Source organism: Streptomyces sp. NPDC090025, assembly GCF_044748125.1.
Classification (GTDB): domain Bacteria; phylum Actinomycetota; class Actinomycetes; order Streptomycetales; family Streptomycetaceae; genus Streptomyces.
Window position 1 is genome coordinate 7366 of the sequence record NZ_JBIVFL010000006.1, and the last position, 55360, is coordinate 62725.

A 55360-nucleotide genomic window follows, 5' to 3' on the forward strand; every position below is an offset into this window, starting at 1 on the left:
GGGGGGGGGGGGGGTTTGGGGGGGGGGGGGGGGGGGGTTGGGGGGGGCCGGGGGGGGGGGGGGGGGGGGGGGGGGTGGGTGGGGGGGGGTGGGGGGGGGGGGGGGGGGGGGGGGCCCCCCCCCGGGGGGGGGGCCCCCCCCCCCCCCCGCCCCGCGGCGCGCTAGGTCGCGTCGCTGCTGTCGATGCCGAGGCCCGGCAGCAGGCCCGGGAGGATCGGCGGGATCGTCACGTCCGGGACCGGTGGGATCGGCTCCTTGTCGGAGGGGTCGATGCTCGGGCCCGTGTGCGGCGGGTTGAGCAGGTCGCCCGTGCCGCCGAGCAGGCCCTCGTCCTGGGGGGCGCCCGAGTGGGAGCCGGAGGGCTTGGGCTGGGCCGCGTCGCCGCCCGGCGCCGAGGGGCTGGCGGGGGTGGTGTGCGGGTGCTGGGGCGAGGCCGGGGCGGAGTGCCGTGGGGTGCTCGGGCCGCTGGATCCGACGGGGCTGCGCTCGGGGGTCCGGGGCAGCACCGACTGGAGCGGCTCGACCTCTTCGTCTATGGCGACGAACACGTCGTTCACCTGGTTGCCGACGTCGCTCAGCTGGACCGGGAGCCGGTCGCGGAGGCCGTCCCAGGTGGCCCGGTGGGACTGGGCGAAGGAGTTGAGCCTGGCCATCGGGCCGATCTCGCCGTCCCGCTCGTACGCCTCGCGCAGCAGCCGGTGGCCCTCGGAGGCGTCGTGCTTCATGCCGTCGAGGACCCGGCGGATCTCGCCGAGCGATTCGTGGTCGAGGTCGCCGGCCCGGCCGCGCTCCATCAGCCTGCGGGCCTCGCTCAGGCGGGTCGACGCCTGGTCGAGGTAGAGGCCGCCGCGGTCCGCGTCGTCGTCGGCCATCCCGAGCTTGATGTCCTCCATGCCCCGCTTGAGGCCGTAGAGGGAGTCACCGGGGAGGGCGTCGGAGCTCGCGGCGGCGACGCCGCTGAAGGCTCCGGCGGCCACGCCGACGGTGAGTCCGCCCGCGGCCAGCCCCTTGGTCCACCGGGACCGGGGCCGCAGCTTGCGGAGCGGGGAGGCCCGGTGCGCCCCCCGGCCGCTGGAGCTGCGCTGTTCGGGCACGCTTGGACCCGCGGCGGCGCCTCCCGCCGCGAACATGGCTTCCATGGCGGCGACGAGCTGCGCCCGTTGCACCACTTTGACCTCGGGGTCCATCTGCGGTTTCGGCAGTTCGCCGAGACCGTTCGCCAGGGCCAACAGCCGTCCCTGCCCGGCCGGTTCGGCCGGTGCTTCGGGCTGTTCGGCCGCCGCGCCCTGGGACGTACGGTCCTCCAGGGCCTGGGCGAAGGCGTTCGCCCGCCGGTGCGCCGAAACGTTCGCGATCACGGGCGGCACCTCCTCTCGTCATGACGGTCGACTCCCCGGGGGGTTCGGAAGGTTGCACACCTTGAGCGCTTCCACACGAAAGAGTGAGTGGAAGTGGACACGGCGTGACCACAGGGAGCCTGCATTTCGCACAACGAGCGGCGCGGCACTTGGGTTACGCGCGAAAGATGATCGGACCAGTGCGTCATCGAGCCGTCACCGACTGTGAGTTGGGTGGGGGAGTGGGGACATGGGGGGAGGGGGGTCGGGGGCGTCGATGCCGTCGGTGCCGTTGATGCCGTCGGTGGGGTGCGGGGTGGTGCGGGCGGCGGCGCGTGTGGGGGGCGCGCAGCGCTCAGCGGGCGTCGTCCGGGAGGAGGCGGGCCAGGGTGCGGACGGCCCGGTACTGGAGGGTCTTGATCGCTCCCTCGTTCTTCCCCATCACCCGGGCGGTCTCGGCGACCGACAGGCCCTGGAGGAAGCGGAGCGTCACGCACTCCTGCTGCTGCGGGTTGAGCCGGCGGACCGCGTCGAGCAGGGCGGCGTTGGAGAGCGATTCGAGGACGGATTCCTCGGGGCTCCGCTCGACCTCGTTGGCGTCGAGCATCTCGCCGGTGGTGACCTCGAGCCGGAAGCGGCTCGACTTGAAGTGGTCCGCGACCAGGTTGCGGGCGATGGTGACCAGCCAGGCGCCGAAGTCGCGGCCCTGCCAGGTGAAGGTGGAGATCCGGCGCAGGGCGCGCAGGAACGTCTCGCTGGTGAGGTCCTCCGCCGTCGCCTTGCCGCCGACGCGGTAGTAGATGTAGCGGTAGACCGTGTCGCTGTACTGGTCGTAGAGCCGTCCGAAGGCGTCGGCCTCGCCGGCCTGGGCGCGTTCGACCAGGTCCATCATGCGGGCACTGTCGCTGTCGGCGGTGGGCCGGCGGGCGGTGGTCGAGGTGCCGGCGCCGCTGCGGGTGCCCCTTCTGCCGACGGCGGCGCCGCTCTCGGCCAGGGCGTAGCAGGGCCCGGCGGGGGCCTGCCCGGCGAGGGCGGGTCCGACGAGAGCGGGTTCGCTGAAGGCGGTTGCGAGGCCGGCGTACGCGGTGGGGACGAAGCCGCGCAAACGGTCGAGGACCGTTGCGCGCAGCGTAGCCAGGCCCGAGGCGTCAACCCCGACGTGTGGGTACACGGGACTCCCAGAGGCAGAGCTTCCATCACGTGCAGTGCGGGACCGTTCACTCGTGGTGGCGACGTGAGGGTTCCGGTATGCGTCTGAGGAGAATAACGCTTCGTACAGGCAGCGCTACACCCAGTTGCTCAAATCATCGATTCAGTCGCATCTGTTACTGCTTGTGGTCGTGATCACTCGCACTTCGTGACCGGTTGTTGATCGGATTGCTTCCGACTGTGATCAACCGGGGGGTCGCTTATGCACGAGTGCGGTATGGGGGAGTGGCCGGAGCCGCTGCCGGGTAGGGAGCGGGGAACGCCCGGAGTCCTGGGTGTGCGGGGCGTGTTCGACCACGGACGGGTGAGCGCGGCTGGTCTCGGATTGTCGTGCTCGATCGCAGCCGAAACGTATCGGCATGATCCTTAAATCCGTTTCGCGACACGCCGTGACGGGCGGTGACGGCCCGGAAGTCCGGAACCCGGGTGCGCCGCCCGGTCGTTCAGCGGCGGCGGCGGTGCAGCGCGAGGGCCGCCGCCGTGCCGCCCGCGAGGGCGCCGACGCCCGCCGCGGCCGGGATGCCGACCTTGGCCGCCTTGCGGCCGGTCCGGTAGTCCCGCAGCCGCCAGTCCCGCGCCCGCGCGTGCTTGCGCAGCTTGGTGTCCGGGTTGATCGCGTACGGGTGCCCGACCAGCGACAGCATCGGGATGTCGTTGTGGGAGTCGCTGTACGCGGCGCAGCGGGCCAGGTCCAGGCCCTCGGCGGCGGCGAGCGCCCGTACCGCCTCCGCCTTGGCGGGGCCGTGCAGCAGCTCGCCGACCAGTCGGCCGGTGTAGACGCCGTCGACGGACTCGGCGACCGTGCCGAGCGCGCCGGTCAGGCCGAGCCGCCGGGCGATGATCGTGGCGGTCTCCACCGGGGCGGCGGTGACCAGCCAGACCTTCTGGCCGGCGTCCAGGTGCGCCTGGGCGAGCGCGCGGGTGCCGGGCCAGATGCGGTCGGCCATGTACTCGTCGTAGATCTCCTCGCCGATCGACATCAGTTCGGAGACCCGGTGGCCCTTGACGATGGACAGCGCGCTGTCGCGGGCGTCCTGCATGTGCTCGGGGTCCTCGACCCCGGCCAGCCGGAACCACACCTGCGCCCAGGCGAACCGGGCGAGTTCGCGGCGCTGGAAGAACTTCCGTTTGTACAGGCCGCGGCCGAAGTGGAAGATCGCGGCGCCCTGCATCACGGTGTTGTCGAGGTCGAAGAAGGCGGCGGCTCTGGTGTCGCCGACCACCGGGAACTCGGGCTCGGCGGCGGCCGCTTCGGCCGCGGCCGCGGCGGCGGCCTCCTCGCGCTCCTGCTCCAGCTGGGCGGAGGTCTTGCGGGCCGCCTCCGCGGCGGCCTCGCCTGCCAGGACGCTGCGCGCGGTGGCGGAGCGCCTACGGGGGGTGAGCCATCCAAGAGCGGCCATGCGGTGAGCATAGCCAGTCTGTTCGGTACTTCCCGACTTGTGAGGATGCCGTGGTGTGAACAGTGGGGGACTCCCCTGTTACCCGGGTCCTGTTATCCGGGTCCTGTCGCCCGGCCCAGAATGGACGGCATGTTCGGACGGACGAAGAGGAAGAGCGGCCCGCCGGAGCGCGGCCCGCGCACGGTGACGCTGATCGGCAAGCCGGGATGTCATCTCTGCGACGACGCCCGCGCGGTGATCGAGACCGTGTGCGCCGAGACCGGAGCACGCTGGGAGGAGAAGGACATCACCCAGGACGAGGAGCTGTACCGGGCGTACTGGGAGCAGATCCCGGTCGTTCTGGTCGACGGGGAGCAGCACACCTTCTGGCGGGTCGACGCCGGGCGGCTGCGGCGCGAACTGGGTGGTTGACCGAAAGACGGCTACCATCATGGACGTTTTGTTGGGTTTCGGGGGCGACGTCGTGAGGAGTGTGTGCGGTTTTGCCCCCATCGGGATTTCAACGCATGGGCGCGCACAGCGGTTCCACGCCGTCGCGATCCGGCCGCGTGACCCCGGTCACTTTGGCCAGACAAAACGGACACCATCTTTGTGCACGCGTTCACAAAGACATAGCCTGCATTCGACGGGGCGGTCTTGGGACAAATGGCCGCCTGCAGCCCCGCTCATCCCGCAGGAGCACCGTGGCAACTGGCCGAACTCACCGACCGGCGACCCGTAGCCGAGGAATTCCCGAGGCCACCGTCGCCCGCCTTCCGCTGTATCTGCGTGCCCTCACGGCACTCTCGGAGCGATCCGTACCCACGGTGTCGTCGGAGGAACTCGCGTCCGCCGCGGGCGTCAACTCCGCCAAGCTGCGCAAGGACTTCAGCTACCTCGGGTCGTACGGGACGCGCGGCGTCGGCTACGACGTCGAGTACCTCGTCTACCAGATCTCCCGCGAGCTCGGTCTGACCCAGGACTGGCCCGTCGTGATCGTCGGCATCGGTAACCTCGGTGCCGCCCTGGCCGGATACGGCGGCTTCGCCTCCCGTGGCTTCCGGGTCGCCGCGCTGATCGACGCCGACCCCGCCATGACCGGCAAGCCGGTCGCCGGGATCCCCGTGCAGCACAGCGACGACCTGGAGAAGATCGTCGCCGAGGACGACGTCTCCATCGGTGTCATCGCCACCCCCGCCGGGGTCGCCCAGCAGGTCTGCGACCGGCTGGTGGCCGCCGGGGTCACCTCGATCCTGAACTTCGCCCCCACCGTGCTTTCCGTGCCCGACGGCGTGGACGTGCGCAAGGTCGACCTCTCCATCGAGCTCCAGATCCTCGCCTTCCACGAGCAGCGCAAGGCCGGCGAGGAGCTGGCCGAGGCCGCCGCCGCGCCGGAGCCGACGGCGCAGGCCGCGCCGCGCTCCGCGGCGCGGAGCGCGGCGGCCGCCGAGGCCGGGGGTGCCGCCGCCGTGCCCGCCGCCGCCCGTGCCGCCGGGGAGACCGCCCGCAAGGGACCTGACGGGGACATGCCCGCGGTGATGCCCGCATGAGCCTCCTCGTCGTCGGCCTCAGCCACCGCAGCGCCCCCGTCAGCGTCCTGGAGCGGGCCGCCCTCTCCGCCGACGCCCGCGGCAAGCTGCTGCACGACACCCTCGCCGCCGAACCGGCCACCGAGGGCGCCGTGCTCGCCACCTGCAACCGCATCGAGCTCTACGCCGACGTGGACAAGTTCCACGCGGGCGTCGCCGAGCTGTCCACGCTGCTCGCCCAGCACAGCGGCGTCGGACTCGACGAGCTCACCCCGTACCTCTACGTCCACTACGAGGACCGGGCCGTCCACCACCTCTTCTCGGTGGCCTGCGGCCTGGACTCGATGGTCGTCGGCGAAGGCCAGATCCTCGGCCAGATCAAGGACGCCCTCGCCGTAGGACAGGACCTGCACACCGCGGGACGGCTCCTCAACGACCTGTTCCAGCAGGCCCTGCGGGTCGGCAAGCGCGCCCACAGCGAGACCGGCATCGACCGCGCCGGGCAGTCCCTCGTCACCTTCGGCCTGGAACAGCTCGTCGGCACCGACACCGACACCGACACCGCCTCCGGCCAGGACGTCGACACCTGGGCCAAGGGCAAGCGCGCCCTCGTCATCGGCGCCGGATCGATGTCGTCGCTCGCCGCCGCCACCCTGGCCCGCGCCGGGGTCGACGAGATCGTCGTCGCCAACCGCACCGCGGCCCGCGCCGACCGGCTCGTCCAGATCCTCACCGAGCCCGGCTCGACCGGAGTGGCCGCACGCGCGGTCGAGATGGTTGCCGTCGGCGACGAACTGACCCGTGCCGACATCGTCGTTTCCTGCACCGGCGCCACCGGCCTGGTGCTCACCGCCGACGCCGTCGAGCACGCCGCCGAAGGCCGCGCCCAGGCCGGCCGGGGCCCCCTCCACCTGCTCGACCTCGCGATGCCCCGCGACATCGACGCCGCCGTCCACCGGCTGCCCGGCGTCCGCCTCATCGACATCGAATCGCTCGCCGAGGCGTCCGCCGACGCCCCCATGGCCGCCGATGTCGACCAGGTCCGCACCATCGTCTCCGCCGAGGTCGCCGCCTTCGGGGCCGCCCAGCGCGCCGCCCACATCACCCCGACCGTGGTCGCCCTGCGCGCCATGGCCGCCGATGTGGTCGCCGGTGAGGTCGCCCGGCTCGAAGGCCGCCTCCCCGACCTCGACGACAAGCAGCGCGCCGAGATCACCCAGACCGTGCGCCGGGTGGTCGACAAGCTCCTGCACGCGCCCACCGTGCGCGTCAAGCAGCTCGCGGGCGAACCCGGCGGCGCCGGGTACGCCGACGCGCTGCGGACACTCTTCGACCTCGACCCGGAGACGGTCGCATCCGTCAGCCGGGCCGACCGAAACGACGGCGACGTCAAGAACCGAGGGCGAGTATGACCGAGAGGGCACTGAGGCTCGGGACCAGGCGCAGCAAGCTCGCCATGGCCCAGTCCGGACACGTGGCCGATGCCGTCCGGCAGCTGACCGGCCGGCCGGTCGAGCTCGTGGAGATCACGACGTACGGGGACACCTCCCGCGAACACCTCGCGCAGATCGGCGGCACCGGCGTCTTCGTCGCCGCCCTGCGCGACGCGCTGCTCGCCGACGAGGTCGACTTCGCCGTGCACTCCCTCAAGGACCTGCCGACCGCCCAGCACCCCGACCTGGTGCTGGCCGCGATCCCGCGCCGCGAGGACCCCCGCGACGTGCTCGTCGCCCGGGCGGGCCTCACCCTGGACACGCTGCCCGCCGGAGCCCGCGTCGGCACCGGCTCGCCGCGCCGGATGGCCCAGCTCAACGCGTACGCGCGCAGCCACGGCCTGACCATCGAGACCGTACCGATCCGCGGCAACATCGACACCCGGGTCGGCTATGTACGCAAGGGAGAGCTCGACGCGGTGGTACTCGCCGCGGCCGGACTCAACCGCATCGGCGGACCCGAGGACCTGACCGGCGCCCTGTCGGTCGAAGCCCTCAACGTCGACGCGGTCCTGCCCGCCCCCGGCCAGGGGGCCCTCGCGATCGAATGCGCGGCGTCCGACGCCGACCTCGTCGCCACGCTCGCCGAGCTCGACGACCCGTACACCCGGGCCGCCGTGACCGCCGAGCGATCCCTGCTCGCCGCCCTGGAGGCCGGCTGCTCCGCACCCGTGGGTGCGCTGGCCGACCTGCTGGCCGACGGCCCCGGTCACGGGCAGGTTGTCACCGAAATGCGCCTGCGCGGCGTCGTCGGCACCACCGACGGCTCGACGCTGGTGCAGCTGTCCACCACCGGTCCCGTACCCACCTCGCACGACGAGGCGGCGGCGCTCGGACGCGAACTCGCGCACGAGATGCTCGCCAAGGGTGCGGCCGGTCTTATGGGGGAGCGAGCACTTTGAGCCCCACCAGCCCGACCACCAGCCCCGTGTCCGTCGCCCTTCCCGGCCACGGTCACGTCACCTTCCTCGGCGCCGGTCCCGGCGACCCCGGTCTGCTGACGCTCCGGGCCGTCGAAGCCCTGGCCGGCGCGGACGTCCTGATCGCCGAGCCGGAGGTGCTCGACGTCGTCCGCGGCCATGCGCGCGCGGGCGTGAGCACGCCTGAGCTGACGGTTGTCGACGAAGCGTCAACAACCGTCGGGGTCCCCGTGTTGAGGGATGCGGCCAATCTTGTCATGGAGGCCGCGAGGGGCGGCAAGCGGGTCGTCCGAGCCGTCACCGGCGACCCCGGGCTCGACGGCAACGCGGGCGCCGAGATGCTCGCCTGCGCCTCCGCCGGCATCCCCTTCGAGGTCGTGCCCGGCGTCGCCACCGCCGTCGGCGTCCCCGCGTACGCCGGAGTCCCGCTCCGCGACGCGCAGGGCACCGACGTCCGCTTCGTCGACGCCCGCACCGCCGACGACCGCTGCTGGTCCGAGGTCGGCGCGTCCGACGGCACCGTCGTCGTCTCCACCACCCTCGACTCGGTCGCCGCCGCGGCCGGGGAGCTGGTGTCCGCGGGCCGTAAGCCGGACACCCCGCTCACCGTCACCATCGCCGGTACTACCACCCGCCAGCGCACCTGGACCGCCACCCTCGGCACCATCGCGCAGGTCTTCAAGCAGGGCAAGGTGCTCCCCTCCCCGGAGGGCCACCGTCCGGTGATAGCCGTGGTCGGCGAGCGGTGCGCCCCGGCGCAGCGCGACCAGCTCTCCTGGTTCGAGTCCAAGCCGCTGTTCGGCTGGCGGGTCCTCGTACCGCGCACGAAGGAGCAGGCCGCGTCGCTCTCCGACCAGCTCCGCTCCTACGGCGCCGTGCCCCACGAGGTGCCCACCATCGCCGTCGAGCCGCCGCGCACCCCGCAGCAGATGGAACGCGCGGTCAAGGGCCTGGTCACCGGCCGCTACGAGTGGATCGCCTTCACCTCGGTCAACGCCGTCAAGGCGGTCCGGGAGAAGTTCGAGGAGTACGGGCTCGACGCCCGCGCCTTCGCCGGGATCAAGGTCGCCGCGGTCGGCGAGCAGACCGCGAAGGCCCTGGTCGACTTCGGCGTCAAGCCCGACCTGGTGCCCAGCGGCGAGCAGTCCGCCGCCGGACTCCTGGAGGACTGGCCGCCCTACGACCCGGTCTTCGACCCGATCGACCGGGTGTTCCTGCCCCGCGCCGACATCGCCACCGAGACCCTGGTCGCCGGGCTCATCGAGCTGGGCTGGGAGGTCGACGACGTCACCGCCTACCGGACCGTCCGCGCCTCGCCGCCGCCGGCCGACACCCGCGAGGCGATCAAGGGCGGCGGCTTCGACGCGGTCCTCTTCACCTCGTCCTCCACGGTCCGCAACCTCGTCGGCATCGCGGGCAAGCCGCACAACGTCACGGTGATCGCCTGCATCGGCCCGGCGACCGCCAAGACCGCCGAGGAGCACGGCCTGCGCGTCGACGTCCTGTCGCCCGAGCCGTCCGTGCACAAGCTCGCCGAGGCCCTCGCCGAGTTCGGTCTGCGCCGCCGCGCCGCCGCCCTCGACGCGGGCGACCCGGTCACCCGGCCCAGCGAGCGCCGCCCCGGCGCCCGTCGTCGTCGTACGACCTGACATCACCCGACCGGGACGGGATCCAGTGGATCCAGTGGATCCGGCGGTACGGGGAAGGGCCCGGGTTCCTTGTCGGAACCCGGGCCCTTCCCCGTACCGTGCGGGCCTCCGCCGGGCCCGGCCCGGCCCCGGCACGGTGTCGGTAAACCGGGGGTACGCGCGGGCGTAGCCTCGGGGGATGACTTCGTACGGAAGCTTTCCCGGGGCGCGGCCGCGGCGGCTGCGGACGACCCCTGCCCTGCGGCGGATGGTGGCCGAGACGCGCCTCGACCCGGCCGATCTGATCCTGCCCGCGTTCGTCCGCGAGGGCGTCACCGAGCCCGTGCCGATCAGCGCCATGCCCGGCGTCGTCCAGCACTCCCGTGACACCCTGCGCAAGGCCGCCGTCGAGGCGGTCGCCGCCGGGGTCTCCGGCATCATGCTGTTCGGCGTCCCCGAGGACGCCAAGAAGGACGCCCTCGGCACCGCGGGCACCGACCCCGACGGCATCCTCCAGCAGGCGATCCGCGACGTCCGCGCCGAGGTCGGCGACGAGCTCGTGATCATGTCGGACCTCTGCCTCGACGAGTACACCGACCACGGCCACTGCGGCGTCCTCGACGAGCACGGCCGGGTCGACAACGACGCCACCCTGGAGCGGTACGCCGAGATGGCGCAGGTCCAGGCCGACGCGGGCGTCCACGTCGTCGGGCCCTCCGGGATGATGGACGGCCAGGTCGGCGTGATCCGCGACGCCCTCGACACCATCGGCAAGGAGGACGTGTCGATCCTCGCGTACACCGCGAAGTACTCGTCCGCCTTCTACGGCCCGTTCCGCGAGGCCGTCGGCTCCTCGCTGACCGGCGACCGCAAGACCTACCAGCAGGACCCGGCCAACGCCCGCGAATCGCTGCGCGAGCTCGCGCTCGACCTCGCCGAGGGCGCCGACATGGTCATGGTCAAGCCCGCCGGGCCCTACCTCGACATCCTCGCGAAGGTCGCCGAGTCGGTCGACGTGCCCGTCGCCGCGTACCAGATCAGCGGCGAGTACGCGATGGTCGAGGCGGCCGCCGAGAAGGGCTGGATCGACCGGGACAAGGCGATCATGGAGACCCTCACCGGCATCCGCCGCGCCGGGGCCCGCATGATCCTCACCTACTGGGCCACCGAGGCCGCCCAGAAGCTGGCCCACGGGATCCGATGACCCGCGGGATCCGATGATCTGATGCACCCTGGAGAGGTACGGCCGCCCGCTCCGGCGGTCCGACAGGTACCTCATCGGAGGTGGTCCTCATGATGAACACCCTCGTGGGCTGGCACGTCGAGATGGAGTTCCGGGAAGAGGGCGACCGGACCCGCGCGGCCGCCATGGTGCGGCTCGGCGACGGCACCGAGTTCCGGGCCCACGGGAACGCCAACCGCCACCCCTCGGATCCGGACCAGCTGCGGGTGGGCGAGGAGATCGCGGGCGCCCGCGCGCTCATGGACCTCGCCTCGCAGCTGCTCCAGAAGGCGCACACGGAGATCGACGACGCGTCGGGGCGCACCTCGCACCCGATCAACCGCTGACGAACCGGCCAGGACCGTAAGGTCCTGGCCGGTTCGTCGCTGGGTGGCGCGGTCCGGGCCGTCCCCTGTCCGGCCCGTCCCGCTCAGGACATCCAGTACACGCCGCTGCTCCGATACTCCGGTGCTCCGATACTCCGGTGCTCCGATACTCCGGCGCTCAGTAGACGAGCGCGTCGGCCAGGCTGAACTGCCAGTACGACACCTCCGCGTTGTCGTCGGCGTACGTGCCCGCCGGGGCCGGGATGGTGGTGCCGATCTCCCGGGTCAGGTTGACGCGGATCTTCTTGATGGTGCGCCCGTTGGTGTCGCCGCCCGGCTCGCCGGTCAGCTTGATCGACGCGTAGCCCGAGTAGCCGGGGAACAGCGTGACCACGGCCTGCGGCTTGCTGTCCTCCATGATCCCGATGGTCGCCTGCGGCTCGTCGAACCCGACGAACGGCGCGTTCATGACGTTGCAGGGGCGCTTGCTCACGTTGGTGACGGTGAGCACCACGTGGTTGATCGGGCGGCTCACCTTGCTGGCGACGATCTTGGTGTCGGCGATGGTGCAGAGGGTCTCGACCGGGCCGTCGTCCTGGCCGGAGGTGCCGGGCTTGGCGGGCTTGACGGGCTTGACGGGCTTGTGGGCGGCGGGCTTCGCCGGGGTGGTGGACGGCTTGGCGGCGGGCTCGGCGGAGGCGGAAGCGGACGCCGAGGGCTTGGCCGGGGCGGGCTTCGTCGGGGCGGCGGAGGACGGCTCCGGGGCGGGCGCCGCCGAGGTGGGCGCTTCGGCGACCTGCTTGGGCGCGGCCTTCGGGCTGTCCGAGGACTGGCAGGCGGTGAGCGCCAGGGACGCGGCGAGAGCGGCGACGGGCAGGGCGAGGCGGCGAGCGGTGATGCGCATGGTGGTTCCCCCGTGAGAAGTGGTCTGTGTGTGGTGGGTGGGTGCGGCAGGTGCGGTGCGCGGTACGAGCGCTGCGGGACTGCGGTACGAGTTGGGTCAGCGGGCGTTGAGCAGGGCGATCACGACCGCCGTGCAGGCGATGAGGACCGCGATGGCGACCATGTCGGTCACCCGTCCGTTCGGCATGACCACTACGTTGCGGGGCGGCGTGACCCGAGGGCAATCGGCACGCGACAATGGGGGACGCTGGAACGCTCACACCTGCCGTGACCTGGGGAAACGACATCCCCCTGGAATGCGTTCCTGGGATGCGGAACGAGCGAACGGGGGACCCTCATGGGCGCGGCGGACGGCTTCGCGGAGCGGATGCGCGAGCTGAAGGAGCGATCCGGACTCAGTTACGGGGTACTGGCCAAGCGCCTTCACGTCAGCACCTCCACCCTCCACCGCTACTGCAACGGCGACGCCGTCCCGGCCGAGTTCGCGCCGGTCGACCGGCTCGGCCGGCTGTGCGGCGCGAGCCGGGAGGAGCTGATGGAGCTCCACCGGGCGTGGATCCTCGCGGACGAGGACCGGCGGCGCGCCAAGGACGCGGGGGCGGGTGCGGGTTCTGGTCCGGCGGCGGGTGCGGTCGCCGAGGTGGTGCCGGTGGTTCCGGTGGTGCCGGTGGGGGTGCCGGAGCCCGCCGTGCCCGCGCCGGTACGGGAGCCCGCGCCCGAGCCCGTACGGGAAGCGGAGCCGGTACGGGAGACCTCGGCGTCCGAGCTCGCCGCCGACGGCGGGACCGTCCTCCTCGGTGGCGCCGAGCCCCCCGAGCCGCCGTCGGCCCCCGCGGCCTCCCGCAGGCGGCTGCGGGGCGCGCTCGCCGCGGCGGCGGTGGTCGCGCTCGCCGTGCCCGCCGCGTACCTCGTCGGTCTCGTCGGCGGCGGGGAGCCGAGCGGCGACACCAAGGGCGGCGGTACGGGGAGCGCCGACGCCAACGACGCCAAGCCGGGCGGTGACGCGCCGCTGAGCGTCGGCATCAGCTCGTACAACTGGGCGGCGCCCTGCGGGCAGTACTTCCTGCTCGACCAGCAGCCCGGCCACGTGCCGCCGCCGCCCCCGCCGCAGGACACCAGGAGCTGGGCGCGGTCGCTGGACGGCATCGACGGCGGCCATATGCAGCTCCAGCTCACCGTCACCGGGAAGACCCAGGCCCCGGTGGTGATCACCAAACTGCATGTGCGGATGGTGCAGCGGCAGGACCCGCTGGACCGGTTCGCCTACTCGGTGGGCGACGGCTGCGGCAGCGGCATCACCCCGCAGACCTTCGACATCGACCTCGACGCCGCCCGCCCGGTCGTCAAGGCGATCGCCGGGCAGGACGGCGACCGGGTGGTGCCCGCGAAGGACTTCCCGTACAAGGTCTCGACCGGCGACGCCCAGGTCCTCAACCTCGATGTGCACACCGAGGGACACGCCGCCGTCTGGTTCCTTGAGCTGGACTGGAGCAGCGGCGCGAAGAGCGGCCGGATCCGGGTGGACGACGGGGGCCAGCCCTTCCGCACCAGTGCGATCGAGGGCCGGCCCACGTACGGCTATCTGCCCGACAAGGGGCAGTGGATCAAGTACGACTGACCGTCACCGGGGTCAGAGTCGCTCGGGGGTCCGGATGCCGAGGAGGGCCATGCCCTGGTGGAGCGTCCGGGCGGTCAGGTCGCACAGGAACAGACGGTTCTCCACCTGCTCCGGGGTGTCCGCCTTCAGGACCGGGCACTCCGAGTAGAACGTCGTGTAGTGCGACGCCAGCTGGTACAGGTACGACGCCAGCTTGTGCGGCGCGAACTCCTCGGCCGTCTCCTGGAGCAGGTCGCCGAACGAGTCCAGGTGCAGACCGAGCGCACGCTCCGACGGCACGAGCGCCAGCTCCGGGTGGGCGGCCGGGCGGGCGTCGCCCGCCTTCCGCAGGATCGACTGGATGCGCGCGTACGCGTACTGCAGGTACACCGAGGTGTCGCCGTGCAGCGAGACCATCTGGTCCAGGTCGAACTTGTAGTCACGGGCGGCCGACGTGGACAGGTCCGCGTACTTCACCGCGCCGATGCCCACCTGGGTGCCCCGCTCGGCGATCTCCTCCTCGGACAGGTCCTGCGCCTTCTCGCGGACCACGGCGGACGCCCGCTCGATCGCCTCGTCCAGCAGGTCCACCAGCCGCACCGTCTCGCCCTCACGGGTCTTGAACGGCTTGCCGTCCTTGCCCAGGACCGTGCCGAAGGCCAGCTGGACGGCCTTCACGTCGTCGTTCAGCCAGCCCGCCCGGCGGGCCGTCTCGAACACCATCTTGAAGTGCAGCGACTGCCGCGCGTCCACCACGTACAGCAGCGTCGACGCGTTCAGCTTGCCCACCCGGTCGCGGATCGCCGACAGGTCCGTCGCCGCGTAGCCGAAGCCGCCGTCGGACTTCTGCACGATCAGCGGCGTCGGGTTGCCGTCCGGGCCCTTCACGTCGTCGAAGAACACGCACAGCGCGCCCTCCGAACGGACCGCCACGCCCGACTCCTCCAGGAGCGAGCAGGTCTCCTGGAGCATGTCGTTGTACCCGGACTCGCCGACCACGTCGGGGTCCCGGATGTCCATGTCGAGCTTCTCGAACACCGAGTAGAAGTAGATCTTCGACTCGTCCACGAACCGCTGCCACAGCGCCAGCGTCTCCGGGTCGCCGGCCTGCAGGTCCACCACCCGGGCCCGGGCCCGGGTCTTGAACTCCTCGTCCGCGTCGAACAGCGCGCGCGACGCCTTGTACAGCCGGTTCAGGTTGGACATGGCCTCCTCGCCGGAGACCTCCACGTCCGCGCCGTCCGCCTTGTGGTCCAGCTCGTGCGGGTGCTCGATCAGGTACTGGATCAGCATGCCGAACTGGGTGCCCCAGTCGCCGATGTGGTGACGCCGGACCACCGTCTCGCCGGTGAACTCCAGGATCTCCACCATCGCCGCGCCGATCACCGCCGACCGCAGGTGCCCGACGTGCATCTCCTTCGCCACGTTCGGCTGCGCGTAGTCGATCACCGTCGTGCCCGCCGACGGGTTGAACGGCACGCCGAGCCGGGCGTCGGCGGCGCGGGCCGCCAGGGTCCGCACGATGGCCGCGTCCGACACGGTGATGTTCAGGAAGCCGGGGCCGGACACCTCGATGTCGGCCAGCACGTCGTTCGCCGGGATGGCCGACACGACCTGCGTCGCCAGCTCACGCGGGTTGCCCTTCAGCCGCTTCGCGAGCGCCAGGATGCCGTTGGCCTGGAAATCGGCCCGGTCGCTTCGTCGCAGCAGCGGATCGGCGGTGCCGGCATCCGGCACGGCAGCCGAGAGACCCTCCGCGAGGCGCTGCTGAACGGTCGAAGCGAGGGAAGGGACCGAGGCCATGAGCTTCCGTTCCTGTTGTGTGGTGTCCGGGTGTTCCGGTGGTCTGTGTCGCCTGTCAAGTGTCCCATGGAGCGCAATCGGTTATGAGAGGGCTGTGGACAACCCGGGTGATCCGGGACGGCCCGCGACCACAGCCGGTACCGGACTGTGGACAACCTCGGAGCGCGTCCTTCCGTCTGGGACAATGACGGAGCAGAAGCTTCGAGAGAACCAAGGAAGAAGGACGAACCGACCGTGGCTCAGAGCAGCACCGAGACCGACTGGGTCTCCCGTTTCGCGGACGAGGTCATCGCCGAGTCGGAGCGACGTGCGCCTGGCAAACCGGTCGTCGTCGCCTCCGGACTCTCCCCCTCCGGCCCGATCCACCTCGGCAACCTCCGCGAGGTCATGACCCCGCACCTGGTCGCCGACGAGATCCGCCGCCGCGGCCACCAGGTCCGCCACCTCATCTCCTGGGACGACTACGACCGCTATCGCAAGGTGCCCAACGGTGTCGCGGGCGTCGACGAGAGCTGGGCCGAGCACATCGGCAAGCCCCTCACCGCCGTCCCCGCCCCGGCCGGCTCCCCGCACTCCAGCTGGGCCGAGCACTTCAAGGCCGCGATGACCCAGGCCCTGGCCGAGCTCGGCGTCGAGTACGACCCGATCAGCCAGACCGAGCAGTACACCACCGGCGTCTACCGCGAGCAGATCCTGCACGCCATGCGCCACCGCGGTGACATCGACGCCATCCTCGACCAGTACCGGACGAAGAAGGCCCCCAAGAAGCAGTCGCAGAAGCCCCTCGACGAGGCCGAGCTCGAAGCCGCCGAAGGCTCCGGCGCGGCGAGCGAGGACGACGGCTCGGGCTCCGGCTCCGGGTACTTCCCGTACAAGCCCTACTGCGGCCAGTGCGGCAAGGACCTCACCACCGTCACCGCCTACGACGACGACAGCACCGAGCTGAGCTACACCTGCACCAGCTGCGGCTTCGCCGAGACGGTCAAGCTCAGCGAGTTCAACCGCGGCAAGCTGGTGTGGAAGGTCGACTGGCCGATGCGCTGGGCGTACGAGGGCGTCATCTTCGAGCCCTCCGGCGTCGACCACTCCTCGCCCGGCTCCTCCTTCCAGGTCGGCGGCCAGATCGTCGGCATCTTCGACGGCGTCCAGCCGATCGGCCCGATGTACGCCTTCGTCGGCATCAGCGGCATGGCCAAGATGTCCTCCTCGCGCGGCGGCGTTCCCACCCCCGCCGACGCCCTGGAGATCATGGAGCCCCAGCTGCTCCGCTGGCTCTACGCCCGCCGCCGCCCCAACCAGTCGTTCAAGATCGCCTTCGACCAGGAGATCCAGCGGCTGTACGACGAGTGGGACAAGCTGGAGGCCAAGGTCGCCGACGGCACCGTGCTGCCCGCCGACGCCGCCGCCCACGCCCGTGCCGCCCGCACCGCAGAGGGCGAGCTGCCGCGCACCCCGCGCCCCCTGCCGTACCGCACCCTGGCGTCCGTCATGGACATCACCGCGGGCCACGACGAGCAGACCCTGCGCATCCTCACCGACCTCGACCCCGAGAACCCGGTGACCTCGCTCGACGAGGTGCGGCCGCGGCTCGACCGCGCCGAGAACTGGATCACCACCCAGGTCCCGGCCGACCAGCGCACCATCGTCCGCGAGGAGCCCGACACCGCGCTCCTCGGCTCGCTCGACGACGAGGGCCGCGAGTCCCTGCGCCTCCTCCTGGAGGGCCTGGACAGCCACTGGTCGCTCGACGGCCTGACGACCCTCGTCTACGGCGTCCCGAAGGTCATGGCCGGGCTCAGCCCCGAGGCCAAGCCCACCCCCGAGCTCAAGCTCGCCCAGCGCTCGTTCTTCGCGCTGCTCTACCAGCTGCTCGTCAGCCGCGAGACCGGCCCCCGGCTGCCCACCCTGCTCCTCGCCGTCGGCGCGGACCGGGTGCGCAAGCTCCTCGGCGCCTGACACGCCTCGTACGCGAACCGCCCTCCTCTGCATCCTTCGGAGGAGGGCGGTTTCCGTCGTACGCACGACGCGACGGGGCGCGGGGCGCGGGACCGTAAGCGTATGAAGAACGAAGCAATCGCCGTCATCGGCTGGATCGCCCTCGTCCAGGGCGCCCTCGGCTTCGCCGGACGCGTCTTCGGCGACGAGCCCTGGGGCCTGCTGCAGAAGTGGTGGGACATCCCCAACGCCGGATACATCGCCCTGTTCGCCGTGGGCGTCGTCCTCGCCTTCTGGGGCGAGGGCACCAAGGCCAAGGCCAAGTCCAAGGGCTGACCGGACCCAGGGGTCCTACGGGATGTGGTTCTCCGCCTCTTCCTGCTGGATCCGCTCCCGCAGCTGCGGCGCCAGCTGACGCAGCAGCGAGGTGCTGCGCGGGTGCTGCACCCCGTACATGTCCGCGAGCAGTATGTCGAGCTGCTCATTGCTCGGGAACGCCTGGTTCTCGTCCACGAACGTCCGCATCGCCTTGTACGCGACCTCCGTGAACTCGTCCACCGCCGGCTCCTGGGCCATGTACGGCTCGTCCACGTACTCCTCGTACTCCTCGAACCGCTGCTCCTGCGGCCCCGGCGTGGGCTGGTCCTCCGGCCCGTGCGGGATCGCCACCGGCATCGGCTCAAGACCGTCGACGATGTTCGGGTTGTAGCCGCCCTCGTAGCTGTCCGGGGTGACCTGGGTGGCGTCGAACCACGGGCTGTCGTGGTTGACCGGCTGCTGGGCCTCGGGGTGGAGCGGCTGCTGCGGGTGCGGACCCTGGGGCTGCTGGGGCTGCGCCTGTGTCTGGGGGTGGGGCTGGCCCTGCGCGGGCACCTGCGGGAACTGGCCCTGCGGGACCGGACCCTGCGGGATCTGGGTCTGCGGTATCTGGGCCTGGCCCTGGACCTGCTGGACCTGGGCGAGGGGGTGCGGGGCCCGCGTGAGCTCGGGGGCCGCGGGCGCGATCGGCGCCGCCGGGGCGACCTGGGCCACCGGGGCCATCGGGGCCGGAGGCAGCAGCGCCGGTTCCACCCCGGCCGCCGCCAGGCCCGCCGCGGCCGTCTCCGCCAGCGGAACGCCGTACTTCGCGAGCCGCAGCGGCATCAACGCCTCCACCGGCGCCTTCCGCCGCCACGCCCGCCCGAACCGGGCCTGCAGCCGCGCCTGGTAGATCAGCCGGTCCTGCTCCAGCTTGATCACCTGCTCGTACGACCGCAGCTCCCACAGCTTCATCCGCCGCCACAGCCGGAACGTCGGCACCGGGGACAACAGCCAACGCGTCAGCCGCACACCCTCCATGTGCTTGTCGGCCGTGATGTCCGCGATCCGTCCTACCGCGTGCCGCGCCGCCTCGACCGAGACCACGAACAGCACCGGGATCACCGCGTGCATGCCCACACCCAGCGGGTCCGGCCAGGCCGCCGCGCCGTTGAACGCGATCGTCGCCGCCGTCAGCAGCCACGCCGTCTGACGCAGCAACGGGAACGGGATCCGGATCCACGTGAGCAGCAGATCGAGCGCGAGGAGCACACAGATGCCCGCGTCGATGCCGATCGGGAAGAAGTACGCGAAGGTGCCGAAGCCCTTCTGGACGGCGAGCTCGCGCACCGCGGCGTACGAACCGGCGAAACCGATCCCCGCGATGATCACCGCACCCGCGACGACCAGACCGATGAGTATGCGGTGCGTCCGTGTCAGCTGCATCGCGGCCACCCGCGATCCCCTCCCGTCGTTCGACATCTCGCGGGCACAGACTGGCACATGCGCGCGGAGCCCGGCCCCCTGGGGAGGGACCGGGCTCCGGGCAAAACCGTGCGAACCGGCGTAAACCGCCGACCCGTCGTTACTTGTTCGCCGCCGCGACGGCCGCGACCGCCTCCTTGGCCGCCTTCACGGCGCCGTCCTGCACCGTCTTCGCCGACGGACCGTCAGCCCCCGCGTATCCGGCGCCGTTGTACGAGAGCAGCACCACCACGTTGCCGGTGCGCGCCACCACCGACGCGTACGTGAAGTCCTCGTCCGTCTTGCGCAGCCCGTACGTCACGACGTCGGCCTGGTCGCCCACGCCCGCCGCCTTCGACGTCACCGGCTTCTTCGCGCCCGGCGTCGCCTGGACCTTCGCCAGCTCCTTGGCGTAGTTGTCCGCGGCCCGCTCCTGGCCGCTGCCGAGCGTCGCGTCCGACTCGTACCGGTAGTACGACACATCGAGCCAGCGGTACTGCGAGCCCTTGGTGCCCTTGTCCTCGAGGCCGTTCCACGAGCAGCCGCCACGGCTCGCGGCGTCGCTCGAGTTCGCCTCGGTGCCGTTCTTGTTCTTCACCTTCGGCACCAGCGACTCGACCGTCTTCGCCGACACCGACGCGCAGATCTTCGGCAGCTTCGCGAACTTCGCCTGCTCGACCGCCTTCGTCGAAGGAGCCGCCGACGGGGTGGCCGACGCCGACGACGACGCCTTCGTCTTGTCCGTCGCGCCGGAGCCCTTGTCACCGGAATCCGAGCCGGACGAACAACCGGCGGCCACGAGCATCACCGGGACGGCGGCGCAGGCGAGTATGCGGGAAAGTCGCGGGGCAGATCGCTGCATGGTTCCTTCAGTCGCTTGTCGAACGGTCCGGGCGGCTGCGGTACGCGTGCCTCCGGGCTGCCGGACGCCGGACGACCGGCTGCCGACGGGCGGGGTACGCCGACACGTTACGTGGTCCCGCACCGCCCGCGGGTCCGCCCGCACCCGGCCGCCCGGCCGCTACTCCTCCAGACGCTCGGCGAGCAGCCGGGCCAGATTCCGGGCCTTTTCCTGCAGTTCCCTGCTGTCCGGCGGCTCCGTCGACGTCGTCGTCTGCTCCTCGTACGCCACCGTCACGATCACGTTCGATGTGCGGAACACCACGCTCACGAGACGCTTCGCGCCTGCCGGACCGGTCGCGACGAGCGCGTCGTCGACGAACGCGGCATCACCCAGACCCTCCAGGATCCGAGGCTCAAGACCCGTCCCCGAAGGCGTCCCCGAAGGGGCGCCGGGTGCCCCTGAAGGCGCGCCCGAAGCGGCGCCGGAGGCCGGCGGAGTGCCGACGACACCCGCGGCGCGGTGCGCCGCCTGCGGGGCCACCGGGCCGAGCGGCAGATGCCCGGTCAGCGGCGAACCCGCCGAGGCGCCGCGCGCGGCCGTCGTGGCCGCGGTGTCGGTGCCGGTGCCGGTGCCCGTGGGCGGTGTGGTCGCCGTCGCGGTGGCGGTGGGCGTCGCCGGGGGAGGGGTGGTCGGCGGCGGGGTCGTCGCGGGCGGCGGCGTCACGATGCCCGCGGCCGTCTGCTTGCGCCCGAACACCTCCTGCGCCCGGTCGTCGTCGCTCACCCCGGGGTCGTACGAGACGACCCGCTCGATGTCCAGGGTCAGCCGGTGCGTCGCGTCCGGCGCGTCGGCCTTCCACGCGCAGCCCACCCGCCGGTCGGTGTCGAAGGTGACCGCCGCCGTGCCGCGGTACGCCCGCTCCCGCTCCCCGTCCGGCAGCCCGGCGGCTCCCGGCAGCAGGTCCTTCAAGGTGGCCTGCGGCACCGCGCCGCACGGCTCGAAGAGCGTCCGGTAACGCCCGGGCGCCGCCGTGGTGGTGACCGGACCGGCCTTGGCGTCGACGGTGGCGGTGTGCTCCGCCGATCCGGCGGAACAGCCGGTCAGACCGACCCCGAGGCCCAGGGCGAGCACGACCCCGGACAGTCCCACGACCCGGGGCCGCCCCGGCGCGCGACCCGGTCCGTACGCCTTGCGCTGCACGATCCCAGGCTCCCTTCTGCCGGGGGATGACCCCGAAAACTGTTTGCCGCTCCGCACGGGGCGGTGGACACAATGTCTATCGCAAGCGCAGCCGTCGATGCCGGTCCGATGTCACCTGTACGGGCTTTGGTTCCGGTTTTTGCGTTATTTGCTTTATCAGGCTTTTCGGGGGAATCGAGGAAGTATGTCGTACGTGGAAGTGCCGGGCGCGAAGGTGCCCATCAGGATGTGGACGGATCCGGGCTCGGTCGACGACGGCGCGATGCGCCAGCTGCAGAACACGGCGACGCTGCCCTGGATCAAGGGCCTCGCCGTGATGCCGGACGTCCACTACGGCAAGGGTGCGACCGTCGGCTCGGTCATCGCGATGCGGGACGCGGTCTGTCCGGCGGCGGTGGGCGTGGACATCGGCTGCGGCATGTCGGCGGTGAAGACCTCGCTGACGGCGGGCGACCTTCCGGGCGATCTCTCCCGGCTGCGGTCCAAGATCGAGCAGGCCATCCCGGTGGGCCGTGGGATGCACCGTTCGGAGGTGGACCCGGCGCGGCTGTTCCAGTTCCCGACCGCGGGGTGGGGGCAGTTCTGGGAGCGGTTCGACACGGTGGCCGATTCGGTGAAGTTCCGCCGGGAGCGGGCCGCGTTGCAGATGGGGACGCTCGGCGCGGGCAACCACTTTGTGGAAGTTTGCATCGATACGTCCGATTCGGTGTGGCTCATGCTGCACTCCGGTTCCCGGAACATCGGCAAGGAGCTGGCCGAACACCACATCGGTGTGGCGCAGAAGCTGCCGCACAACCAGGGCCTGATCGACCGCGATCTCGCGGTCTTCGTCGCGGACACCCCGCAGATGGCGGCCTACCGCAACGACCTGTTCTGGGCGCAGGAGTACGCCAAGAACAATCGCGCGATCATGATGGCGCTGCTCCAGGAGGTCGTCCGCAAGGAGTTCCGGAAGGCCAAGGTCGGCTTCGACCAGGTGATCTCGTGCCACCACAACTACGTGGCGGAGGAACGGTACGAGGGCATGGACATGCTGGTCACGCGCAAGGGCGCGATCCGGGCCGGTTCCGGCGAGTTCGGCATCATCCCGGGTTCGATGGGCACCGGTTCGTACATCGTGAAGGGCCTCGGCAACGCGGCCTCCTTCAACTCGGCCTCGCACGGTGCGGGCCGCCGGATGAGCCGGAGCGCGGCGAAGCGGCGCTTCAGCACCCGGGACCTGGAGGATCAGACGCGGGGTGTGGAGTGCCGCAAGGACTCCGGTGTCGTCGACGAGATCCCCGGTGCCTACAAGCCGATCGAGCAGGTGCTGGAGCAGCAGCGGGACCTGGTCGAGGTGGTCGCGAAGCTGAAGCAGGTCATCTGCGTCAAGGGGTGAGCCGCGGGACGCGCGTGGAGGGGCCGATGCCAGGCATCGGCCCCTCCACGCGCGTGCGGCGGGTCAGAGCTCGCGGTGGACCTTGGTGTTGGACGCCTGGGCGCGGGGGCGGACGACCAGGAGGTCGATGTTGACGTGCGGGGGGCGGGTGCAGGCCCAGGTGATGGTGTCGGCGACGTCGTCGGCGGTGAGGGGTTCGGCCACGCCCGCGTAGACCTTGGCGGCCTTCTCGGTGTCGCCGCGGAAGCGGGTGGTGGCGAACTCCTCGGTCCTGACCATGCCGGGGGCGATCTCGATGACGCGGACCGGGGTGCCGACGATCTCCAGGCGGAGGGTCTCGGCGAGGACGCGGGCGCCGTTCTTGGCGGCGACGTAGCCCGCGCCCCCCTCGTAGGTGGCGTGGGCGGCGGTGGAGGAGAGCACGACGACCGTGCCGTCGCCGCTCGCGGTGAGGGCGGGCAGCAGGGCCTGGGTGAGGTTGAGCGTGCCGATGACGTTGACCTCGAACATCTGGCGCCAGTCGGCGGGGTCGCCGGTGGCGACCGGGTCGGCGCCGAGTGCGCCGCCCGCGTTGTTGACGAGGACGGCGAGGGTGCGGAACGCGGTGGCGAACTCGTCGACGGCGGCGCGGTCGGTGACGTCGAGGGCGTAGGCGGTGGCCTGGTGCCCGGCGTCGGTGAGCTCGGCGGCGAGGGCTTCGATGCGGTCCTTGCGGCGGGCGGTGAGGACGACGCGGTAGCCCGCCGCGGCGAGCTGTCGCGCGGTCGCGGCGCCGATGCCGCTGCTCGCTCCGGTGACGACGGCGATGGGCTTGCCGGGTGCGGTGGCGGCGGCGGTCATGGGGGTGCTCCTCGGGCTCGGTGTGGTGGTCAGCATAGGTCGGCGGGGGTCAGTGGCCCCGGGGGGCGTACATGATGAGGGCCACTCCGGCGAGGCAGACCAGGGCGCCGGTGATGTCCCAGCGGTCGGGGCGGTAGCCGTCGGCGGCCATGCCCCAGGCGAGGGACCCGGCGACGAAGACGCCGCCGTAGGCGGCGAGGATGCGGCCGAACTCGGCGTCGGGCTGGAGGGTGGCGACGAAGCCGTAGAGGCCGAGGGCGACGACTCCGGTGCCGATCCAGAGCCAGCCGCGGTGTTCGCGGACGCCCTGCCAGACGAGCCAGGCGCCGCCGATCTCCAGGAGGGCGGCGACGAGGAAGAGGGCGATGGAGCGGGCGATCGACATGGGATCAGTCAAACAGGGGCCGGTCGGACGGCGAGCGGTCGGACGTGGGAGCGGTCGGGCATTCGGGTGGCCGGACATTCGGGTGGCCGGGGGACACGCTGCTGACGGATCATCAGAATATATGGAACATATGGGTATCTTTCGGGCCATGAGTGCGATGCGCAAGGCTGTGCTCGGGGTGGCTCTGGCCACCGCCGTGCTGACCGGTACGGGGGCGGCGGCCGCCGCGCCCCCGGAGGCGGACCTCGCCCACCACGGGCATGTCTCGCTCTGGGCCGGCCGGGTCGGGGTCTGGCTGGTCAGCGAGAACCACGGGCCGACGGACGTCTCCCAGGCCACCGTGCGGCTGGCGTTCTCGGAGCCGATGGCGGGCGGCCAGGAGCTGCCGCCGGCCTGTCTGTGGAGCAGCGACCGGGTGGTCTCGTGCCGGACGGGCACGCTGCGGGCGGCGGGCGCGGCGGACGAGCTGGCCCTTGACCTGCGGACGGCGGGGCGCCCGGACGAGCTGACGGTGGACATCCGGACGGTCTGGCGGGACGGGGTGACGGACCGCAACCCGCGCAACGACCGCCATCGGGTGCTGGTCCTGGCGACGGGCGACCCGTATGTGTTCTGACGTGGTCCGGCGGTTTCGGCCGGACCACCGAGTTCGCCGAGTTCGCCGCGTTCGCCGATGACCGTGTGACACTCGAACAGTGATTGTCGAACGTGCGTACGCCCATGTCGCCTCCTATGACGAGGGCGTCTGGCCCTGGTCGGTGCCGTGCGTGCGCCAGCTGATGGACGAGGGGCTGCGCTTCACCGCGCCCGTCACCTTCCTGGTCGGCGAGAACGGCTCCGGCAAGTCCACCCTGGTCGAGGCGCTCGCCGAGGGCTTCGGCCTCGACTCCTACGGCGGCTCGCACGACTGGCGCTACGCCACCTCCCGCGGCAAGTCGGTGCTCGGCGAGCGGATCCGCTTCGACGCGGCACCGCGCGGGCGCCGGATGCTGGGCAGCCGGGCGGCCCGCAAGGGCTTCTTCCTGCGGGCCGAGACGGCGCTCGACGCGCTGGACCGGGAGGGCTTCGCGCCCGACGAGGTCAGTCATGGCGAGGGCTTCCTCGCGGCGTTCCGGGAGAAGTTCCTGCAGCCGGGGCTCTACGTCATGGACGAGCCCGAAGCGGCGCTCTCCTTCACCTCCTGTCTGGAGCTGATCGGGCATGTGGACCAGCTGGTGAAACGGGGCGGGCAGGTCGTCTGCGCGACCCACTCGCCGCTGCTCACCGCGCTGCCGGGCGCCGACATCCTGGAGGTCGGCGAGCACGGGATGCGCCGGGTGTCCTGGGCCGAGCTCGGCGTGGTCGACCACTGGCGGCGCTATCTGGCCGACCCCCGCGCCTATCTGCGGCACGTCCTCGACGACTGACCCTCCCGTGGCCCCCGGGGCCGCCCCGCCCGGCGGCCCTCGACGGCCCCTCAGGCCGAGTAGCCGTCCGGGCGGACGAGCAGCACCTCGCGGCGGGCCGGGTTCGCCCAGGTCGCCCGTATCACCCGGGTGTCCGCGACCGGTGCCGTACGGGGCACGGCCGGGGCGGTGCCCTCGGGCGCGATCAGGACCCAGTCGCCCGCCCGCAGCAGCTCGTACAGCCGCCCCTCGCGCAGCTTCACGTCCGGGACCCGGCGGGCGCCGGAGCCGTAACCGATGCCGATGCCGCTGACCTGCCCGAGGGTGCGGTCGGCGACCGGCCCGATGGCGCCGAGGGCCCGGGCGGCGAGGGCCCGGGCGGCCCGCTGGAGCGGGGTGCGGGCCATCGCGAGCCGGACCATGGCACCGCTGCTGCGCAGCACCGCGCGGCCGACGGGGTGGCGCTCGGCCTGGTAGCCGTCGAGCAGGGCCTCGGGGTCGGGGGCCTCGCCGCGCAGCACCGAGGTGAGCCGCCAGGACAGGTTGGCGGCGTCCTGGAGGCCGGTGTTCATCCCCTGACCGCCCGCGGGGGAGTGGACGTGCGCCGCGTCCCCGGCGAGGAACACCCGGCCCGAGCGGTAGGCGGGTGCCTGCCGCTCGTCGCTGTGGAAGCGGGACAGCCAGCGGGCGTCGTGCATGCCGAGGTCACCGCCGAACGTGCCGCGGGTGATCGCCCGGACCTCGTCGAGGCCGACCGGCTCGTCGTCGGGCACCTGCCGGGTGCGGTCCCACCCCATCACCCGGTACCAGCCGTCGCCGAACGGCACGACGAAGGCGAACGTTCGCTCGTTCGCGGCGACCGCCGGAAGATCGGGCGGCGCGTCCCGCAGGCGCACATCGGCCAGCACGATCGAGCGGATCACCGAGCCGCCGGGGAACGGCAGCCCGATCGCGCTCCGCACGGCGCTGCGGGCGCCGTCCGCCCCGACCAGGTACCGGGCGGTGAGGGTGCCGGGGCGGCCGTCCGGTCCGGTCAGCTCGGCCGTGACCGCCCCGGCGTCCTGGCGCAGACCGCGCAGCTCCGTCCCGTACCGGAAATCCACACCTGTGGACAGCGCCCGCCGGTCGAGCAGCCGCTCCACCTCGTACTGCGGGGTGATCAGCAGGTACGGGAAGCGGGACGGCAGCCGGGAGAGGTCGAGCGCGGCGCTGCCGAAGATCCGCAGGGCGCCGATCCGGGTCCCGGTGGCGACCAGCTCGTCGGCGAGGCCGCGGGCGTCGAGCTGCTCCAGGGTGCGGGCGTGGACGCCGAAGGCGCGGGTGAGGTTGGACCGCCCCTCCGGCCTGCGCTCGACCACGGTGACCCGCAGCCCGGCGGCGGCCAGGTCGCCGGCGAGCAGCAGCCCGGTGGGCCCGGCGCCGATCACGAGGACATCGGCGTCCGTGCCAGGGTCGCCGGATCCCTTACGCCCGTCCGCTCCGCCCGATCCGTGCGTCCCGCCCGTCCCGCTCGATCCCGTGGTGCTCATCACTGCCTCCCCGAAGCCGCACAACGACCTTCGACCGTCGGTCAACGCTTGTTGGCCTACGCTTGTTGGCAAATGTAGGGCCACCCCGCCGATGTTGTCAACGCCCGTTGGCCTACACTCGTTGACATGACGACCGCCCGCCGCTCCGACGCCACCCGCGCCGCGATCCTCGACGCCGCCCGCGAGCGCTTCGCCGCCGACGGCTACGAGCGCGCCACCATCCGCGCCATCGCCCGCGACGCCGGGATCGACCCGTCGATGGTCATGCGGTACTACGGCAACAAGGAGGGCCTGTTCGCCGCCGCCACCACCTACGAGCTGGAGCTCCCCGCGCTCGGCGGACTGCCCGCGCGGCACGTCGGCGCCGCGCTCGTCACCCACTTCCTGGAGCGCTGGGAGCGCGACGACGTGCTGACCGGCCTGCTGCGGGTCGCTGTCACCAACGAGGCGGGGGCCGAGCGGATGCGGCAGCTCTTCACCGACCAGCTGCTGCCGGTCGCCGCCGGGGTCTGCCCCGACCCCGCCGACGCGCCCCGCCGCGCCGGGCTCGCCGCCTCCCAGATACTCGGCATGGCGCTCACCCGCTACATCGTGGCCCTCGGGCCCGTGGCCGGGATGACCCGCGAGGAGATCGTGGCCTGGCTCGGCCCGACCGTCCAGCGGTATCTGACCGCCGAGGCCCCCTGAGGCCCCTGAGACTCCCTGACCCCCGAGACTCCCTGACCCCCGAGACTCCCTGAGGCCCCGAGACCTCTGATCCGTACACTCTCTGCATGACGCAGGAGAAGGGCGCCGGGCGCGCCGCGCTGATGGCCGGGCTGCACGACGAGGCCCGCCGCTACATGGCCTCGTACGCCCTCTTCAACCAGGCCGTCGCCGACCACCTCGGCCTGCACCCCACCGACGTCCAGTGCCTCAACCTGCTCAGCCTGGAGCGGGTGCCCGTCACCATCGGGCGGGTCGCCGAACTCACCGGGCTCACCACCGGCTCCGCCACCCGTCTCGTGGACCGGCTGGAGCGGGCGGGCTATGTGCGGCGCGAGCGGGACGCCGAGGACCGGCGGCGGGTCATGGTGACGTCCGTGCCCGAGAAGATGGCCGAGCTCGGCCAGTTCTGGCGACGGCTCAACGGCGCCTGGGGCGGCATCTTCGACGCCTACGACGACGCGGGACTCACCCTGCTCACCGACTACATGCGCCGTACGGTCGCGCTCAGCGCGAGCCAGATCGAGCGGCTGCGGTCCGGCGAGTTCGACCCGTCGTGAGCCGCGGGACCGGGCCGCCGGGTTCGCGGTGCGCCGGGACTCAGGGGGCGGCGGGGACTCAGGGGGCGGCGGGCGCCGGGGCGCCGTCGCCGAACTCGCGCAGCGCGTCCGTGACGATCGCCTCCAGGCGCGCGTGGTGGGCTCCGCGCCAGTACACGCGGGCGCACGCGGTGCACTGCGCGAAGACGTCGTACGTGTTCTCGGTGCCCTGCTCGATCCGCTCGCGGACCGCGTCCTTGTCGGCCTCGGCCAGCGGCCCGTTGCAGGCCGTGCAGCGGGTCCACGGCGCGAGCGGCGGCGCGAACCGGCCGAGGACGTCCCGCAGCTGGTCGTCGGGCCGGTCGCTGTAGACGTACGCGCCCGCCCACAGCTCACGGCGGCGCAGCAGCCCGCGGTCCCGGGACAGCAGCACCCGCCGTTCCTTCGCGGACAGCGCGGCCAGCGCCGGGTCGCCGATGTCCTCGCTCTCGTACGCGGCGTCGACACCGAGCAGCCGCAGACGGCGGGCGAGCGTGCCCAGATGGACGTCGAGCAGGAAGCGGAGCGGGGCGCCGGGCACCTCCTGGGGCCGCTCCACGCCCGCGACCTCGACCGTCTCGCCCGCCGCCGGGACGTGCGACGGCGGCACCGGGCGGCCGTCCACGAGCAGCCGGCCCGCCTCGGTCAGCGGTACCCCGAGCGACTCCACGAGGTGCCCGAGCGAGGAGGTCCCGTCGGTGACGACGGTGGTGGCGCCCGCGCGGCGGTCCGCCGCGACGAAGAGCCGCAGGCCGGGGGCGAAACTGAGCTGGATCTCCGGTCCGTTCACGCGGCCAGGATGGCACCGCGCACCGGCCCCGGGCCAGGCAATTCCGCCCCGGAGGCCGGGGTCGGGCGGGGGCGGGTAGCGTCGCCGGTATGAAGATCCTCGACCTGGAGCCCGGTGACCCGCGCCTGGAGACCGAGCTGCTGCCGGTCCTGCGCGAACTGCGCCCCCACCTGACGCCCGCGCTGTTCCACGACATCTACACCACGGGCCACCCGCAGGGCCTGCGCTTCAGCGCCGCCTACGCCGAGGACGGGCGCTGCGTCGGGGCGGCCGGCTGGCGGATCATCGCCACCACCAGCTCGGTCCGCAAGCTGTACGTGGACGATCTGGTGACCAGCGAGCAGGCCCGCTCCGGCGGTGTCGGCAACGCGATGATCGCGCACCTGGAGGAGCACGCGAACGCCGCCGGATGCTACGAACTCGACCTGGACTCCGGCACCCACCGCACCGGTGCTCACCGCTTCTACCTGCGCGAACGCCTCGACATCGTGGCCTTCCACTTCGCCAAGCAGCTCAAGCAGCTCAAGCCGCTGAAGCCGGTCGAGCCGCTCGACGGATGACGGCGCCGCCCGCGGCCGTCGTCACAGCTCCAGGCGCCACACGTTGCAGCGCATCGGCCGGCCGGGCGGGTATTCGAGGTCGTGGGCGCCGAGCAGGGTGAAACCCGCCTTGCGGCACACCGCGTTCGACGGCCCGTTCTCGGCGGACGGGAAGGCGAGGAGAGCCGGGAAACGGCCCTCCGCCCGCGCCTTCCCGATCACCGCGCGGGTCGCGGCGGTGGCCACGCCCCGGCCCTGGAAGGCGCCGAGGACGGTCCAGCCCGTCTCGTACGCCGCTTCGCCGTCCCACTCGCTCTCCCAGAGGCCGATCGCCCCCGCCGGGGTCCCCTCCGGCAGCACGTCGATCCGGAACATGCGGCCGGACTTCCCGCCGTCGGCGCTCAGCGCGACATACCGCCGATGGCGGTCGGCGAGCTTCTCCTCGCTCTCCGGGCCGCCCAGATGCTCCATCAGCTCCGGCGCGTTCATCGCGCGCAGCAGCCCGGCGTCCTCGTCCGACCAGGGCAGGAGCCGGATTCCCGGGGTGTCACCGCGTGTGTCGTCCATGCGGGGCACGGTAGGTCACGCCACTGACAACGCCCGGGCGTACGCGGTCGGCGGCACCCCGACCGTCGCCGTGAAGTCCCGTACGAGATGGGCCTGGTCGCTGTAGCCGAGCTCGGCGGCGAGCGCCGCCCAGTCCGGCGGCGGCCCCGCAGGACCGGCCTCGGCGCGCTCCAGTGCCTCATGGATCCGGTACCGCAGGATCACCCACTTCGGGCCGACGCCCACCTGCTCCGCGAACAGCCGCTGGAGCGACCTCGGCGCGAGCCCGGCGGCCCGGGCGAGCGCCGACACCCGGCGCACGGTCCGGTCGGTGCGGACCAGGTCCACCAGCTCCATCGCCTGCGCGGCGGCGGCGCGGACCGCCGGGTCGGGGTGCGGGCCGTGCGCGAGCAGAAAGGCGTCGAGCGCCGCCACGCGCGCGTGGTCGTCGGCGGGGGAGAGGACGGCGGCGGACGCCGCCGGGCCGTCGGCGCCCGGGAACGCCTCCGTCAGCGGCGCGATCCGGCCGGTCCAGTGCGACACCGGCCGCCCCGGCGCGAACGGACGGAATCCGCCGGGCCGGAACTGGACACCGCAGACCCGGCCGCTGCCGGTCAGCTCCTTGGTGAAGAGTTCGAGGCCGATGCCCGAGACCACCGCCGCGCCTGGGTTGGTACCCGTGTTGCCGGTGCCCGTGTTGCCGGTGCCCGTGTGCGGGCCGCGCTCGAAGACCACGTTCACGGACGGGTGCGGGACGACGTGCGACACGTACGGCTCGGTCAGGTCCCAGTCGATCAGCCAGTAGTGCTCCAGATACGGGCGGAGCTCGGCCGCCACCGGCGGGTACCGGCGGAACCGGACGTGGGTGAGCAGTTCGGCGGCGTCGACGATGCCCCGGGTGTCACGGCGCGGCCCGCGCGCGGTCCCTTCCGTACTACCTCCCATACCTCGCACTCTAGGCCGGAGCGGGCCGCAGGCGCGTTTCTTCAAGACCGGGGCCGCCCGGCTGCCTAGCGTCGGGAGCATGACGAACCACACCACGGACAGCACCACCAGCTCGCCGGGCATCGGCGAACTGCTGGCCCGCGCCGCCGCCCGGGCCCTGCCCGTCGTCCGCGGCATCACCGACGACCGGCTCGGCGCGGCCACGCCCTGCGCCGACTACGACGTACGCGCGCTGGTCAACCATCTGCACCGGGTCGTCGTGAACTTCCAGGAGCTCGCCGCCAAGCGCCCCACGGACTTCTCCGGCGCCGACCCGGACGCGCTGGCCGCCCCCGACTGGCGGGACCGCTTCGAGACGGAGACCGGCAGGCTCGTCGCCGCCTGGTCCGCGCCCGGCGCCGACGAGGGCACCACCGGCGGCTGGGGGCTGCCCGCGCGGACCGTCGGGTCGATGGCCCTGCTCGACCTCACCGTGCACGCCTGGGACCTGGCCCGCGCGACCGGCGGGTCGTTCGAGCCCGACCCGGTCGTGGTGGCGGGACTCGCCGACGAGGTGACGGGGATGGCGCCGATGGCCCGGCAGGGCGGGGTGTTCGGCCCGGCGGTGGAGCTTCCGGCGGGCGCCTCGCGGTTCGAGCGGATGCTCGCCGAGACCGGACGCGACCCGCGGGCCTGGGCGCCTCGGCCCTGACCGCCGCCGAACAGGTCCTAGCGGACGCGGCCCGCCGAGCTCAGCGAGAGCCGCGAGACGACCTGACCGAAGGCGTGCTCCTCGGCGGGCGTCAGGGCGATCGTCTCGTACGGGTGCCAGACCCGCTCCAGCAGGCTGTTCGCCCGCTCGCGGCGGGCCCGGGCACGCAGCCCGAGCGCCACCCACACGGCGGCGGAGAAGGCGAGCAGGCCGAAGAGGGTGAGGACGCGGGGGTCCGAGAACTGGCCGGGCAAGGTCATGGCTGGTCTCCGGGGGCACGGGTCCGTACGCGTACGCGCTCCGCCCTGGCAGGGGGCGGGGGCGCGCCCGTACGGCGCTGACGATTCCTACTGCTTCCTCCCGACCCGTTCAGTTAACACCACACTGGGGGTCTTTCGGCAGGGGGGTCCGGGACCAAAGTCCCGACCGGCGGAAGGTGGCTCCGCCCCGCCGGAGGCCCTCTTGTGCGGGCCGGGGAACCGGCTCAAGGTGACGGGGACGGAGATTTCCGGCCGGGGAGGGAGCGCAGCCATGTCGGACGCTGACACGGGTGCAACAGGCGCGGGTGCGACGGAGGCGGGCATATCGGGTGCGGGAGGCAGTGGGTGGGAGTTCACCGACGACCGGGGTACGGCGGCCAGGGCCGCGACCGGCCGTCCTGAGCGGGTGCTGGCGTACGTACGGGCCGGGGCCGCGCTGCTCGACCTCGGGGTCAGGCCGGTCGCGGTGTACGGCTCCGGGCACGACGGCGACCTGCTCGACCCGGTGAAGGCGGGCGGTCTCGCGGCGGCGGGCGTGCCGTACCTCGGGCCCGGGCGGACGCTCGACGAGGCGCGGGTGCGGGAGCTCGGCGGTGTCGACCTGATCGTGGACGTGACCTACGACGGCAAGAGCCCGTACGCGCTCGACGAGGCGTTCGCGGAGCGGCTCGGCGCGCCGGTGGTGGCGCTCTCGGTGGGCAGCGAGACGGCGCTCGCGGCGATCGTCGAGCGGTTCGCGGCGCTGGCGGGCGCGCTGACCTGCGCCGGGGGCGGCGGCGGTGCCGCTGCGGCGGCGGGGCGGGTCGGTGACGCGGAGTCGGCGCTGCGGGCCGCCGCCGGGCGCAGCGGCCTGAGCGTGCTCGCGCTGTCCGGCGCGGGGCCGGAGCAGGTGTACGTGGCCCGGCCGCACGCCTGGCCGGAACTGGCGCGGCTCGCGGAGCTCGGCGTGCGGTTCGTGGACCCGGGCCCGGGCTCCGGTGCGAGCTGGCTGACCACGGACTGGGAGCACACGGTCGGGCTCGCGCCCGACCTGGTCCTCTTCGACAGCCGGGCCAACGCGGTACCGCCGCACATCGTGCCGCCGGGCGCCCGCCTGACGCCGTGGAACCCCGAGACGCCGCCGAGCCCGGCCGCGTACGCCCGGTTCTTCCAGGACCTGACGGCGGCGCTTGAGGACGAGCCGGGGATCTGACCGGGATATCGGATACGGGATGTTGGAGGTCGGACGTTGGATCCAGCATCTCGGATCCAACATCCCGGATCCGGGACATCGGATCCGGGACATCGGATCCGGGACATCGGATCCGGGACATCGGATCCGGGACATCGGATCCGGGACATCGGATCCAACATCCCGGATCTGGATCCTGGATCCAACGCCCCGGATCCAAAATCCTGGATGTTGGATCCAAAATCCAAAATCCAAAATCCAAAATCCGGGATCCGAGATCCCGCACCCACCTACGGCAGCCGCGCCCGCAGCGAGTTCGCGAACTCCTCCACCCGCGCCAGCTGCGCGCGGAGTTCCCCGACCCGCTCGGTCGCGGCGTGTTCGTAGCCGCGCACCCGGGCGACCAGTGCCGCGCGGGTGTCCGGGTCGAGTTCGCCGGGGGTGTCCGGGGTGTCGGCGGCCAGCCGGTCGACGGCGGTGAGGAGTTCGGCGGTCTCCTCGATGGTGAAACCGAGCGGCTTCATCCGGCGGATCACCATCAGGCGGGCCACGTCCGCGTCCGTGTAGAGCGGGAAGCCGCCCTCGGAGGCGGCGGACGGGACGACGAGGCCGCTGTCCTCGTACTGGCGGATGGTGCGCAGGGACAGTTCTGTCCGGGCCGCGACCTCGCCGATCTTCATGGGGCGCACAGTGCTCAGCACATCGGGTCCTTCCTCGGCGGGGCCGCCGGATCGCCCGTCACCGGCCCTCGTACGGGGCGCCGGCGGGCGCGGCTTCCGCGCATTACATCCGATTCGTCCTAACTTCAGCACTTATGAGAGCTGGAAGCGTGGCGAAACGCCTGCTGGTGGGACGACCGTTGGACAGCGCCCGACTGGGCGAGACCCTGTTGCCGAAGCGGCTCGCCCTGCCGATCTTCTGCAGCGACCCGCTCTCCTCGGTCGCGTACGCCACCGAGGAGATCCTGCTGATCCTCGCCCTCGGCGGCCTCGCCGTGCTCCATCTGGCCTGGTACGCGGCGATCGGCATCATGATCCTGCTGCTCGTGGTGGTCGCCTCGTACCGGCAGACCTGTTACGCCTACCCGGGCGGTGGCGGGGCGTACGTCGTCTCCGCCGAGAACCTGGGCACCACGGCGGCGCTGACCGCCGCCAGCGCGCTGCTCATCGACTACGTGATGACGGTCGCCGTCTCCGTCGTCTCCGGGGTCGCCGCGATCACCTCGGCGGTGCCGTCCCTGGAGGACCACGCGACGCTCCTGTCCGTCGTCTTCGTGGCGGTGCTCGCCTGGCTGAATCTGCGCGGTGTGCGGGAGTCGGGCCGCTGGTTCGCGATGCCGACGTACGCGTTCATCGGCGTCATCTATCTGATGTTCGCCGTCGCCGGGATCCGGATGGCGACCGGTTCGACGATCCGCGCCGAGTCCGCCGACCTGCCCGTGAACGCCGTCTCGCACTACTCCGGCATCGCGCTCGTGCTGCTCGGTCTGCGCGCCTTCGCCTCCGGCTGTACGGCCCTGACGGGCGTCGAGGCGATCAGCAACGGCGTACCGGCCTTCGCCAAACCCAAGAGCCGCAACGCCGCCATGACCCTGGCGATCATGGGCGCGCTGTCCGTCACCATGTTCTTCGGGATCACCGTGCTCGCCATGGTCTACAAGGTGCACGTCGCCGAGGACCCCACCGAGCTGGGGCTCGCGCCCGGCACCCCGACCTCCACCGCGCTCGCCCAGATCGGCCGCGCCACCTTCGGCGACTGGCACTTCCTCTTCTACGTCCTCCAGGCCGTCACCGCCGGTGTCCTCATCCTGGCCGCCAACACCGCCTTCAACGGCTTCCCGATGCTCGCCTCGGTGCTCGGCCGGGACCGCTTCGCGCCGCGCCAGCTGTTCCACCGCGGCGACCGGCTCGTCTACTCCAACGGCGTGCTGCTGCTCGCGCTCGCCGCGATCGCCCTGATCGTCGCCTTCGACGCCAACCTCACCCGGCTCATCCAGCTCTACATCCTGGGCGTCTTCGTCTCCTTCACGCTCTCGCAGGCGGGCATGGTCAAACACTGGCGGCGGGAACTCGCCACCCCCGCCGGGGCCGCCGACCGGCGGGGCATCCTGCGCCGGCTGGCGATCAACGCGTTCGGCGCCTGTCTGACCGCCGTCGTGCTCGTCATCGTCCTCATCACCAAGTTCACCCACGGCGCCTGGATCGTCGTGATCGCGATGCCGGTGCTGTTCGCCGGGATGAAGGGGGTGCGCCGCCACTACGACGCGGTGGCCGCCGAGGTCGCGGTCGCGCCCGACGCCCGCCCGCGCCCGCTCGCCCAGAACCACGTCCTGGTCCTGGTCGCCTCGGTCAACGCGCCGAGCCTGCGCGCCCTGTCGTACGCGAAGACGCTCAAGCCCGCCTCGCTGACCGCCGTCACCGTCGCCGAGGACCCGGGTGAGGCGGAGATGCTCAGGGCCCGCTGGGAGACGCACGGCATCGACGTGCCGCTGCGGATCCTGAACTCGCCCTACCGCTCCATCGTCCAGCCGGTGCTGCGGCACATCCGTGAGGCCCCGGAGCGGGTCGGCGACTCGGTCGTCTCGGTCGTCATCCCCGAGTACGTGGTCGGGCACTGGTGGGAGCAGCCGCTGCACAACCAGAGCGCGCTGCGGCTGAAGGCGCGGCTGCTGTTCATGAAGAACGTCGTGGTCATCGACGTGCCGTACCGGCTCGCCTCGGCCCGCGAACTCGCCGAGGAGCGCGCGAAGGCCGCCGCGGCCGCCGCCTCGGCGGAGCGGGACACCCGGTAGGGCCGGGCCCGGGACAGTGACCGGGGCCGGGACGGTGGCCGGGGCCGGGCTAGGGCCAGACCAGGCAGTACGGCTGGTGGCCCGCCTCGTGCAGGCGGTGGCTGAAGTCCTGCCACTCGTGGAGCAGCTGGTAGACGTTGAACGCGTTCTGCGGGCCGCCCCGGTCGGGGACCGTGGACCAGATGAAGGCGGCGGCACCGACCGACTCCTCGCCGATCCCGCGCAGCGGGTCGACGACCGTCATCGGCAGCTTCACGACGGCGTAGTCGGGGTGGAGGACGACCAGTTCGAGCGGCGGGACCTTGTGCAGCGGCATCCCCTGGATGCCCGTGAGGACCATCGCCGCTATCGTCTCCGGCTTGATCTTGGTGAACATGCCGCCCATGCCGAGCTCGTCGCCGCCCAGCTCCTCGGGGCGCATCGAGATCGGGACCCGGGCCGCCGTCGCCCCGTCGGGCGCGCCGAAGTACTTGTACGTGACGCCCAACCGGCCGCCGCCCCCGTTCGCGCGTGTCGTCGGACTCTCCGGCGGGCCGACCGGTCCCATCGGGCCGACCGGACCGACCGGACCCGTCTCGCGGGCCGCCCTGGCCCGCCGGGCGCGGGCGCGGCCGAGCCGCGACTCGTCGGTCACCGGGCCGGGCAGGGCGTCGCCGGAAACCTCGGAGACGCCGGAGACGCCGGTGGCGCCGGGGCCGCCCGGGGGCGGTTCGGCCGGGCGCTGCGGTTCGGTGTGCGCCTCGCCCCTGACCTCGGCGGCGCGGGACGAGTCCGTACGGGAGGCATCCGTACGAGAGGACTCGGCGCGGGTGGCGTCCGTACGGGAGACGTCAGCACGGGCGTCACGGGCGTCACGCGAGTCCCGAGGATCACGGGAGTCCCGGGGGCCACGAGGGTCATGGCGGGGGTCGTGGCGTGACTCGGCGCGGGTGTCGGGGCGTGCGTCGGCGCGGGGCTCGGGGCGCGACTCGCCGCCCGTCCTCGGCTCGTTGGCCCGCGGCTCCTCCGTCCGCCGGCGCCGGTGCCGCCCCCTCCGGACGGGCTCGGGACCCAGGTCGTCCGTCCCCTCGCCCGGTCCGCCACCGCGATGCATATCTCCACCCGAGTGCTGTTCCGGGCCGCGGTCTGCGCGCGCGGCCCGATCATCGTGACAGTGACCTCCCCCACGGTCGTGCGGTGAAACACCTGTCCGCAAGATCGCCGTGGCCTCTGACACCATGGATTCCGTGAGCCATCCTTATGACGCCCCAGTTTCGCAGACGCGGTGGCGGGGCGCCCCGACCTAAATCACAGGGTGCCCACGCCTTCCCCCGTCATCGTCGTCGTTCCCGCAGGTCAGGATCACAGTGCCGTATTCATACGAAGCCCCAGTCTCACAGACGCTTTTCGACCGCGCCTCCCTTGTGACGCCCGGCGGCGTGAATTCACCGGTGCGGGCCTTCCGGGCCGTGGGCGGTACGCCCCGGTTCATGGTGTCCGGGACCGGTCCGTACCTCACCGACGCCGACGGCCGTGAGTACGTCGACCTCGTCTGCTCCTGGGGGCCGATGATCCTCGGCCACGCGCACCCCGAGGTCACCGCCGCCGTGCAGGACGCCGTCGCCCGCGGCACCTCCTTCGGCACGCCCGGCGAGGGCGAGGTCGCGCTCGCCGAGGAGATCGTCGCCCGGATCGAGCCGGTCGAGCAGGTCCGCCTGGTGTCCTCCGGCACCGAGGCGACCATGTCGGCGATCCGTCTCGCCCGCGGCTTCACCGGCCGCGCCAAGGTCATCAAGTTCGCGGGCTGCTACCACGGTCACGTGGACGCGCTGCTCGCCGCCGCAGGCTCCGGCGTCGCCACCTTCGGCCTGCCCGACACGCCCGGCGTGACCGGCGCCCAGGCCGGGGACACCATCGTGCTCCCCTACAACGACCTGGCCGCCGTGCAGGAGGCGTTCCACCGCCACCCGGGCGAGATCGCCTGTGTGATCACCGAGGCGTCGCCCGGCAACATGGGCGTGGTCCCGCCGCGGCCCGGCTTCAACCAGGGCCTGAAGGACGCCTGCGCGAAGAACGGCGCCCTGTTCATCTCCGACGAGGTCATGACCGGCTTCCGCACCTCGCGCGCGGGCTGGTACGGCGTCGACGGCGTGAAGCCCGACCTGATGACCTTCGGCAAGGTCATGGGCGGCGGCTTCCCGGCGGCGGCCTTCGGCGGCCGCGCCGACGTCATGGGGCACCTCGCCCCGGCGGGCCCGGTCTACCAGGCGGGCACCCTCTCCGGTAACCCGATCGCGACCGCCGCGGGCCTCGCGCAGCTGCGGCTGCTCGACGACGCCGCGTACGAGAAGGTGAACGCGGTCTCGGCCGAGATCCAGGGCCTGGTGACCGACGCGCTGACCAAGGAGGGCGTGGCGCACCGGCTGCAGACCGCCTCCAACATGTTCTCGGTGTTCTTCACCGCCACCGAGGTGCGCGACTACGACGACGCGAAGAAGCAGCAGGCGTTCCGCTTCAACGCGTTCTTCCACTCGATGCTCGCGGACGGCGTCTATCTGCCGCCGTCGGCGTTCGAATCCTGGTTCGTGTCGGCCGCCCACGACGAGCGGGCGGTCGAGCGGATCGCCGCCGCCCTGCCGGCCGCCGCCCGCGCCGCCGCCGAGGCCACGGAGGTGGCGGCATGAGCGACGCCCGTACCGAAGCCCCCCGCACCGACGAGGCCCGTACCGACGAGGCCCAGGACATCACCGTCGTCCATCTGATGCGGCACGGCGAGGTGCACAACCCGGACGGCGTGCTCTACGGGCGCCGGGCCGGTTACCACCTGTCCGAGCTCGGGCGGCAGATGGCCGACCGGGTCGCCGAGCACCTCGCGGACCGGGACATCACCCATGTCGTCGCCTCCCCGCTGGAGCGGGCGCAGGAGACGGCCACCCCGGTCGCCAAGGCGCACGGCCTGGATCTGGCCACCGACGGGCGGCTGATCGAGGCGGCGAACGTCTTCGAGGGCAAGACCTTCGGCGTCGGCGACGGCGCGCTGCGCAAGCCGGAGAACTGGAAGCACCTCACCAACCCGTTCAAGCCGTCCTGGGGCGAGCCGTACGTCGAGCAGGTCGTCCGCATGATGGGCGCGCTGGACGCGGCGAAGGACGCGGCCCGCGGTCACGAGGCGGTGCTGGTCAGCCACCAGCTGCCGATCTGGATCGTGCGCAGCTTCGTGGAGAAGCGTCGGCTGTGGCACGACCCGCGCCGCCGCCAGTGCACGCTGGCGTCGCTGACCTCGTTCACGTACCGCGGCGACAAGATCGTGTCGGTGGGCTACAGCGAGCCGGCCATCGATCTCGTACCGGTGCATCTGCGCGCGGGCGCGAAGCCGGTGAAGGGGAAGTCGAAGGCGTTCGGCGCCTGAGCGCCCCTGCCCGAGCGCCCGCCTTCTGAGGCACCTGCCCGGGTCCGACCGGAGCTGATCCTTCACAACACCGCCCCCTGGTGGCACTGGCCGCCGGGGGGCGGTGCGTTCGAAGATACGGTGACGGGGCAGGCGCACAGGTGTGGCACAGGTACGGCACAGCCGGGCCCGGGGCGTGGCAGCGGTGCGGCACAGAAGGAGCCGGACGTGACGATCCGTTCCGGCCATCCTGAAAATTTGTTTCAATTTCCGGAACCTCCGTGTTCCTCCCGTCATCTCACCCATTGTCGGTTTGGATGACGTTTAGGTCATACGTCAGCGCGAATGGGGATGTCATGCGCGAGCTCAGGGAGATCAGCCGGAGGAGGATCCTCGGAGCGGGGGTCGGTGCGGCCACGGCGGTCGGCATCGGTGCGCTCGCCGGATGCAGCAACGGCCAGGGCGGTACGGACGGTTCGGGCCCCGACAAGGGCGGTGACGTCAGCGGCGCCCCGAGCGGTTCGCCGAAGCCCACCAAGGACGAGGCCCGGCTGATCGGTGACGGTTCCACGGCCGACACCGGCAAGCAGCCGAACCAGCCCGACGCCCCGGTGCCGCTCGAACCCGGCCAGACCCCGCCGCAGTTCGTGATCTTCTCCTGGGACGGTGCGGGCGAGGTCGGCAACGGCCTGTTCCCGCGCTTCCTCGAACTCGCCAAGAACCACGACGCGGCGATGACCTTCTTCCTCTCCGGCCTCTATCTGCTGCCCGAGTCGAAGAAGAACCTCTACCGCCCGCCGAACAACCGCGTCGGCGCCTCCGACATCGGCTACCTCACCGACGACCACGTCAAGCAGACCCTGAAGTACACCCGGCAGGCGTGGCTGGAGGGCCACGAGATCGGCACCCACTTCAACGGCCACTTCTGCGGGGGCTCCGGCTCGGTCGCGAACTGGACCCCGGCGCAGTGGCAGAGCGAGATCGACCAGGCCGTCGGCTTCGTCACCAAGTGGAAGACGAACACCGGCTGGACCGACCTGGACCCGCTGCCCTTCGACTACAGCAAGGAACTGGTCGGCGGCCGCACCCCGTGCCTGCTCGGCCAGGACAACCTGCTGCCGACCGCGAAGCGGCTCGGCTGGCGCTACGACGCCAGCTCGCCCGGCGGCCGCCAGATGTGGCCGGTCAAGCGCGGTGGCGTGTGGGACCTGCCGCTGCAGGCCGTGCCGTTCCCCGGGCACTCCTTCGAGGTCCTGTCGATGGACTACAACATGCTCGCCAACCAGTCGAAGAACACGACGAAGGGCATGCCGTCGCGCTACCCGGGCTGGCGCAAGCAGGCCGCGGGCGCGTACCTGGCGGGCTTCAACCGCGCGTACGAGAGCAACCGGGCGCCGTTCTACATCGGCAACCACTTCGAGCAGTGGAACGGCGGCATCTACATGGACGCCGTCGAGGAGGCCCTGAAGGGCATGGCCGGGAAGAAGGACGTGCGGCTGGTGTCGTTCCGGCAGTACGTGGACTGGCTGGACGTCCAGGACCCGAAGATCCTCGCCAAGCTCCGTACCCTTGAGGTCGGCCAGTCCCCGGCGGGCGGCTGGAACGCCTTCCTCCGGCCGGACGCGGCGTCGGGCACCCCCAAGCCGTAGGTACGGGAACAGAGGTGAGAGGCGGGGCTTGCGCCCCGCCTCTCACGTCTTAAGCCACCTTGACAAGGGGCTTTACGGGCACGTAGGGGGGTGCCCAAGATCCACGAATCGCCCATGCGAAACTTTTCACATGAGTCTTAGCCGTGCGCCCCGTCGCACCCTGCTGACGGTCGGAGCCCTCGCCGCCGCGCTCGCGCTCTCGGCCTGCAGCTCGGACAACAACGGCAAGTCCGGCGGCGGTGGCGGCACCAACTTCGTGCGCAGCAGCGGCGGGGTCGAGACCGTCGACGCCGGTGACCGCAGAGCGCCGGGCAAGCTCGCGGGCGAGACCCTCGACGGCAAGCAGCTCGACGTCGCCTCCTTCAAGGGCAAGGTCGTCGTCCTCAACCTGTGGGGCTCCTGGTGCGGGCCCTGCCGCGCCGAGGCCAAGCACTTCGTGAAGGTCTCCGACGAGATGACCGCCAAGGGCGTCCAGTTCGTCGGGATCAACACCCGGGACTTCAACAAGCAGCCCGCGATCACCTTCGAGGAGGAGCAGGGGATCACCTACCCCAGCCTCTACGACCCGCGCGGCGAACTGATCCTCAGCGGCTTCCCCAAGGGCACACTGAACCCGCAGGGCATCCCGACGACCATCGTGCTCGACAAGAACGGCAAGATCGCCGCCCGCGCGCTGATGGCGCTCGACGAGGCCAAGCTCCGTTCCATGATCGATCCGCTGGTCGCGGAGAAGTGACGGGACGGGAACAGGTCACATGGATCCCAACCAGACGGTTCTGAGCGGCGCGCTGCTGCTCGCGCTGCCGATCGCCGTCCTCGGCGGTCTGGTCTCCTTCTTCTCGCCGTGCGTGCTGCCGCTCGTCCCCGGCTACCTGAGCTACGTGACCGGCGTCACCGGCACCGACCTCGGCGAGGCCAAGCGCGGCCGGATGACCGCGGGCGCCGCCCTGTTCGTGCTCGGCTTCTCCGCCGTCTTCGTCTCCGGCGGCGCCCTGTTCGGCTACTTCGGCTGGACGCTCCAGGAGTACCGGGGCACCCTGACGACCGTCCTCGGCATCCTCATGATCCTCATGGGCGTCTTCTTCCTGGGCCTGATGCCCTGGTTCACCCAGCGCGAGTTCCGCTTCCACCGCAGGCCGGTGGCCGGTCTGGTCGGCGCGCCGGTGCTCGGCGCGCTGTTCGGCATCGGCTGGACGCCCTGCATCGGCCCGACGCTCGCCGCCGTCAACGCGCTCGCCGCGCGGGAGGCCAGCGCGGGCCGCGGGGCGCTGCTGACCTTCGCGTACTGCGTGGGTCTCGGTCTGCCGTTCATCCTGACCGCCATCGCGTTCCGCAAGGCGCTCGGCGCGTTCGGCTGGGTGAAGAAGCACTACGCCTGGGTGATGCGGATCGGCGGCGGCATGATGATCGTGACCGGCGTGCTGCTGCTCACAGGTGCGTGGGACAGCATGGTCTCCACGATGCAGAGCTGGTCCAGTGGTTTCACGGTGGGGATCTGAGAGTTCAGGGATGAGCAAGACCGAGACGACAGAGACGACCGAGCCCGCTGAGGCCGCCGGGGCGACCGGGTCCACGGAGACGGCCGAGTCCGGCGAGAGCGGGCGGGCGGGCCTTTCCACCGCGCCCCGCGAGGACCGCGCCGACGACGGGGTCGTCGGCGGGCCCACCCTCGGGGTGATCGGCTGGATCCGCTGGTTCTGGCGGCAGCTGACCTCGATGCGGGTCGCGCTGATCCTGCTCTTCATGCTGTCGCTCGGCGCCGTGCCCGGCTCGCTGATCCCGCAGAACAGCGCGGACGAGTTCAAGGTCCAGCAGTTCAAGGACGCCCACGAGACGCTGACCCCGCTCTACGAGAAGCTCCAGTTCTTCGACGTCTACTCGTCGGTCTGGTTCTCGGCGATCTATCTGCTGTTGTTCGTCTCGCTGATCGGCTGCATCCTGCCCCGCACCTGGCAGTTCGTCGGCCAGCTCCGCAGCCGCCCGCCGGGCGCCCCGCGCCTGCTGACCCGGATGCCCGCGTACACGACCTGGCGCACCGAGTCCTCGCCCGAGGACGTCCGCGAGGCCGCGCTCGGCCTGATCAAGGGCCGCCGCTTCCGCGCCCACACCGTCGGGGACGCCGTCGCCGCCGAGAAGGGCTATCTGCGCGAGGCCGGGAACCTGGTCTTCCACGTCGCCCTGATCATCATGCTGGTGGCGTTCGGACTCGGCCAGCTGCTCAAGTCCGAGGGCGGCAAGCTCGTCATCGAGGGCGACGGCTTCTCCAACACGCTCACCCAGTACGACGACTTCAAGTCGGGCTCCTGGTTCAGCACCGACGAGCTGCCGCCGTTCTCCTTCACGCTCGACAAGTTCACCGGCACGTACGAGAAGAACGGCCCGCAGCGCGGCACCCCGCGCACCTTCGACGCGGCCGTCAGCTACTCCGAGCCCGGCGGCGCGCGCAAGAAGGCGGTCATCCGGGTCAACGAGCCGCTGAAGGTCGGCGGCTCCAAGGTCTATCTGATCGCCCACGGGTACGCGCCCGTCGTCACCGTCAAGGACGGCCGCGGCAAGGTCGTCTATCAGGGCGCCGTGCCGATGCTGCCGTTCGACAACAACATCAGCTCGCAGGGCGCCATCAAGGTGATGGACGGCTACCGCGACAAGAACGGCAAGAAGGAGCAGCTGGGCTTCTCGGCGCTGTTCGTGCCGACCTTCGCCGGAGCGGGCAAGGGCACGATGTTCTCGCAGTTCCCCGCGCTGGACTTCCCGGTCCTCGCGGTCAGCGGCTACCACGGCGACCTGCGGGTCAACTCCGGTCTGCCGCAGAACGTGTACCAGCTCGACACCAGCAAGATGAAGCAGTTCGACGTCGCCGCGGGCACCGGCAAGGCCCAGCGCCTGCTGCCCGGCGAGACGATGACGCTGCCCGACGGCGCCGGCTCGATCACCTTCGAGAAGGAGATCAAGGAGTGGGCGAGCTTCCAGATCTCCCAGCAGCCGGGCAACGGCCTCGCCCTCATCGGCGCCATCGGCGCCATCGCCGGACTCGCCGGTTCGCTGTTCATCCAGCGCCGCCGGGTCTGGATCCGGGCGGTCCGGGGCGCGGACGGCGTCACCGTCGTCGAGATGGCGAGCCTCGGCCGCAGCGAGTCCGCCAAGGTCCCCGAGGAGCTGGCCCAGCTCGCGGCGGCCCTCCACGACCGGGCCCCGACCGCGTCCGCGCCGGAGCCGGAGTCCGGGGCGGAGTCCGGGGCGGAGCCCGTACCGCAGCCCGTACCGGAGCCCGCCCCCGCCGAGTCCGCCGCCCCCGAGTCCGACGGGCCTGACGCGCCCGCCGGGCCCGCCGAGTCCGCCGTATCCGCCGCACCCGCGTCTCCTGCCGCAGAGTCCGAAGAGTCCGAAGGGGCTGAGAAGTGATCCTCGCCGCCGCGACCAACGAGAGCCTGGCCCAGATGAGCAACACGCTCATCTACTCGTCCATGGCCGTCTACACCCTGGCCTTCCTCGCCTACATCGCCGAGTGGGTCTTCGGCAGCCGCAGCAAGGTCGGCCGCACCGCCGCCGCGCTCACCGCGGACAGTGCCGCGAACGGCGCCGCCAAGGGCGCCGCCCCCGCGGTGCAGGTGCGCAACGGCGGGTCCACCGCCGTCCTGGAGCGGCCGCAGGTCGTCACCCGGTCCGGCGCCGGTGCCCGGGACGTGCCGGACGGCCCCGGCGCGGCCGGCGGCACCGTCAAGGGCGACCTCTACGGCCGGATCGCGGTCTCGCTCACCAGCCTCGCGTTCCTCATCGAGGCGGCGGGCGTGGTCACCCGCGCGCTGTCCGTGCAGCGGGCCCCCTGGGGCAACATGTACGAGTTCTCCATCACCTTCTCCACGGTGGCGGTCGGCGCGTTCCTCGGCTTCATGCTCGCCCGCAAGGACGTCCGCTGGATGGGCCTGCCGCTGGTCACCACCGTCCTGCTCGACCTGGGCGTGGCCACCACCTGGCTCTACACCGACAGCGACCAGCTGGTCCCGGCGCTGCACTCGTACTGGCTGTGGATCCACGTCTCCACCGCGATCTTCTGCGGCGCGGTGTTCTACATCGGCGCCACCGCCACCCTGCTCTACCTGTTCCGCGACTCGTACGAGAACAAGCTGGCGAACGGCGGCAACCCGGGCTCCTTCGCCCGCTCCGTTCTGGAGCGGCTGCCCGCCGCCGCGTCGCTCGACAAGTTCGCCTACCGGGTCAACGCGGCGGTCTTCCCGCTGTGGACCTTCACGATCATCGCCGGTGCGATCTGGGCCGGTGACGCGTGGGGCCGCTACTGGGGCTGGGACGCCAAGGAGGTCTGGTCGTTCATCACGTGGGTCGGCTACGCCGCCTACCTGCACGCGCGCGCGACGGCCGGCTGGAAGGGCCGCAAGGCCGCGTACATCGCGCTCATCGCCTTCGGCTGCTTCCTCTTCAACTACTACGGCGTGAACATCTTCGTCAGCAGCAAGCACTCCTACGCGGGTGTCTGAGCCGGTCCGGACGTAGTAACCGGGCCCTGGGCGTCACCCCTGGTGCGGCGGCAGACAGCTCGCCGCCGGGGGTGCGCCCTCCGGCCAGGCGATGGTGACGAAGCGCTGCGAGCCGTCCTGGGCCAGCTCCACGATCGGCACCGCCTTGTTGTACGGGTTGCCGAAGTTGTCCAGGCAGATCCAGCCGCTCGCGCCCTGCACCCGCAACGAGCCCTTCACCTGCGGCCACTGGGTGGCGACGTCCGCGAGCTCCGGGACCGCCGCGCCCTCCGGGGTGGCCTGGCGGATCGCGTGGACGGCCGTCGCCATCGCGTCGTACGCCACGATCGCCTGCCCGTCCGCGAGCGCCACCGGTGCCTTCGCGGCCCGCGCGATGTCGGTCAGGAAGGTGTCGTACGCGACGGTCGAACCGCCCGTCGCCGGGACCGGGCGGCCGGGCGCCGGGCGCCAGGCGTCGGGGTGGGCGAGCGAGGCGTAGCGGACGGTCAGCCGGTTCTTCAGGGCCTGCCGGTCCAGTTTCGCGTCGGCGCCCAGGTAGGAGCCCTCGTCGCCGGTGAGGATGGTGAACCGGCGCTCCTGGCAGCCGCGCGCGCCCAGCGCGTTGATGAACTGCCGCAGCTGGGTGTGGCGTCCGGCGAAGAACACCGTCTCCGCGCGGGTGTCGCAGATCAGATGGGTGATCTGGCGGAAGGTGTTGGCGGTGGTGCCCTCGTCGGTGGGGTCGGGCGGCGAGGTGAACAGCTGCGGCTCGTAGGGCGCGCCCTTGAGGGACGCGGAGAACGCCGACTTGAGGGTGTCGGTGTAGTGGTCGCCGTTGCGGGTGTCCTGGACGAGCAGCGCCTTGGCCGCGTCCACCCGGCCGAAGTGGGCGAGGGCCTTGGCCTCGTCGCTGTTGGTGGGGGAGACCCGGGCCAGGCCCGGGTAGCCGTTGTGGCCTGGGCCGTTGGCGATGTCGTCGGCGGTGATGGTGGTGCCGACGACGGCGATGCCCGCGCCCGTGAGGGCGCCGACGGCCTGGCGCACCTCGGTGGAGGAGGTGGCGACGCCGGTGACCGCGCGCAGCTGGTGGGGGGCGCCGGTCATCGCCTTCAGCTGGTCGACGGTGGTGGCCCACCGGGCGTTGTTGCGGCCGGTGTTGGCGAGGACCAGGCGGATCTTCGGGGTCTCGCTGTTGGACTCGTGGTTGGCCCGGTACTGGCGGGCGTAGGCGCCCTGCACCTCGTGCAGGACCTTGACCCGCATGCCCGGGTCGGGGGCGGTGAGCGGGAGCAGCACGGCGACGGTGGCGTACGTGCCGGGCTTGAGGGTGGCGTTCTCGCGGCCGATCAGGGCGGCGGCCTCGGCGAGTTCGGGGACCCGGAAGGCGAAGCCGTCGCCGTTGACGCCGATGCACTCGTCGGAGCCCTCGGGGCGGGACACCCCGGCCGCACAGGAACGGTTCTCCGGAGTGGTCCAGGTCTTCACCGCCCAGCCGAGCGGTACGCCGATGACGACCAGGGCGATCAGGGCGGCGAAGAAGCGTTGCCGCGGGGTGTAGAGATAGCGGTTGAGCAGTCCTCCGGCTCCTTGGGGCATCGCCTCAGACTCCTTCCTCGCGGCCCGGCGGCAGCGACAGCGCGCGCCAGGCGTGAATGTCCTCCGGCCACTTCCCGGCCGCGTCCCACAGCGGGCTGTTGCCCGTCAGATGCCGCCCGGACAGCTGCCGCAGCTCGTGCGCCAGCTTCTCGGTGACCTCGGCGTCCGGCAGCGCGAGCGGATCGGTGAGCAGCCATACGGCGTGCAGCAGGCGCCGTACGGAGAGGTGCAGGGCGGTCGCGTCGGCGTCCAGGCCCTCGGGCGGGCCGTCGGGCGCGTGGTCGGGCAGGCTGGGGGGCGCGCCTTCGGGGGTGTCCCGGCCGAGGGCGACGGCCCGGCGGGGGTCCGTGCCGGGGGCGTACGGCCCGTGGGGTGGGTGGGATCTCTGCGGTCCGTGGGATGTCTGCGGTGCATGGGATGCCTGCGGTCTATGGGATGTCTGTGGTGCGTGGGGCTCGCGGGGCGGGAAGGGCTCGCGCGGGTACGGTGCCGACGCGATGAACCGCAGCCGCGCCAGCCAGCCCGGCACGTCCGGGTCCGGGAACGTCAGCCGCAGATGGGTGACGGCCTCCTCGGTCCGGCCCAGGGCGAGTTCGTGGTGGAGCCGGTACGGCAGCGCCGTCGCGGGCGCGTTCGCCCGGCCGTAGTGCCGGTGCAGGGTCTCGTGGACGGCCCGCCAGGCCGCGTACCGGGGATGATCGGCGTCGCCGAACCGCAGCCGGTGCAGCAGCAGGGCCCGCAACAGCGGGTCGGCGACGAAGTGCCGCGGCCCCTCCGGCCAGTCCTCGGCGCGCAGTTGGTCGCGCACCCGCAGCGCCATGTCGCCGTCCCGGGACTCGGTGTGCAGCCGGGTCCTGGCGAGCAGCCGGGCCGACTCCTCGTCGTGCGCGGCGGCCAGCACCGTGAACGGTTCGAGGCGCGGCTGCGGCAGGAGCGCGCCGAGCAGCGCGGGCGCCACCGGCACCGGGGCCGCGTCCTCGCGCAGTTCGACGGTCAGGTCGAGCAGCGCGCCGGGGGTGAGCCCGGGGCGCAGCGCGCGCGGCGCCTCGGCCGCGGCCTGTCCGAGCAGCACCACGCCGAGCGGCCGGCCGCCGGTCAACCGGTGGACACCACGCGCGAGTTCGGCGGGGGTCCGGCCGGACGGGTCGAACCGGTCGAACGCGGCCTGGGTCTGCGCGGCGGACAGCGGCGGCAGTTCGACCGCGAGGACGCCCGAGGAGACGTCCGGGCCGCGCGGCGCGGGCGCCGCGTGCGCGACCTCCGAGAACCGGGCCCGGTGCGCGTGCCGCAGGCCCTCGTGGTCCCGCAGCCGGGAGGTCGCGAACACCACGAGCCGGTCCCTGCGGCCCTCGTGCCGGGTCCGCAGAATCGGTTCGATCAGCTGTCTGCCCAGTTCGCCGTGGGCGTTGTCGAGCAGCAGCACCGGCCGGCCGCGGCGGGTGCCGACCCGGGTGAGGCCCCGGTACGCCTGCCCCAGGTCCTCGACGAGCGCCGCGACCAGGAAGCCCTCGGCCTCCCGGCGCCGCCGCCCGCCCTGCTCGAAGTCGATGGCGAGCTGCTGGAGCCCGGCCTTGCCGCGGCCGCCCGCGTTGCGGTAGCTCCCGTACCAGCTCTCCGAACGCTGCTGGCCGCGCCCGAAGACCTCTTCGAGGACGGTCTCCACGGTGGCCTCGGCGAGCAGTCCGGCCAGCGGCACGGTCGCCTCCGCGAAGGTCGCCGCGAGCTTGGTGAGGACCTTGGTGACCCAGTTGCCGGCCGCGCCCTTGGTGGCGTCGACCGTCGAGAGCACCGGCCGCAGCCGCTGCAGGTCGTGCTGGGCCCGCTCCTCGTCCTCCCGGGTCCAGCCGGTGGAGGCGACCGCCACCAGGCCGAGGGCCAGGCGCGGGAACTGCACCGGCTTCGCGCCGATCACCCGTAACGACAGCTGTACGGAGATCTCGGCGAGCGCCCCGGTCAGCTCGGTCCAGCCGGGGCCGTGGTCGGCGGGCGGCTCGACCTCGTCGCAGTCGAGCAGGGCGAGCGGGGTGGCTCCCTTGTAGACGTTGCGCAGCTGCTTGAGCAGCGCGGTCTTGCCCATCCCGCGTCCGCCGGTGAAGACCACGACGGGCGGGTCGTCCTTGTGCTCGTACGGGACGCGGGCCAGGCCCTCGCCGCTGAGCCCGGTCAGCCGCGCGGCCAGTCCGTCCGGTCTGAACACCGCCTCGCGGCCGTGCAGGATCCTGTCCAACCGCCATCCCCCCGCATCCCAGCAGACGTGCCCCGTCACATCCCCAAGAAGAAAGTATCGACGGGGAGTTGGGCTTGGGCCAGGCTTTTCCCGTACTTGCTGAGGCGCCCTCCGGACAGCGTCGCGGGGCCGGGTTCAGCCGTCGGCGGCGATCGCGTCGAGCTGGGCCCGCAGGTAGGCGTGGGACTCGATGCCGTGGATCGTCGTGCCCGGGTCGCACTCGTAGAAATAGACCAGCGACATCAGCTCCTCGGCGGGTGCGTCGGCCGGTGGCGGCAGCACCCGGTGGCGGCCCGAGCGCCACCGGCCGCCGGTCCAACCCGCCATCAGATCACCGATGTTGACGGTGAAGGCGGTCGGGTCGAAGGGGGCGTCCTGCCAGCCGTCCGCCTCGGTGTGCAGCTGGAGCCCGCCCCTGCCCGCCTGCCGGTCCAGGATCGTCACCGTGCCGAAGTCCGTGTGCGGCCCGATCCGGAACTGCCCGGGCTCCGGTTCCCCGGTCCGCTCCCGGCCCGGGTACCAGTTGATGTTGAAGCCGAAGGTGGGGTGCCCGGTGTGCCGGGTGAAGAAGTCGGCGCCCTCGCCGAGGGCCAGGCCGAGCAGATCGAGGACCCGGTCCGAGAGCTCCCGCATCAGGCCGAGGTACTCCTCGACCAGCGGGCGCAGCCGGGGCACTTCGGCGGGCCAGGTGTTCGGCAGGAACCACTCGGCGTCCACCGCCGGGTCCCCGGTCGGCTCGTCCGCCGCGAACGACAGCGACTCCTTGAGGTCGGGCGGTGTGGCGGTGCCCTCCGCGTACCCGTTGGCCTCCGCCCCGGGCCCCAGCCAGCCGCGCCCGCCGACCCGTACGGCGTACCGCTCCTTCGCCTCGGGCGGCAGGTGGAAGAAGGTGCGCGCCCCGTCCCGGATCCCGGCCCGCAGCGCGTCGGGCACGTCGTGCCCGGTGACCAGCAGGAACCCGGCGCGGCGCAGCGCGAGGTCGACGGCGGGGAGCTGACCGGCGGGCTCGCGCCGCAGATCGATGACGGGGAGCGTCGCCTCAGCCATGCCGGACCCCCGCCCCGTCGCCGTTGCCGCCTTGGCCATCGCCATCGCCGTCGCCGTCGCGCCCGATGTCCTCGTGCCACAGCTCGGGCCGCTCCGCGATGAACTCCCGCATCAGCACCACGCATTCGGCGTCGTCCAGGACGACGACCTCGACCCCGTGCTCCGCCAGCCACCGGTGCCCGCCCGCGAAGGTGCGGTCCTCGCCGACCACCACCCGCGAGATCCCGAACTGCCGGACGAGCCCGGAGCAGTACCAGCAGGGCGCGAGCGTGGTCACCATCGTCGTCCCCCGGTACGACCGCTGCCGCCCGGCCGCCCGGAACGCGGCGGTCTCGGCGTGCGCCGACGGATCCCCGTCCTGCACCCGCCGGTTCCGCCCCCGCCCGAGCAGCCGCCCGTCACCCCCGTACAACGCGGCCCCGATCGGCACCCCACCCTCCCCGAGCCCACCCCGGGCTTCCGCGAGCGCGACACCGAGCCACCGCCGGGCCAGTTCCGGATCAAGTCGTTCCATGGGTGAAGCCTTCCCCGCGAGCGGGCCGGGATCACGCGTCCCGCTTCACCCGCCCCGGTTCACCCGCTCTGCTTCCCGAGCCGGTACGTGAGGTGCCGGTCGGACGGCATGGTCATCAGCGAGGCTTCCATCGGCGTCCCGTCGGCGGTCCGCGTCAGGCGGAGCAGCCGGAGGACGGCGCTGCCCTCGGGGAGGTCCAGCAGCTCTCGCTCCTCGGCGTCGGCGAGGTCGGCGCTCACGTCCTCCACGACCTCGGCGCCGGTGTAGCCCAGTTCCCTGAGGAGCGTCACGGCGCCGCCGGGCACCTTGCGCGGCTCCGCCAGCGCGGTGCCCCCGGCGACGGCGACGGGGTAGTAGGAGTCGGCCAGCTCCACCGGCCGGTCGTCGAGCAGGATCAGCCGACGCCTGACGATCACGCGCTCCGCGTCGGCCAGCCCCAGGGCCGCGCGCACCCGCTCGGGCGCGTCCACTTCGCCCGCCTGGAGCAGGCGCTGGCCCCCACGGCGCCCGCGCCGGGCGGCCTCGTCGGTCCACGCGTCACCCTGGCCGGGCTCGCGCGGGGCCAGGTAGGGCGCGGTCTCGCTGATCCAGGCGTCGCCCGACATGTTCGTACCTCCAGCTGGCTGTTGTCAGCGACCTTAGGGGCCGTCACATGTCCTGCCACGCCCCCAGCTTCTCCGGGTTCCGCACCGCCCAGATCCGCGACACCCTCCCCGCCCCGTCCACGTCCAGCGCCGCCACCGTCGCCGTCACCCCGCCGACCCGGGCCACCAGGCCCGGGACGCCGTTGACCGGATGCGGGAGGAGGGTGAGGGTGCCGGCGGACTTGGTGGCGATGAAGAGGAGGTAGCGGGCGATCTCCTCGGCGCCCGAGACCGGGCGGAGGACCGTGCCGACCAGGCCGCCGCCGTCCGCGGTCAGGGTCGCGTCGGGGGACAGGAGGGCGATCAGGGCGGCGATGTCCTGGGCCTCCCACGCCTCCTTGAAGTGCCGGACGACCTCGGCCCGGCCCGTGGCGGGTGGCGGCGGGGGTGCGGTGGGGAGGCGGCGACGGGCGGCGGTGGCCAGTTGGCGGCAGGCCGCCGGGGTGCGGGTGAGGATCGTGGCGATGTCGGCGTAGGGGTAGGCGAAGACGTCGTGCAGGACGAACGCGACCCGTTCGGCCGGGGTCATCGACTCCAGGACCACCAGGAACGCCATGCCCACCGACTCGTCCAGGGTCACCAGGTCCGCCGGATCGGCCGTACCGCCGCCCCGGTCCGCGCGCCCCGGCAACGGCTCCGGGATCCACGGGCCCACATAGCGCTCGCGCCGCACCCGTGCCGAGCCCAGCAGGTCCAGGCACACCCGGCTCGCCACCGTCGTCAGCCACGCCCCCGGCACCGCGACCGCCGCCCGGCGCGCCGGGGTCAGCGCGTACCAGCGGGCGTACGTCTCCTGCACCGCGTCCTCGGCCTCCGCGAGCGAACCCAGCATCCGGTAGGCCAGGTTGACCAGATGGCGCCGCTCGCCGAGGACGTCCGTATCCCCGCCCGTCAGGTTCTTCACGCGCGCACCTCACATTTCACGGGGCTGTGTCGTCGAGACGGTGGGAGCAACCCCACCAAGCCCATCACCGGTCGGAAAGAGATTCGATCATGAACGCCCACAGAACCTTCGTCCGCGTCGCCCTCGCCCTCCAGACCCTCACCCTCTTCCTCCAGGCCACCACCGCCGGTCTGCTGCTCACCACCTCCTACGGCGAGACCCTCCACGGCGTCGGCGCCCGGGTCATGTACGGCGCCACCATGCTCTACGTCCTCGCCGCCGTCCTCGCCTGGCGGCCCGGCGGCGGCTCGCCCCGGCCGATCGCCTACTCCACCGGCTTCCTGCTGCTCGCCTCCGCCCAGGTCGTCCTCGGCATCATGCGCGAGCCCGCGCTCCATGTGCCGCTCGGGGTCCTGATGTTCGGCCTCAGCGTCCTCGACCTCGGCCGGGTGGTCACCGGGCCCGCGCGGGCCCGATCGGACGCGCCGATCGCCCCATCGGCAGGACGCCCCACTGACGCGTGGACCGGCCCCGGGGCCCGTTCGTAGCGTCGGAGGCATGCGAAACGACTCCCGCGGCACCCTCGAACTGGTCCTCGCCATGGTGCTCTCCGGCACCCTCGGCGTCTTCGTCGTCGAGTCCGGCGCCTCCCCGTTCACCGTGGTCTTCTTCCGCTGCGTGTTCGGCGCGCTCGCCCTCGGCGCGTACAGCCTGGCCCGCGGCTACTTCACCGGCCACGGCCTCACCCCGCGCACCCTCGGACTCGCCGCGCTCGGCGGCGCGTTCATCGTCCTCAACTGGGTGCTGCTGTTCGAGGCGTACCGGGTGACGTCGATCTCCTTCGCCACCGTCGTCTACCACACCCAGCCGTTCTTCCTGGTGCTGCTCGGCGCCGTCGTGCTGCGCGAGCGGATCGGCGCCGGGCGGATCGGCTGGCTGGCCGTCGCCTTCGCCGGGCTCGTCCTGGTCTCCGGGATCCGCCCCGGCGACACCGCCTCGCTCGCCGGACTCGGCCTCGCCCTCGGCGCCGCCGTGCTCTACGCCCTGTCCACCGTCGTGACCAAGCGGATCACCGGCGTCCGCCCGCATCTGATCGCCCTCGTCCAGGTCACCGTCGGCATCCCGCTGCTCCTGCCGTTCGCCGACTTCGGCGAGGCGGCCCGGCTCGGCGCGGGCTGGGGCTGGCTCGCCGGGCTCGGCCTGATCCACACCGGCGTGATGTACGTGCTGATGTACGCGGCGTACGCCAAGCTGCCCACCCCGAAGATCGCGGTGATCGCCTTCACCTACCCGGCGGTCGCGATGGGCGTCGACTGGGCGGTGTACGGCCACCACATCGGCCCGCTCCAGGCGCTCGGGGTCCCGCTGATCGTCCTCGCCAGTCTCAGGGTGACGCTGCCGGCCCGCCGTCCGGCGGTTCCGCGCCCTCTTCCCGTACGAGCCGGCGGACCTGCTCCACGAACAGCCGGACATGCGCCGGAAGCCGCTTCCCCCGCCGCCACGCGATCTGCGTGAACAGCGTGAACGGCGGCTCCCAGGCCAGCACCGTCAGCGCCCCGGACGCCAGCTCCGCCCGCACCGCGATCTCGGGCAGCAGTGCCACCCCGAGCCCGGTCGCCACCCCGCGCTTGGTCGCCTCGATCGTGCCGAACTCCATGAACGGCGGCGCCCACGGGGCCAGCTCCCGCTCGAAGAGGTCCCGGTACGGGCAGCCCGGCTCAAGCCCCACCAGCTGCGCCGCCGCCAGATCCGCGCCGGTCAGCGCGGCCCGCCCGGCCAGCGGGTGGCGCGGCGAGGCCACCAGGACCAGCGGCTCGGCCGCGAGGACCTCGCTCTCCAGGCCGTCGTGCGTGGTGTCCGGCTCCATCAGGAAACCGATGTCGTACGTCCCCTGCCGCAGCGCCCGCCGGGTCTCGTCGCCGAGCGTCGGCCGCAGCGTGAGCCGCACCTTGGGATAGCGGTGGTGGAACAGTTCCAGGAGCGGCGGCAGCCGGTAGGAGGTCAGCGACTCCATGGTGCCGACCGCGATCGTCCCGGCCGGTTCGTCGCCGGTGACGACGGCGGCCCTGGCCTCGTCGGCGAGGGCGATCAGGCGGCGCGCGTACGGCAGCAGCCGCTCACCGGCCTCGGTGAGCCGGATCCGGGAGCCGAGCCGCTCGAACAGCTCGACGCCGAGCGACGCCTCCAGGGCCTTGATCTGGCCGGTGACGCTGGACTGGGCGTACGCGAGATCGGCGGCGGCCCGGGTGAAGGAGCCCACGGCCGCGACCTTCTCGAAGGTCACGAGCAGCCGCAGCTCCATCAGCTCTCGCTGTCCTGGCCACGGTCTTGGCCCCGCTCCTGGCCCTTGTCCTGCCCCTTGTCCTGGCTCTTGCCCGAGTCCTGGCCGTCGCCGCCCCGCTCGCGGCGCTTCAGCTCCTCCTCGCGGCGGCGCAGATCGGCCTCCCAGTCCTTCAGGGCGGCCTCGTCCTGCCCCGGCTGAACCGGCGCCTCGGGCCCGGCAGCCGCCTCGGGCTCGCGGCGGCTCTCCTCGCGCAGCGACTTCAGGAACTCCGGGTTGTCGTCCGGGGCCACCCAGCCGCCGCCGCGGCGGCCCGCGCCGCCCGCCACCGCGTCGCGCTTCTTGCCCGCGAAGAACCAGACCACCGGGCCGACGATCCAGAAAAGCAGGATGATGATCACCCACACGACCTTCGGCAGGTGCTTCACCTCGTCCTCGGGCGTGTTGAGGCAGTCGATGAACGCGTAGATCGTCAGCGCCAGCGGCAGGATGTACATCAACGCCCTGAGCATGTGGGACAGCCCCCTGGAAGCAGCGGCGGGCGGCGCCGTTCGGCGGCCCCGGTGACACAGCCAGCCTATCCGGTGACCGATACTGGCCCCTATGGCTTACGACGATCTCCGCTCGCTCCTCCGGGCGCTGGAGCGCGAAGGCGACCTCAAGCGCATCAAGGCCGAAGTCGATCCGTACCTGGAGGTCGGGGAGATCGTCGACCGGGTGAACAAGGCGGGAGGCCCGGCGCTGCTCTTCGAGAACGTCAAGGGCGCCGCCATGCCGCTCGCGATGAATGTCTTCGGCACCGACCGGCGGCTCCTCAAGGCACTCGGCCTGAAGTCCTACGAAGAGATCAGCGAGAAGATCGGCGGTCTGCTCAAGCCCGAGCTGCCGCACGGCTTCGTCGGAGTCCGCGAGGCGTTCGGCAAGCTGGGCTCGATGGTGCACGTGCCGCCGAAGAAGGTGAAGGACGCCCCCGTCCAGGAGGTGGTCCTGACCGGCGACGACGTCGACCTCGACCAGCTGCCCGCGCTCTTCACCTGGCCCAAGGACGGCGGCTCCTTCTT

The 55360-nt window shown here is 72.3% G+C and carries 53 protein-coding genes and 1 pseudogene (1 of these 54 cut by a window edge); 29 read left to right on the forward strand and 25 right to left on the reverse strand.

Features of this window, described 5'->3' with window-relative positions; genetic code table 11:
- Positions 1-161 precede the first annotated feature (161 nt).
- From ACIPXM_RS16190 to ACIPXM_RS16200, 3 genes are all read right to left on the reverse strand, one after another.
- On the reverse strand, positions 162-1358 hold the full coding sequence (locus tag ACIPXM_RS16190) for a DUF5667 domain-containing protein (RefSeq protein ID WP_401655573.1): 1197 nt from the start codon (positions 1356-1358) through the stop codon (positions 162-164).
- A gap of 334 nt (positions 1359-1692) precedes the next feature.
- Entirely contained in the window at positions 1693-2508 is an 816-nt protein-coding gene (locus ACIPXM_RS16195; protein WP_401655574.1) for an ECF subfamily RNA polymerase sigma factor, BldN family, read from the reverse strand.
- Positions 2509-2989: 481 nt separating this feature from the next.
- The gene (locus tag ACIPXM_RS16200) at positions 2990-3946 is read right to left on the reverse strand and encodes an HAD family hydrolase (RefSeq protein ID WP_401655575.1); all 957 of its coding nucleotides are present in this window, start codon (positions 3944-3946) and stop codon (positions 2990-2992) included.
- 120 nt (positions 3947-4066) lie between these two features.
- On the opposite strand from ACIPXM_RS16200, the gene ACIPXM_RS16205 reads away from it, so the two are divergent.
- The 7 genes from ACIPXM_RS16205 (at position 4067) to ACIPXM_RS16235 (ending at position 11064) form a co-directional block, all read left to right on the forward strand.
- Entirely contained in the window at positions 4067-4357 is a 291-nt protein-coding gene (locus tag ACIPXM_RS16205; RefSeq protein ID WP_401655576.1) for a glutaredoxin family protein, read from the forward strand.
- A gap of 272 nt (positions 4358-4629) precedes the next feature.
- Positions 4630-5475, forward strand: coding sequence for a redox-sensing transcriptional repressor Rex (locus ACIPXM_RS16210; RefSeq protein WP_401655578.1), 846 nt, complete (start codon positions 4630-4632; stop codon positions 5473-5475).
- Positions 5472-6866 carry a glutamyl-tRNA reductase gene (locus tag ACIPXM_RS16215; RefSeq protein WP_401655579.1) on the forward strand — a complete coding sequence of 465 codons (1395 nt, stop codon included), beginning with the start codon at positions 5472-5474 and terminating at the stop codon, positions 6864-6866. The genes ACIPXM_RS16210 and ACIPXM_RS16215 overlap by 4 nt, the downstream gene beginning before the upstream one ends.
- Positions 6863-7849, forward strand: coding sequence for a hydroxymethylbilane synthase (hemC, locus tag ACIPXM_RS16220; protein WP_401655580.1), 987 nt, complete (start codon positions 6863-6865; stop codon positions 7847-7849). The genes ACIPXM_RS16215 and hemC overlap by 4 nt, the downstream gene beginning before the upstream one ends.
- Positions 7846-9516, forward strand: a complete 1671-nt coding sequence (locus ACIPXM_RS16225; RefSeq protein ID WP_401655581.1) for a uroporphyrinogen-III synthase — start codon at positions 7846-7848, stop codon at positions 9514-9516. The genes hemC and ACIPXM_RS16225 overlap by 4 nt, the downstream gene beginning before the upstream one ends.
- A 178-nt stretch (positions 9517-9694) precedes the next feature.
- A complete protein-coding gene (gene hemB, locus ACIPXM_RS16230) occupies positions 9695-10699 on the forward strand; it encodes a porphobilinogen synthase (protein ID WP_401655582.1) in 1005 nt (334 codons plus the stop codon).
- 92 nt (positions 10700-10791) lie between these two features.
- Positions 10792-11064 (forward strand): DUF1876 domain-containing protein, encoded by a 273-nt coding sequence (locus ACIPXM_RS16235; RefSeq protein ID WP_401656169.1) that lies wholly within the window; start codon positions 10792-10794, stop codon positions 11062-11064.
- 157 nt (positions 11065-11221) lie between these two features.
- Here the strand turns inward: ACIPXM_RS16235 and ACIPXM_RS16240 are convergent, their stop codons facing one another.
- Positions 11222-11947, reverse strand: a complete 726-nt coding sequence (locus ACIPXM_RS16240; protein ID WP_401655583.1) for a DUF4232 domain-containing protein — start codon at positions 11945-11947, stop codon at positions 11222-11224.
- A gap of 336 nt (positions 11948-12283) precedes the next feature.
- On the opposite strand from ACIPXM_RS16240, the gene ACIPXM_RS16245 reads away from it, so the two are divergent.
- Positions 12284-13564: a helix-turn-helix domain-containing protein gene (locus ACIPXM_RS16245; protein ID WP_401655584.1), complete on the forward strand. Its 1281-nt coding sequence runs from the start codon at positions 12284-12286 to the stop codon at positions 13562-13564.
- A gap of 12 nt (positions 13565-13576) precedes the next feature.
- Here the strand turns inward: ACIPXM_RS16245 and argS are convergent, their stop codons facing one another.
- Positions 13577-15346: an arginine--tRNA ligase gene (argS, locus tag ACIPXM_RS16250; protein WP_401655585.1), complete on the reverse strand. Its 1770-nt coding sequence runs from the start codon at positions 15344-15346 to the stop codon at positions 13577-13579.
- Between the two features lie 234 nt (positions 15347-15580).
- On the opposite strand from argS, the gene lysS reads away from it, so the two are divergent.
- Both lysS and ACIPXM_RS16260 read left to right on the forward strand, forming a co-directional pair.
- Entirely contained in the window at positions 15581-17302 is a 1722-nt protein-coding gene (gene lysS, locus ACIPXM_RS16255; protein ID WP_401655586.1) for a lysine--tRNA ligase, read from the forward strand.
- A 102-nt stretch (positions 17303-17404) separates the two neighbouring features.
- Positions 17405-17617 (forward strand): hypothetical protein, encoded by a 213-nt coding sequence (locus ACIPXM_RS16260; protein WP_401655587.1) that lies wholly within the window; start codon positions 17405-17407, stop codon positions 17615-17617.
- Positions 17618-17632: 15 nt separating this feature from the next.
- On the opposite strand, the gene ACIPXM_RS16265 is transcribed toward ACIPXM_RS16260, so the two are convergent.
- The 3 genes from ACIPXM_RS16265 to ACIPXM_RS16275 all read right to left on the reverse strand — a co-directional run bounded on the left by ACIPXM_RS16265 (position 17633) and on the right by ACIPXM_RS16275 (position 21086).
- On the reverse strand, positions 17633-19024 hold the full coding sequence (locus tag ACIPXM_RS16265; protein ID WP_401655588.1) for a DUF2637 domain-containing protein: 1392 nt from the start codon (positions 19022-19024) through the stop codon (positions 17633-17635).
- A gap of 139 nt (positions 19025-19163) precedes the next feature.
- Entirely contained in the window at positions 19164-19904 is a 741-nt protein-coding gene (locus ACIPXM_RS16270) for a DUF3558 domain-containing protein (protein WP_401655589.1), read from the reverse strand.
- A 159-nt stretch (positions 19905-20063) separates the two neighbouring features.
- On the reverse strand, positions 20064-21086 hold the full coding sequence (locus ACIPXM_RS16275; RefSeq protein WP_401655591.1) for a DUF3558 domain-containing protein: 1023 nt from the start codon (positions 21084-21086) through the stop codon (positions 20064-20066).
- A 184-nt stretch (positions 21087-21270) separates the two neighbouring features.
- Between ACIPXM_RS16275 and ACIPXM_RS16280 the strand changes: the two genes are divergently transcribed.
- A complete protein-coding gene (locus ACIPXM_RS16280; RefSeq protein ID WP_401655593.1) occupies positions 21271-22464 on the forward strand; it encodes an RtcB family protein in 1194 nt (397 codons plus the stop codon).
- 63 nt (positions 22465-22527) lie between these two features.
- On the opposite strand, the gene ACIPXM_RS16285 is transcribed toward ACIPXM_RS16280, so the two are convergent.
- Together ACIPXM_RS16285 and ACIPXM_RS16290 are read right to left on the reverse strand one after the other, a co-directional pair.
- Positions 22528-23304, reverse strand: coding sequence for an SDR family NAD(P)-dependent oxidoreductase (locus tag ACIPXM_RS16285; protein ID WP_401655594.1), 777 nt, complete (start codon positions 23302-23304; stop codon positions 22528-22530).
- 49 nt (positions 23305-23353) lie between these two features.
- Positions 23354-23689, reverse strand: a complete 336-nt coding sequence (locus tag ACIPXM_RS16290; protein WP_401655595.1) for a YnfA family protein — start codon at positions 23687-23689, stop codon at positions 23354-23356.
- Between the two features lie 148 nt (positions 23690-23837).
- Between ACIPXM_RS16290 and ACIPXM_RS16295 the strand changes: the two genes are divergently transcribed.
- Together ACIPXM_RS16295 and ACIPXM_RS16300 are read left to right on the forward strand one after the other, a co-directional pair.
- The gene (locus ACIPXM_RS16295; RefSeq protein ID WP_401655596.1) at positions 23838-24305 is read left to right on the forward strand and encodes a hypothetical protein; all 468 of its coding nucleotides are present in this window, start codon (positions 23838-23840) and stop codon (positions 24303-24305) included.
- Between the two features lie 79 nt (positions 24306-24384).
- Entirely contained in the window at positions 24385-25095 is a 711-nt protein-coding gene (locus ACIPXM_RS16300; RefSeq protein WP_401655597.1) for an AAA family ATPase, read from the forward strand.
- A gap of 50 nt (positions 25096-25145) precedes the next feature.
- Here the strand turns inward: ACIPXM_RS16300 and ACIPXM_RS16305 are convergent, their stop codons facing one another.
- Positions 25146-26603: an FAD-dependent oxidoreductase gene (locus tag ACIPXM_RS16305; RefSeq protein WP_401655598.1), complete on the reverse strand. Its 1458-nt coding sequence runs from the start codon at positions 26601-26603 to the stop codon at positions 25146-25148.
- A gap of 126 nt (positions 26604-26729) precedes the next feature.
- Between ACIPXM_RS16305 and ACIPXM_RS16310 the strand changes: the two genes are divergently transcribed.
- Positions 26730-27290: a TetR family transcriptional regulator gene (locus ACIPXM_RS16310; RefSeq protein ID WP_401655599.1), complete on the forward strand. Its 561-nt coding sequence runs from the start codon at positions 26730-26732 to the stop codon at positions 27288-27290.
- An 86-nt stretch (positions 27291-27376) separates the two neighbouring features.
- Positions 27377-27868: a MarR family winged helix-turn-helix transcriptional regulator gene (locus ACIPXM_RS16315; RefSeq protein WP_401655600.1), complete on the forward strand. Its 492-nt coding sequence runs from the start codon at positions 27377-27379 to the stop codon at positions 27866-27868.
- A gap of 58 nt (positions 27869-27926) precedes the next feature.
- Here ACIPXM_RS16315 and ACIPXM_RS16320 read toward each other — a convergent pair whose 3' ends face one another.
- Positions 27927-28676: a Mut7-C RNAse domain-containing protein gene (locus tag ACIPXM_RS16320; RefSeq protein ID WP_401655601.1), complete on the reverse strand. Its 750-nt coding sequence runs from the start codon at positions 28674-28676 to the stop codon at positions 27927-27929.
- 89 nt (positions 28677-28765) lie between these two features.
- Here ACIPXM_RS16320 and ACIPXM_RS16325 point away from each other — a divergent pair, with 89 nt between their 5' ends.
- On the forward strand, positions 28766-29236 hold the full coding sequence (locus ACIPXM_RS16325) for a GNAT family N-acetyltransferase (RefSeq protein ID WP_401655602.1): 471 nt from the start codon (positions 28766-28768) through the stop codon (positions 29234-29236).
- A 21-nt stretch (positions 29237-29257) separates the two neighbouring features.
- Here the strand turns inward: ACIPXM_RS16325 and ACIPXM_RS16330 are convergent, their stop codons facing one another.
- Complete coding sequence (locus ACIPXM_RS16330) at positions 29258-29782, reverse strand: GNAT family N-acetyltransferase (RefSeq protein ID WP_401655603.1); 525 nt, start codon at positions 29780-29782, stop codon at positions 29258-29260.
- A gap of 15 nt (positions 29783-29797) precedes the next feature.
- Positions 29798-30706: a DUF6597 domain-containing transcriptional factor gene (locus ACIPXM_RS16335; RefSeq protein ID WP_401655604.1), complete on the reverse strand. Its 909-nt coding sequence runs from the start codon at positions 30704-30706 to the stop codon at positions 29798-29800.
- A 79-nt stretch (positions 30707-30785) separates the two neighbouring features.
- On the opposite strand from ACIPXM_RS16335, the gene ACIPXM_RS16340 reads away from it, so the two are divergent.
- Positions 30786-31397: a TIGR03086 family metal-binding protein gene (locus ACIPXM_RS16340; RefSeq protein WP_401655605.1), complete on the forward strand. Its 612-nt coding sequence runs from the start codon at positions 30786-30788 to the stop codon at positions 31395-31397.
- Between the two features lie 17 nt (positions 31398-31414).
- Here the strand turns inward: ACIPXM_RS16340 and ACIPXM_RS16345 are convergent, their stop codons facing one another.
- Positions 31415-31657 carry a hypothetical protein gene (locus ACIPXM_RS16345; protein WP_401655606.1) on the reverse strand — a complete coding sequence of 81 codons (243 nt, stop codon included), beginning with the start codon at positions 31655-31657 and terminating at the stop codon, positions 31415-31417.
- Between the two features lie 271 nt (positions 31658-31928).
- Between ACIPXM_RS16345 and ACIPXM_RS16350 the strand changes: the two genes are divergently transcribed.
- Positions 31929-32849 (forward strand): ABC transporter substrate-binding protein, encoded by a 921-nt coding sequence (locus ACIPXM_RS16350; RefSeq protein WP_401655607.1) that lies wholly within the window; start codon positions 31929-31931, stop codon positions 32847-32849.
- Positions 32850-33118: 269 nt separating this feature from the next.
- Here ACIPXM_RS16350 and ACIPXM_RS16355 read toward each other — a convergent pair whose 3' ends face one another.
- On the reverse strand, positions 33119-33508 hold the full coding sequence (locus tag ACIPXM_RS16355) for a MerR family transcriptional regulator (protein ID WP_401656171.1): 390 nt from the start codon (positions 33506-33508) through the stop codon (positions 33119-33121).
- Between the two features lie 134 nt (positions 33509-33642).
- Between ACIPXM_RS16355 and ACIPXM_RS16360 the strand changes: the two genes are divergently transcribed.
- The gene (locus ACIPXM_RS16360) at positions 33643-35619 is read left to right on the forward strand and encodes an APC family permease (RefSeq protein ID WP_401655609.1); all 1977 of its coding nucleotides are present in this window, start codon (positions 33643-33645) and stop codon (positions 35617-35619) included.
- Between the two features lie 49 nt (positions 35620-35668).
- Here the strand turns inward: ACIPXM_RS16360 and ACIPXM_RS16365 are convergent, their stop codons facing one another.
- Positions 35669-36166, reverse strand: a complete 498-nt coding sequence (locus ACIPXM_RS16365) for a hypothetical protein (protein WP_401656173.1) — start codon at positions 36164-36166, stop codon at positions 35669-35671.
- 799 nt (positions 36167-36965) lie between these two features.
- On the opposite strand from ACIPXM_RS16365, the gene hemL reads away from it, so the two are divergent.
- The 7 genes from hemL (at position 36966) to ccsB (ending at position 45128) form a co-directional block, all read left to right on the forward strand.
- Positions 36966-38282: a glutamate-1-semialdehyde 2,1-aminomutase gene (gene hemL, locus ACIPXM_RS16370; protein WP_401655610.1), complete on the forward strand. Its 1317-nt coding sequence runs from the start codon at positions 36966-36968 to the stop codon at positions 38280-38282.
- Positions 38279-39007 carry a histidine phosphatase family protein gene (locus ACIPXM_RS16375; RefSeq protein WP_401655611.1) on the forward strand — a complete coding sequence of 243 codons (729 nt, stop codon included), beginning with the start codon at positions 38279-38281 and terminating at the stop codon, positions 39005-39007. Before hemL ends, ACIPXM_RS16375 begins: the two co-directional genes overlap by 4 nt.
- A 335-nt stretch (positions 39008-39342) precedes the next feature.
- Entirely contained in the window at positions 39343-40635 is a 1293-nt protein-coding gene (locus ACIPXM_RS16380; RefSeq protein WP_401655613.1) for a hypothetical protein, read from the forward strand.
- A 130-nt stretch (positions 40636-40765) separates the two neighbouring features.
- The gene (locus tag ACIPXM_RS16385) at positions 40766-41371 is read left to right on the forward strand and encodes a TlpA family protein disulfide reductase (protein ID WP_401655615.1); all 606 of its coding nucleotides are present in this window, start codon (positions 40766-40768) and stop codon (positions 41369-41371) included.
- 19 nt (positions 41372-41390) lie between these two features.
- The gene (locus ACIPXM_RS16390) at positions 41391-42134 is read left to right on the forward strand and encodes a cytochrome c biogenesis CcdA family protein (RefSeq protein ID WP_401655617.1); all 744 of its coding nucleotides are present in this window, start codon (positions 41391-41393) and stop codon (positions 42132-42134) included.
- A 10-nt stretch (positions 42135-42144) separates the two neighbouring features.
- Positions 42145-44037: a cytochrome c biogenesis protein ResB gene (locus ACIPXM_RS16395; RefSeq protein WP_401655619.1), complete on the forward strand. Its 1893-nt coding sequence runs from the start codon at positions 42145-42147 to the stop codon at positions 44035-44037.
- Positions 44034-45128 carry a c-type cytochrome biogenesis protein CcsB gene (gene ccsB / locus ACIPXM_RS16400; protein WP_401655621.1) on the forward strand — a complete coding sequence of 365 codons (1095 nt, stop codon included), beginning with the start codon at positions 44034-44036 and terminating at the stop codon, positions 45126-45128. The genes ACIPXM_RS16395 and ccsB overlap by 4 nt, the downstream gene beginning before the upstream one ends.
- 33 nt (positions 45129-45161) lie before the next feature.
- Here the strand turns inward: ccsB and ACIPXM_RS16405 are convergent, their stop codons facing one another.
- The 6 genes from ACIPXM_RS16405 to sigJ all read right to left on the reverse strand — a co-directional run bounded on the left by ACIPXM_RS16405 (position 45162) and on the right by sigJ (position 52039).
- The gene (locus tag ACIPXM_RS16405) at positions 45162-46703 is read right to left on the reverse strand and encodes an ABC transporter substrate-binding protein (RefSeq protein ID WP_401655623.1); all 1542 of its coding nucleotides are present in this window, start codon (positions 46701-46703) and stop codon (positions 45162-45164) included.
- Positions 46704-46707: 4 nt separating this feature from the next.
- On the reverse strand, positions 46708-48930 hold the full coding sequence (locus tag ACIPXM_RS16410) for a hypothetical protein (RefSeq protein ID WP_401655625.1): 2223 nt from the start codon (positions 48928-48930) through the stop codon (positions 46708-46710).
- Between the two features lie 135 nt (positions 48931-49065).
- Positions 49066-49977, reverse strand: coding sequence for an isopenicillin N synthase family dioxygenase (locus ACIPXM_RS16415; protein ID WP_401655627.1), 912 nt, complete (start codon positions 49975-49977; stop codon positions 49066-49068).
- Positions 49970-50491: a nucleoside deaminase gene (locus ACIPXM_RS16420; protein WP_401655629.1), complete on the reverse strand. Its 522-nt coding sequence runs from the start codon at positions 50489-50491 to the stop codon at positions 49970-49972. Before ACIPXM_RS16420 ends, ACIPXM_RS16415 begins: the two co-directional genes overlap by 8 nt.
- A gap of 59 nt (positions 50492-50550) precedes the next feature.
- Positions 50551-51096, reverse strand: coding sequence for a GntR family transcriptional regulator (locus tag ACIPXM_RS16425; RefSeq protein WP_401655631.1), 546 nt, complete (start codon positions 51094-51096; stop codon positions 50551-50553).
- A gap of 43 nt (positions 51097-51139) precedes the next feature.
- The gene (sigJ, locus tag ACIPXM_RS16430) at positions 51140-52039 is read right to left on the reverse strand and encodes an RNA polymerase sigma factor SigJ (protein ID WP_401655633.1); all 900 of its coding nucleotides are present in this window, start codon (positions 52037-52039) and stop codon (positions 51140-51142) included.
- Between the two features lie 89 nt (positions 52040-52128).
- Between sigJ and ACIPXM_RS16435 the strand changes: the two genes are divergently transcribed.
- Complete coding sequence (locus tag ACIPXM_RS16435) at positions 52129-52566, forward strand: hypothetical protein (RefSeq protein ID WP_401655635.1); 438 nt, start codon at positions 52129-52131, stop codon at positions 52564-52566.
- 10 nt (positions 52567-52576) lie between these two features.
- The gene (locus ACIPXM_RS16440; protein ID WP_401655637.1) at positions 52577-53533 is read left to right on the forward strand and encodes a DMT family transporter; all 957 of its coding nucleotides are present in this window, start codon (positions 52577-52579) and stop codon (positions 53531-53533) included.
- Here the strand turns inward: ACIPXM_RS16440 and ACIPXM_RS16445 are convergent.
- A pseudogene (locus ACIPXM_RS16445) lies at positions 53445-54320 on the reverse strand (LysR family transcriptional regulator); the annotation flags it as partial. The gene ACIPXM_RS16440 and the pseudogene ACIPXM_RS16445 sit on opposite strands and share 89 nt — an antisense overlap.
- Positions 54320-54811 (reverse strand): PLD nuclease N-terminal domain-containing protein, encoded by a 492-nt coding sequence (locus ACIPXM_RS16450; RefSeq protein WP_401655639.1) that lies wholly within the window; start codon positions 54809-54811, stop codon positions 54320-54322. The gene ACIPXM_RS16450 and the pseudogene ACIPXM_RS16445, both read right to left, overlap by 1 nt.
- A 91-nt stretch (positions 54812-54902) precedes the next feature.
- Between ACIPXM_RS16450 and ACIPXM_RS16455 the strand changes: the two genes are divergently transcribed.
- Positions 54903-55360 carry the start of a menaquinone biosynthesis decarboxylase gene (locus tag ACIPXM_RS16455; RefSeq protein WP_401655641.1) on the forward strand. It continues 994 nt past the right edge of the window, so only the first 458 of its 1452 coding nucleotides appear in the window; it begins with the start codon at positions 54903-54905; its stop codon lies beyond the right edge, outside the window.

What these genes read in the sequence shown, in the direction of transcription:
- ACIPXM_RS16200 (WP_401655575.1), bottom strand. Translation starts at nt 3,946, where the DNA reads ATGGCCGCTCTTGGATGGCTCACCCCCCGTAGGCGCTCCGCCACCGCG.
- ACIPXM_RS16205 (WP_401655576.1), top strand. Translation starts at nt 4,067, where the DNA reads ATGGACGGCATGTTCGGACGGACGAAGAGGAAGAGCGGCCCGCCGGAG.
- ACIPXM_RS16215 (WP_401655579.1), top strand. Translation starts at nt 5,472, where the DNA reads ATGAGCCTCCTCGTCGTCGGCCTCAGCCACCGCAGCGCCCCCGTCAGC.
- hemC (WP_401655580.1), top strand. Translation starts at nt 6,863, where the DNA reads ATGACCGAGAGGGCACTGAGGCTCGGGACCAGGCGCAGCAAGCTCGCC.
- hemB (WP_401655582.1), top strand. Translation starts at nt 9,695, where the DNA reads ATGACTTCGTACGGAAGCTTTCCCGGGGCGCGGCCGCGGCGGCTGCGG.
- ACIPXM_RS16235 (WP_401656169.1), top strand. Translation starts at nt 10,792, where the DNA reads ATGAACACCCTCGTGGGCTGGCACGTCGAGATGGAGTTCCGGGAAGAG.
- ACIPXM_RS16240 (WP_401655583.1), bottom strand. Translation starts at nt 11,947, where the DNA reads ATGCGCATCACCGCTCGCCGCCTCGCCCTGCCCGTCGCCGCTCTCGCC.
- ACIPXM_RS16245 (WP_401655584.1), top strand. Translation starts at nt 12,284, where the DNA reads ATGGGCGCGGCGGACGGCTTCGCGGAGCGGATGCGCGAGCTGAAGGAG.
- argS (WP_401655585.1), bottom strand. Translation starts at nt 15,346, where the DNA reads ATGGCCTCGGTCCCTTCCCTCGCTTCGACCGTTCAGCAGCGCCTCGCG.
- ACIPXM_RS16260 (WP_401655587.1), top strand. Translation starts at nt 17,405, where the DNA reads ATGAAGAACGAAGCAATCGCCGTCATCGGCTGGATCGCCCTCGTCCAG.
- ACIPXM_RS16265 (WP_401655588.1), bottom strand. Translation starts at nt 19,024, where the DNA reads ATGCAGCTGACACGGACGCACCGCATACTCATCGGTCTGGTCGTCGCG.
- ACIPXM_RS16270 (WP_401655589.1), bottom strand. Translation starts at nt 19,904, where the DNA reads ATGCAGCGATCTGCCCCGCGACTTTCCCGCATACTCGCCTGCGCCGCC.
- ACIPXM_RS16280 (WP_401655593.1), top strand. Translation starts at nt 21,271, where the DNA reads ATGTCGTACGTGGAAGTGCCGGGCGCGAAGGTGCCCATCAGGATGTGG.
- ACIPXM_RS16285 (WP_401655594.1), bottom strand. Translation starts at nt 23,304, where the DNA reads ATGACCGCCGCCGCCACCGCACCCGGCAAGCCCATCGCCGTCGTCACC.
- ACIPXM_RS16290 (WP_401655595.1), bottom strand. Translation starts at nt 23,689, where the DNA reads ATGTCGATCGCCCGCTCCATCGCCCTCTTCCTCGTCGCCGCCCTCCTG.
- ACIPXM_RS16295 (WP_401655596.1), top strand. Translation starts at nt 23,838, where the DNA reads ATGAGTGCGATGCGCAAGGCTGTGCTCGGGGTGGCTCTGGCCACCGCC.
- ACIPXM_RS16305 (WP_401655598.1), bottom strand. Translation starts at nt 26,603, where the DNA reads ATGAGCACCACGGGATCGAGCGGGACGGGCGGGACGCACGGATCGGGC.
- ACIPXM_RS16310 (WP_401655599.1), top strand. Translation starts at nt 26,730, where the DNA reads ATGACGACCGCCCGCCGCTCCGACGCCACCCGCGCCGCGATCCTCGAC.
- ACIPXM_RS16315 (WP_401655600.1), top strand. Translation starts at nt 27,377, where the DNA reads ATGACGCAGGAGAAGGGCGCCGGGCGCGCCGCGCTGATGGCCGGGCTG.
- ACIPXM_RS16325 (WP_401655602.1), top strand. Translation starts at nt 28,766, where the DNA reads ATGAAGATCCTCGACCTGGAGCCCGGTGACCCGCGCCTGGAGACCGAG.
- ACIPXM_RS16330 (WP_401655603.1), bottom strand. Translation starts at nt 29,782, where the DNA reads ATGGACGACACACGCGGTGACACCCCGGGAATCCGGCTCCTGCCCTGG.
- ACIPXM_RS16335 (WP_401655604.1), bottom strand. Translation starts at nt 30,706, where the DNA reads ATGGGAGGTAGTACGGAAGGGACCGCGCGCGGGCCGCGCCGTGACACC.
- ACIPXM_RS16340 (WP_401655605.1), top strand. Translation starts at nt 30,786, where the DNA reads ATGACGAACCACACCACGGACAGCACCACCAGCTCGCCGGGCATCGGC.
- ACIPXM_RS16345 (WP_401655606.1), bottom strand. Translation starts at nt 31,657, where the DNA reads ATGACCTTGCCCGGCCAGTTCTCGGACCCCCGCGTCCTCACCCTCTTC.
- ACIPXM_RS16350 (WP_401655607.1), top strand. Translation starts at nt 31,929, where the DNA reads ATGTCGGACGCTGACACGGGTGCAACAGGCGCGGGTGCGACGGAGGCG.
- ACIPXM_RS16355 (WP_401656171.1), bottom strand. Translation starts at nt 33,508, where the DNA reads ATGAAGATCGGCGAGGTCGCGGCCCGGACAGAACTGTCCCTGCGCACC.
- ACIPXM_RS16360 (WP_401655609.1), top strand. Translation starts at nt 33,643, where the DNA reads ATGAGAGCTGGAAGCGTGGCGAAACGCCTGCTGGTGGGACGACCGTTG.
- ACIPXM_RS16365 (WP_401656173.1), bottom strand. Translation starts at nt 36,166, where the DNA reads ATGGGACCGGTCGGCCCGCCGGAGAGTCCGACGACACGCGCGAACGGG.
- ACIPXM_RS16375 (WP_401655611.1), top strand. Translation starts at nt 38,279, where the DNA reads ATGAGCGACGCCCGTACCGAAGCCCCCCGCACCGACGAGGCCCGTACC.
- ACIPXM_RS16380 (WP_401655613.1), top strand. Translation starts at nt 39,343, where the DNA reads ATGCGCGAGCTCAGGGAGATCAGCCGGAGGAGGATCCTCGGAGCGGGG.
- ACIPXM_RS16385 (WP_401655615.1), top strand. Translation starts at nt 40,766, where the DNA reads ATGAGTCTTAGCCGTGCGCCCCGTCGCACCCTGCTGACGGTCGGAGCC.
- ACIPXM_RS16390 (WP_401655617.1), top strand. Translation starts at nt 41,391, where the DNA reads ATGGATCCCAACCAGACGGTTCTGAGCGGCGCGCTGCTGCTCGCGCTG.
- ACIPXM_RS16395 (WP_401655619.1), top strand. Translation starts at nt 42,145, where the DNA reads ATGAGCAAGACCGAGACGACAGAGACGACCGAGCCCGCTGAGGCCGCC.
- ACIPXM_RS16405 (WP_401655623.1), bottom strand. Translation starts at nt 46,703, where the DNA reads ATGCCCCAAGGAGCCGGAGGACTGCTCAACCGCTATCTCTACACCCCG.
- ACIPXM_RS16415 (WP_401655627.1), bottom strand. Translation starts at nt 49,977, where the DNA reads ATGGCTGAGGCGACGCTCCCCGTCATCGATCTGCGGCGCGAGCCCGCC.
- ACIPXM_RS16420 (WP_401655629.1), bottom strand. Translation starts at nt 50,491, where the DNA reads ATGGAACGACTTGATCCGGAACTGGCCCGGCGGTGGCTCGGTGTCGCG.
- ACIPXM_RS16425 (WP_401655631.1), bottom strand. Translation starts at nt 51,096, where the DNA reads ATGTCGGGCGACGCCTGGATCAGCGAGACCGCGCCCTACCTGGCCCCG.
- ACIPXM_RS16435 (WP_401655635.1), top strand. Translation starts at nt 52,129, where the DNA reads ATGAACGCCCACAGAACCTTCGTCCGCGTCGCCCTCGCCCTCCAGACC.
- ACIPXM_RS16440 (WP_401655637.1), top strand. Translation starts at nt 52,577, where the DNA reads ATGCGAAACGACTCCCGCGGCACCCTCGAACTGGTCCTCGCCATGGTG.
- ACIPXM_RS16450 (WP_401655639.1), bottom strand. Translation starts at nt 54,811, where the DNA reads ATGCTCAGGGCGTTGATGTACATCCTGCCGCTGGCGCTGACGATCTAC.